This window comes from Pseudomonas sp. 313, assembly GCF_000316965.1.
GTDB classification, from domain to species: domain Bacteria; phylum Pseudomonadota; class Gammaproteobacteria; order Pseudomonadales; family Pseudomonadaceae; genus Chryseomonas; species Chryseomonas benzopyrenica.
Genome location: NZ_ANBZ01000082.1, coordinates 57,672 through 114,036 on the forward strand (window position 1 = coordinate 57,672; position 56,365 = coordinate 114,036).

47 protein-coding genes and 3 pseudogenes (2 of these 50 only partly in view) are annotated in these 56,365 nt (G+C 66.5%); 30 read left to right on the forward strand and 20 right to left on the reverse strand.

Features of this window, described 5'->3' with window-relative positions:
• Positions 1-158, forward strand: partial view of an aldo/keto reductase gene (locus tag C722_RS0121080; RefSeq protein WP_017642419.1) — the end only. Its footprint begins 829 nt before the window's first position; only the last 158 of its 987 coding nucleotides appear in the window; its start codon lies beyond the left edge, outside the window; its stop codon occupies positions 156-158.
• Positions 159-189: 31 nt separating this feature from the next.
• On the opposite strand, the gene C722_RS0121085 is transcribed toward C722_RS0121080, so the two are convergent.
• A complete protein-coding gene (locus C722_RS0121085; RefSeq protein WP_017642420.1) occupies positions 190-498 on the reverse strand; it encodes a DUF2288 family protein in 309 nt (102 codons plus the stop codon).
• A gap of 214 nt (positions 499-712) precedes the next feature.
• Here C722_RS0121085 and C722_RS0121090 point away from each other — a divergent pair, with 214 nt between their 5' ends.
• The 5 genes from C722_RS0121090 (at position 713) to C722_RS0121110 (ending at position 5,602) form a co-directional block, all read left to right on the forward strand.
• Positions 713-1,834 carry a branched-chain amino acid ABC transporter substrate-binding protein gene (locus C722_RS0121090; protein WP_017642421.1) on the forward strand — a complete coding sequence of 374 codons (1,122 nt, stop codon included), beginning with the start codon at positions 713-715 and terminating at the stop codon, positions 1,832-1,834.
• Positions 1,835-1,948: 114 nt separating this feature from the next.
• Positions 1,949-2,872 (forward strand): high-affinity branched-chain amino acid ABC transporter permease LivH, encoded by a 924-nt coding sequence (gene livH, locus C722_RS0121095; protein WP_017642422.1) that lies wholly within the window; start codon positions 1,949-1,951, stop codon positions 2,870-2,872.
• A complete protein-coding gene (locus C722_RS0121100; RefSeq protein WP_017642423.1) occupies positions 2,869-4,125 on the forward strand; it encodes a high-affinity branched-chain amino acid ABC transporter permease LivM in 1,257 nt (418 codons plus the stop codon). Before livH ends, C722_RS0121100 begins: the two co-directional genes overlap by 4 nt.
• Positions 4,122-4,889: a high-affinity branched-chain amino acid ABC transporter ATP-binding protein LivG gene (gene livG / locus C722_RS0121105; protein WP_017642424.1), complete on the forward strand. Its 768-nt coding sequence runs from the start codon at positions 4,122-4,124 to the stop codon at positions 4,887-4,889. The genes C722_RS0121100 and livG overlap by 4 nt, the downstream gene beginning before the upstream one ends.
• 11 nt (positions 4,890-4,900) lie before the next feature.
• Positions 4,901-5,602, forward strand: coding sequence for an ABC transporter ATP-binding protein (locus C722_RS0121110; protein WP_017642425.1), 702 nt, complete (start codon positions 4,901-4,903; stop codon positions 5,600-5,602).
• A gap of 246 nt (positions 5,603-5,848) precedes the next feature.
• On the opposite strand, the gene C722_RS0121115 is transcribed toward C722_RS0121110, so the two are convergent.
• Complete coding sequence (locus C722_RS0121115) at positions 5,849-6,760, reverse strand: LysR family transcriptional regulator (RefSeq protein WP_017642426.1); 912 nt, start codon at positions 6,758-6,760, stop codon at positions 5,849-5,851.
• Between the two features lie 98 nt (positions 6,761-6,858).
• On the opposite strand from C722_RS0121115, the gene C722_RS0121120 reads away from it, so the two are divergent.
• From C722_RS0121120 to C722_RS0121130, 3 genes are all read left to right on the forward strand, one after another.
• Entirely contained in the window at positions 6,859-7,458 is a 600-nt protein-coding gene (locus tag C722_RS0121120; RefSeq protein ID WP_017642427.1) for a short chain dehydrogenase, read from the forward strand.
• Between the two features lie 60 nt (positions 7,459-7,518).
• The gene (locus C722_RS0121125; RefSeq protein WP_017642428.1) at positions 7,519-8,199 is read left to right on the forward strand and encodes a hypothetical protein; all 681 of its coding nucleotides are present in this window, start codon (positions 7,519-7,521) and stop codon (positions 8,197-8,199) included.
• A gap of 176 nt (positions 8,200-8,375) precedes the next feature.
• Entirely contained in the window at positions 8,376-10,937 is a 2,562-nt protein-coding gene (locus C722_RS0121130; protein ID WP_017642429.1) for an EAL domain-containing protein, read from the forward strand.
• Positions 10,938-10,960: 23 nt separating this feature from the next.
• Here the strand turns inward: C722_RS0121130 and C722_RS0121135 are convergent, their stop codons facing one another.
• Positions 10,961-11,923 (reverse strand): GlxA family transcriptional regulator, encoded by a 963-nt coding sequence (locus C722_RS0121135; RefSeq protein ID WP_017642430.1) that lies wholly within the window; start codon positions 11,921-11,923, stop codon positions 10,961-10,963.
• A gap of 283 nt (positions 11,924-12,206) precedes the next feature.
• On the reverse strand, positions 12,207-14,165 hold the full coding sequence (gene acs, locus C722_RS0121140; RefSeq protein ID WP_017642431.1) for an acetate--CoA ligase: 1,959 nt from the start codon (positions 14,163-14,165) through the stop codon (positions 12,207-12,209).
• Positions 14,166-14,328: 163 nt separating this feature from the next.
• Between acs and C722_RS0121145 the strand changes: the two genes are divergently transcribed.
• Complete coding sequence (locus C722_RS0121145) at positions 14,329-14,679, forward strand: 4a-hydroxytetrahydrobiopterin dehydratase (protein ID WP_017642432.1); 351 nt, start codon at positions 14,329-14,331, stop codon at positions 14,677-14,679.
• A 13-nt stretch (positions 14,680-14,692) separates the two neighbouring features.
• Here the strand turns inward: C722_RS0121145 and C722_RS0121150 are convergent, their stop codons facing one another.
• From C722_RS0121150 to C722_RS27200, 3 genes and pseudogenes are all read right to left on the reverse strand, one after another.
• Positions 14,693-15,106 carry a VOC family protein gene (locus C722_RS0121150; protein ID WP_017642433.1) on the reverse strand — a complete coding sequence of 138 codons (414 nt, stop codon included), beginning with the start codon at positions 15,104-15,106 and terminating at the stop codon, positions 14,693-14,695.
• 69 nt (positions 15,107-15,175) lie between these two features.
• Entirely contained in the window at positions 15,176-15,994 is an 819-nt protein-coding gene (locus C722_RS27195) for a methyl-accepting chemotaxis protein (protein WP_371099829.1), read from the reverse strand.
• Positions 15,995-16,012: 18 nt separating this feature from the next.
• Positions 16,013-17,323 (reverse strand): annotated as a pseudogene (locus C722_RS27200) (methyl-accepting chemotaxis protein); the annotation flags it as partial.
• Positions 17,324-17,582: 259 nt separating this feature from the next.
• Here C722_RS27200 and C722_RS0121160 point away from each other — a divergent pair.
• Both C722_RS0121160 and C722_RS0121165 read left to right on the forward strand, forming a co-directional pair.
• On the forward strand, positions 17,583-17,804 hold the full coding sequence (locus C722_RS0121160; RefSeq protein ID WP_017642435.1) for a hypothetical protein: 222 nt from the start codon (positions 17,583-17,585) through the stop codon (positions 17,802-17,804).
• A 2-nt stretch (positions 17,805-17,806) separates the two neighbouring features.
• On the forward strand, positions 17,807-18,259 hold the full coding sequence (locus C722_RS0121165; protein ID WP_017642436.1) for a GNAT family N-acetyltransferase: 453 nt from the start codon (positions 17,807-17,809) through the stop codon (positions 18,257-18,259).
• On the opposite strand, the gene C722_RS0121170 is transcribed toward C722_RS0121165, so the two are convergent.
• Positions 18,256-18,471 carry a DUF3820 family protein gene (locus C722_RS0121170; protein WP_017642437.1) on the reverse strand — a complete coding sequence of 72 codons (216 nt, stop codon included), beginning with the start codon at positions 18,469-18,471 and terminating at the stop codon, positions 18,256-18,258. The two genes, C722_RS0121165 and C722_RS0121170, sit on opposite strands and share 4 nt — an antisense overlap.
• A 122-nt stretch (positions 18,472-18,593) precedes the next feature.
• Here C722_RS0121170 and C722_RS0121175 point away from each other — a divergent pair, with 122 nt between their 5' ends.
• A complete protein-coding gene (locus C722_RS0121175; RefSeq protein WP_017642438.1) occupies positions 18,594-19,400 on the forward strand; it encodes an SDR family oxidoreductase in 807 nt (268 codons plus the stop codon).
• Positions 19,401-19,491: 91 nt separating this feature from the next.
• Here the strand turns inward: C722_RS0121175 and C722_RS0121180 are convergent, their stop codons facing one another.
• Positions 19,492-19,683, reverse strand: coding sequence for a hypothetical protein (locus tag C722_RS0121180; protein WP_017642439.1), 192 nt, complete (start codon positions 19,681-19,683; stop codon positions 19,492-19,494).
• Between the two features lie 183 nt (positions 19,684-19,866).
• Between C722_RS0121180 and C722_RS0121185 the strand changes: the two genes are divergently transcribed.
• Complete coding sequence (locus C722_RS0121185; RefSeq protein WP_017642440.1) at positions 19,867-20,559, forward strand: aspartate/glutamate racemase family protein; 693 nt, start codon at positions 19,867-19,869, stop codon at positions 20,557-20,559.
• On the opposite strand, the gene C722_RS0121190 is transcribed toward C722_RS0121185, so the two are convergent.
• Together C722_RS0121190 and C722_RS0121195 are read right to left on the reverse strand one after the other, a co-directional pair.
• Positions 20,556-21,857, reverse strand: a complete 1,302-nt coding sequence (locus C722_RS0121190) for a leucine-rich repeat-containing protein kinase family protein (protein ID WP_026084002.1) — start codon at positions 21,855-21,857, stop codon at positions 20,556-20,558. The two genes, C722_RS0121185 and C722_RS0121190, sit on opposite strands and share 4 nt — an antisense overlap.
• A 77-nt stretch (positions 21,858-21,934) precedes the next feature.
• On the reverse strand, positions 21,935-22,612 hold the full coding sequence (locus C722_RS0121195) for a haloacid dehalogenase type II (protein WP_017642442.1): 678 nt from the start codon (positions 22,610-22,612) through the stop codon (positions 21,935-21,937).
• Positions 22,613-22,847: 235 nt separating this feature from the next.
• On the opposite strand from C722_RS0121195, the gene C722_RS0121200 reads away from it, so the two are divergent.
• The 4 genes from C722_RS0121200 (at position 22,848) to C722_RS0121215 (ending at position 28,508) form a co-directional block, all read left to right on the forward strand.
• Positions 22,848-24,605 carry a bifunctional diguanylate cyclase/phosphodiesterase gene (locus C722_RS0121200; RefSeq protein WP_017642443.1) on the forward strand — a complete coding sequence of 586 codons (1,758 nt, stop codon included), beginning with the start codon at positions 22,848-22,850 and terminating at the stop codon, positions 24,603-24,605.
• Between the two features lie 83 nt (positions 24,606-24,688).
• On the forward strand, positions 24,689-25,942 hold the full coding sequence (locus C722_RS0121205; protein ID WP_017642444.1) for an EAL domain-containing protein: 1,254 nt from the start codon (positions 24,689-24,691) through the stop codon (positions 25,940-25,942).
• Positions 25,943-26,063: 121 nt separating this feature from the next.
• A complete protein-coding gene (locus C722_RS0121210; RefSeq protein ID WP_017642445.1) occupies positions 26,064-27,311 on the forward strand; it encodes a diguanylate cyclase domain-containing protein in 1,248 nt (415 codons plus the stop codon).
• A 117-nt stretch (positions 27,312-27,428) separates the two neighbouring features.
• Positions 27,429-28,508 (forward strand): SMP-30/gluconolactonase/LRE family protein, encoded by a 1,080-nt coding sequence (locus C722_RS0121215; protein WP_017642446.1) that lies wholly within the window; start codon positions 27,429-27,431, stop codon positions 28,506-28,508.
• Between the two features lie 3 nt (positions 28,509-28,511).
• Here C722_RS0121215 and C722_RS0121220 read toward each other — a convergent pair whose 3' ends face one another.
• Both C722_RS0121220 and C722_RS0121225 read right to left on the reverse strand, forming a co-directional pair.
• Positions 28,512-28,865: a hypothetical protein gene (locus C722_RS0121220; protein ID WP_017642447.1), complete on the reverse strand. Its 354-nt coding sequence runs from the start codon at positions 28,863-28,865 to the stop codon at positions 28,512-28,514.
• Between the two features lie 140 nt (positions 28,866-29,005).
• Positions 29,006-30,142 (reverse strand): DUF1615 family protein, encoded by a 1,137-nt coding sequence (locus tag C722_RS0121225; protein ID WP_017642448.1) that lies wholly within the window; start codon positions 30,140-30,142, stop codon positions 29,006-29,008.
• A 188-nt stretch (positions 30,143-30,330) separates the two neighbouring features.
• Here C722_RS0121225 and C722_RS0121230 point away from each other — a divergent pair, with 188 nt between their 5' ends.
• A complete protein-coding gene (locus C722_RS0121230; RefSeq protein ID WP_017642449.1) occupies positions 30,331-31,542 on the forward strand; it encodes a YeeE/YedE family protein in 1,212 nt (403 codons plus the stop codon).
• Here C722_RS0121230 and C722_RS0121235 read toward each other — a convergent pair.
• Together C722_RS0121235 and C722_RS0121240 are read right to left on the reverse strand one after the other, a co-directional pair.
• Positions 31,539-32,810, reverse strand: coding sequence for a hypothetical protein (locus C722_RS0121235; protein WP_017642450.1), 1,272 nt, complete (start codon positions 32,808-32,810; stop codon positions 31,539-31,541). The two genes, C722_RS0121230 and C722_RS0121235, sit on opposite strands and share 4 nt — an antisense overlap.
• A gap of 37 nt (positions 32,811-32,847) precedes the next feature.
• Complete coding sequence (locus C722_RS0121240; RefSeq protein WP_051226197.1) at positions 32,848-34,425, reverse strand: hypothetical protein; 1,578 nt, start codon at positions 34,423-34,425, stop codon at positions 32,848-32,850.
• 560 nt (positions 34,426-34,985) lie between these two features.
• Here C722_RS0121240 and C722_RS0121245 point away from each other — a divergent pair.
• From C722_RS0121245 to C722_RS0121265, 5 genes are all read left to right on the forward strand, one after another.
• Positions 34,986-37,130: a polysaccharide biosynthesis tyrosine autokinase gene (locus tag C722_RS0121245; protein ID WP_017642452.1), complete on the forward strand. Its 2,145-nt coding sequence runs from the start codon at positions 34,986-34,988 to the stop codon at positions 37,128-37,130.
• A 112-nt stretch (positions 37,131-37,242) separates the two neighbouring features.
• On the forward strand, positions 37,243-38,469 hold the full coding sequence (locus C722_RS0121250; RefSeq protein ID WP_017642453.1) for a SpoIIE family protein phosphatase: 1,227 nt from the start codon (positions 37,243-37,245) through the stop codon (positions 38,467-38,469).
• A 5-nt stretch (positions 38,470-38,474) separates the two neighbouring features.
• Complete coding sequence (locus C722_RS0121255; protein WP_026084006.1) at positions 38,475-39,038, forward strand: SiaB family protein kinase; 564 nt, start codon at positions 38,475-38,477, stop codon at positions 39,036-39,038.
• 19 nt (positions 39,039-39,057) lie between these two features.
• Positions 39,058-39,447 (forward strand): DUF1987 domain-containing protein, encoded by a 390-nt coding sequence (locus C722_RS0121260; RefSeq protein WP_017642455.1) that lies wholly within the window; start codon positions 39,058-39,060, stop codon positions 39,445-39,447.
• Positions 39,444-40,178 (forward strand): GGDEF domain-containing protein, encoded by a 735-nt coding sequence (locus tag C722_RS0121265; RefSeq protein WP_017642456.1) that lies wholly within the window; start codon positions 39,444-39,446, stop codon positions 40,176-40,178. The genes C722_RS0121260 and C722_RS0121265 overlap by 4 nt, the downstream gene beginning before the upstream one ends.
• Positions 40,179-40,268: 90 nt before the next feature.
• On the opposite strand, the gene C722_RS0121270 is transcribed toward C722_RS0121265, so the two are convergent.
• Positions 40,269-41,903: a glucan biosynthesis protein D gene (locus C722_RS0121270; RefSeq protein ID WP_017642457.1), complete on the reverse strand. Its 1,635-nt coding sequence runs from the start codon at positions 41,901-41,903 to the stop codon at positions 40,269-40,271.
• Positions 41,904-42,133: 230 nt separating this feature from the next.
• Between C722_RS0121270 and C722_RS0121275 the strand changes: the two genes are divergently transcribed.
• Complete coding sequence (locus tag C722_RS0121275) at positions 42,134-42,517, forward strand: glyoxalase superfamily protein (RefSeq protein ID WP_017642458.1); 384 nt, start codon at positions 42,134-42,136, stop codon at positions 42,515-42,517.
• 317 nt (positions 42,518-42,834) lie between these two features.
• Here the strand turns inward: C722_RS0121275 and C722_RS0121280 are convergent, their stop codons facing one another.
• Together C722_RS0121280 and C722_RS0121285 are read right to left on the reverse strand one after the other, a co-directional pair.
• A complete protein-coding gene (locus C722_RS0121280; RefSeq protein WP_017642459.1) occupies positions 42,835-45,108 on the reverse strand; it encodes an ATP-dependent DNA helicase in 2,274 nt (757 codons plus the stop codon).
• Complete coding sequence (locus tag C722_RS0121285; protein ID WP_017642460.1) at positions 45,105-46,766, reverse strand: VRR-NUC domain-containing protein; 1,662 nt, start codon at positions 46,764-46,766, stop codon at positions 45,105-45,107. Before C722_RS0121285 ends, C722_RS0121280 begins: the two co-directional genes overlap by 4 nt.
• 185 nt (positions 46,767-46,951) lie before the next feature.
• Between C722_RS0121285 and C722_RS0121290 the strand changes: the two genes are divergently transcribed.
• From C722_RS0121290 to C722_RS27210, 5 genes and pseudogenes are all read left to right on the forward strand, one after another.
• On the forward strand, positions 46,952-48,229 hold the full coding sequence (locus C722_RS0121290; RefSeq protein WP_017642461.1) for a glucarate dehydratase family protein: 1,278 nt from the start codon (positions 46,952-46,954) through the stop codon (positions 48,227-48,229).
• A 148-nt stretch (positions 48,230-48,377) separates the two neighbouring features.
• Positions 48,378-50,657 carry a beta-glucosidase BglX gene (bglX, locus tag C722_RS0121295; protein WP_026084007.1) on the forward strand — a complete coding sequence of 760 codons (2,280 nt, stop codon included), beginning with the start codon at positions 48,378-48,380 and terminating at the stop codon, positions 50,655-50,657.
• 230 nt (positions 50,658-50,887) lie between these two features.
• Positions 50,888-51,643, forward strand: a complete 756-nt coding sequence (locus C722_RS0121305) for a carbon-nitrogen hydrolase family protein (RefSeq protein ID WP_017642464.1) — start codon at positions 50,888-50,890, stop codon at positions 51,641-51,643.
• A 196-nt stretch (positions 51,644-51,839) separates the two neighbouring features.
• Positions 51,840-52,979, forward strand: a pseudogene (locus tag C722_RS27205) (cache domain-containing protein); the annotation flags it as partial.
• 288 nt (positions 52,980-53,267) lie between these two features.
• A pseudogene (locus C722_RS27210) lies at positions 53,268-53,840 on the forward strand (methyl-accepting chemotaxis protein); the annotation flags it as partial.
• Between the two features lie 71 nt (positions 53,841-53,911).
• Here C722_RS27210 and C722_RS0121315 read toward each other — a convergent pair.
• Together C722_RS0121315 and C722_RS0121320 are read right to left on the reverse strand one after the other, a co-directional pair.
• Entirely contained in the window at positions 53,912-55,885 is a 1,974-nt protein-coding gene (locus tag C722_RS0121315) for a choline BCCT transporter BetT (protein WP_017642466.1), read from the reverse strand.
• A gap of 119 nt (positions 55,886-56,004) precedes the next feature.
• Positions 56,005-56,365, reverse strand: the 3' end of a protein-coding gene (locus C722_RS0121320) for an AraC family transcriptional regulator (RefSeq protein WP_017642467.1). Its footprint extends 497 nt past the window's final position; only the last 361 of its 858 coding nucleotides appear in the window; its start codon lies off the right edge, out of view; the stop codon is at positions 56,005-56,007.

Genomic DNA, 56,365 nt, shown 5'->3' on the forward strand with positions numbered 1-56,365 from the left:
CCCGCCGCCGCGATCAGCTGGACGAATCCCTCGGTGCGCTGGCGGTGACCCTGAGCGCCGCGGACCGTGCCGAGCTGGAACGGCTGCTGCCGCCAGGCGCGGTGGCCGGCGATCGCTACGGCGAACACCAGCTCCGCGATCTCGACAGCGAACGCTGAGTCACGCCCGCCTTGCGCGGGCCTTTGCGTTTCAGCGCTCGGCCGGACGCTCCTGCATCAGCACCCAGGGCGCGACCACCACCGCCCACAGGGCCACCGCCGGCGCTTCCAGTCGGCGGCGCGCCCGGTCTTCGTCGACCTTGGCCAGCTGGCCCTGCTGCAGCCACAGCCCCACCCGGGCGGCATCATCCTGAGTCACGGCGATGGCCGCCTCGATCAGGTCCAGCTCCGGTGCCACTTCCAGCAGCACGCCCCGCGCAAAATGCGGTTGCAATTCTTCCCAGCCGATGGCGGCAGTCTGCCCGAGCAGGGTGGCGTAGCGCGTTGCGTGATCGGTCATGGTGCGGGCCTCGTGAAAAGGGCGGATTCTACCGGCGCCCTCTTCGCTTGCCGAGCGCCCGGACGCGCGGTCGACAAGTCCGACAAGTTGTCGTCGCCAGCTTTCCAAGACGAACAGACGGTGATTAAACTGCGCAGCGCGTCATATAGAACAAAATCGGCACACTTTCGCTTCCAACTGCCTCATTAATAAAAGCATTCCGAGTGGAGCACTCATGAAAAAGGCAACTCTGCGTTTCTCCCGTCTGATCGCGGCCCTGGCCCTGGCCGGCATGGCCAGCCACACCCTGGCAGCCGACACCCTGAAGATCGGTCTGGCCGGCCCCAAGACCGGTCCGGTCGCCCAGTACGGTGACATGGAGTTCATTGGTGCTCAGATGGCCATCGAGCAGATCAACAAGGCCGGCGGCGTCAAGGGCAAGCAGCTCGAAGGCGTGATCTACGACGACGCCTGCGATCCCAAGCAAGCCGTGGCCGTAGCCAACAAGATCGTCAACGATGGCGTCAAGTTCGTCGTCGGTCACCTCTGCTCCAGCTCGACCCAGCCCGCCTCCGACATCTATGAAGACGAAGGCATTCTGATGGTGACTCCGGCGGCCACCAGCCCCGACATCACCAACCGTGGCTACAAGCTGATCTTCCGCACCATCGGCCTGGACAACATGCAGGGCCCGACCGCCGGCAAGTTCATCGTCGAGCACGTCAAGCCCAAGGTCGTCGCCGTCATCCACGACAAGCAGCAGTACGGCGAAGGCATCGCCACCGCGGTCAAGCAGACCCTGGACAAGGCGGGCATCAAGGTCGCCATGTTCGAAGGCATCAACTCCGGCGACAAGGACTTCTCCTCGCTGATCGCCAAGCTCAAGCAGGCCAACGTCGACTTCGTCTACTACGGCGGCTACCACCCCGAGCTGGGTCTGATCCTGCGCCAGGCGGCCGAGAAGGGCCTGACCGCCAAGTTCATGGGTCCGGAAGGCGTGGGCAACAGCTCCATCTCCGCCATCGCCGGCAAGGCCTCCGAAGGCCTGCTGGTCACCCTGCCGCGCTCCTTCGACCAGGATCCCAAGAACCAGGCCCTGGTGCAGGCGTTCAAGGACAAGAAGCAGGATGCGAGCGGTCCCTTCGTGTTCCCCTCCTACGCCGCCGTGCAGGTCATCGCCCAGGGCATCGAGAAGGCGGGCGACGAGAAGCCCGAGGACGTGGCCAAGGCACTGCGCAGCAACACCTTCAATACCCCCACCGGTGAGTTGGCGTTCGACGAGAAAGGCGACCTGAAGAACTTCGAGTTCGTGGTCTACGAATGGCACGCCGACGGCTCCAAGACCGAAGCCAAGTAAGCCCTGCCTGTAACACCGGAGCCCACCGCCAACGGCGGTGGGCTTCGTTTATCCGCCTCCATCCGAGGCCTGGGACCCGCACCAGAAGTGCACTTGGGTCCTCTGGAGACACCCATGCCCGAGTTCTACCATTACCTGCAACAGCTGGTGAACGGCCTCACGGTCGGCAGCACCTATGCCCTGATCGCCATCGGCTACACCATGGTCTACGGCATCATCGGCATGATCAACTTCGCCCATGGCGAGGTGTACATGATCGGCTCCTACGTGGCCTTCATCGCCATCGCGGGCCTCGCCATGCTGGGCATCCACAGCCTGCCCATCGTCATGCTCGCCGCCTTCGCCGCCAGCATCGTCATCGCCAGTGCCTATGGCTACAGCATCGAACGCATCGCCTATCGCCCCCTGCGTGGCGGTAACCGGCTGATCCCGCTGATCTCGGCGATCGGCATGTCGATCTTCCTGCAGAACTGGGTGCTGCTGGCCCAGGATTCCAAGGACAAGTCGATCCCCAACCTGCTGCCGGGCAACTTCATCATCGGCACCGACGCCATGAATGGCGTGGTGATCTCCTATGTACAGGTGCTGATCTTCATCGTCACCCTGCTCACCATGTTCGGCCTGACCTGGTTCATCTCCCGCTCCCGCCTGGGCCGCGCCTGCCGCGCCTGCGCCGAGGACATCAAGATGGCCAACCTGCTGGGCATCAACACCAACGGCATCATCGCCCTGACCTTCGTCATCGGCGCCACCCTGGCCGCCGTGGCTGCGGTGCTGCTGGGCATCCAGTACGGCGTGATCAACCCGAGCCTGGGTTTCCTGGCCGGCATCAAGGCCTTTACCGCCGCCGTGCTCGGCGGCATCGGCAGCATCCCCGGCGCCATGCTCGGCGGCCTGGTGCTGGGCGTGGCCGAGGCCTTTGGCGCCGATGTCTTCGGTGACCAGTACAAGGACGTGGTGGCCTTCAGCCTGCTGGTGCTGGTGCTGCTGTTCCGCCCCACCGGCATCCTCGGTCGTCCGGAGGTGGAAAAGGTATGAGTGCCCGTCTGCGAACCGCCTTCTTCAGCGCCCTGCTGGTGCTGGCCGTCGCCTATCCCATCCTCGGCCTCAAGCTGGAGACGGTTGGCGTCAACCTCGAAGTGCACGGCGCCACGCCGCGCACCCTCTGGATCGTGGCCCTGGCCGCGGTGCTGATGTTCGTCTGGCAACTGGTGCGTGACCAGGTCACCGCCGGCTGGCGCCGCAGCGGCGGCCTGCCGTTGCCGGCCACCGGCCTGGGCACCAAGCTGACCGAACCCAAGACCCAGCGCTGGGTGATCCTCGGCCTGGTGCTGGTCGCCCTGGCGTGGCCCTTCTACGGCTCGCGCGGCGCGGTGGACATCGCCACCCTGATCCTCATCTACGTGATGCTCGGCCTCGGTCTGAACATCGTGGTGGGTCTGGCCGGTCTGCTCGACCTGGGCTACGTCGGCTTCTATGCCGTCGGCGCCTACACCTACGCCATGCTCTCCCACTACTACGGCCTCGGCTTCTGGGTCTGCCTGCCGCTGGCGGGGCTGATGGCGGCACTGTTCGGCTTCCTGCTCGGCTTCCCGGTGCTGCGCCTGCGCGGCGACTACCTGGCCATCGTCACCCTGGGCTTCGGCGAGATCATCCGCATCCTCCTGCGCAATCTCACCGAATGGACCGGCGGCCCCAACGGCATCAGCGGCATCGACAAGCCGACCCTGTTCGGCCTGACCTTCGAGCGCCGGGCACCCGAGGGCATGACGCCCTTCCACGAGTATTTCGGCATCCCCTACAACTCCGAATACAAGGTGATCTTCCTTTATTTGATCGCCCTGCTGCTGGTGCTGCTGACCCTGTTCGTGATCAACCGGCTCTTGCGCATGCCCATCGGCCGCGCCTGGGAAGCCCTGCGCGAAGACGAGATCGCCTGCCGCGCCCTGGGTCTGAATCCCACGCTGATCAAGCTCTCGGCCTTTACCCTGGGCGCCTGCTTCGCCGGATTCGCCGGCAGCTTCTTCGCCGCCCGCCAGGGCCTGGTGTCGCCGGAGTCCTTCACCTTCATCGAATCGGCCATCATCCTGGCCATCGTGGTGCTGGGCGGCATGGGTTCCCAGCTCGGCGTGATCCTCGCGGCCATCGTGATGATCCTGCTGCCGGAGCTGATGCGCGAATTCAGCGAATACCGCATGTTGATGTTCGGCCTGCTGATGGTCGTGATGATGATCTGGCGTCCGCAAGGCCTGCTCCCGATGCAACGCCCGCACCTGGAGTTGCGCAAATGAGCCAAGCCCTTCTCGATGTTTCCGGCCTGTCCATGAGGTTTGGCGGCCTGCTGGCCGTCAACGGCGTCAACATTCGCGTGGAGCAGGGCCAGGTGGTCTCGCTGATCGGCCCCAACGGCGCCGGCAAGACCACCGTGTTCAACTGCCTGACCGGCTTCTACCGTCCCAGCGGCGGGGAGATCCTGCTCAACGGCGAGGCCATCCAGGGCCTGCCTGGGCACAGGATCGCCCGCAAGGGCGTGGTGCGCACCTTCCAGAACGTCCGCCTGTTCAAGGAAATGACCGCGGTGGAGAACCTGCTGGTCGCCCAGCATCGCCACCTCAACACCGGCTTCCTGGCCGGCCTGTTCAAGACCCCGGCCTTTCGCAAGAGCGAGGCCGAGGCCATGGACTATGCGCGCTTCTGGCTGGAGCAGGTCAACCTCACCGAATTCGCCAACCGCAACGCCGGCAACCTCGCCTATGGCCAGCAGCGCCGTCTGGAAATCGCCCGCTGCATGATGACCCGCCCGCAGATCCTCATGCTCGACGAGCCGGCCGCCGGCCTCAACCCGCGCGAGACCGAGGACCTCAAGGCGCTCATCGCCCTGCTGCGCGCCGAGCATGGCGTGACCGTGCTGCTGATCGAGCACGACATGCACCTGGTGATGAGCATTTCCGACCACATCGTGGTGATCAACCAGGGCACGCCCCTGGCCGACGGGACGCCGGAGCAGATCCGCAACAATCCCGACGTGATCAAGGCCTACCTGGGCGAATCCTGATGGAGACCTCCATGCTGCAGTTCGACAACGTCTCCACCTTCTACGGCAAGATCCAGGCGCTGCATGGCGTCAGCGTGCAGGTCAACCGGGGCGAGATCGTTACCCTGATCGGCGCCAACGGGGCCGGCAAGTCCACCCTGCTGATGACCCTTTGTGGCACGCCGCGCGCCCATGGCGGCAGCATCCGCTACGAGGGCGAAGAACTGGTCGGCCAGGAAACCGCGCAGATCATGCGCAAGGGCATCGCCGTGGTGCCCGAGGGTCGCCGGGTGTTCGCCCGCCTGACCGTGGAAGAGAATCTGGCCATGGGTGGCTTCTTCACCGAGAAGGACGGCTACGACCGTCAGCTGGACAGGGTCCTCGGCCTCTTCCCACGCCTCAAGGAGCGCTATGCCCAGCGCGCCGGCACCATGTCCGGCGGCGAGCAGCAGATGCTCGCCATCGGCCGGGCGATGATGAGCGAGCCGCGCCTGCTGCTGCTGGACGAACCCTCGCTGGGGCTGGCGCCCATCATCATCCAGCAGATCTTCGAGATCATCGAACAACTGCGCCAGGATGGGGTGACGGTGTTCCTGGTCGAGCAGAACGCCAACCAGGCGCTCAAGCTGGCCGACCGCGGCTACGTGCTGGAGAACGGCCGCATCGTCATGCAGGACAGCGGCGCCGAGCTGCTGGCCAACCCGGACGTGCGCAAGGCCTATCTGGGCGGTTGAGTCCTTCTCCAATCGCGGCCATGGCGGTCCGCTGATGCGACCGCTCTTGCTGTGGATCTCATCGCGGCCATGGGCCGCTCCTACGGTTGCCTGTAGGAGCGGCCCATGGCCGCGATAGCACGTAGGTTGGGTTGAGACGGCTCCCTCGTCGAAGCCCAACGGTGCCAGCTCGAAGCCATTGTTTGTTGGGCTTCGCTGCGCTCAACCCAACCTACGAGGGTAAGCCGGCGCTGGCGTGACAACTCCCTACCCCAACGCCTCCAACCGCTGCCGACTGCGCTCGAACCAGTCGCTCAGGGCTTCTGCCACTACCCGCGTCCGCCTGGGCAACCCGCCCTGGTAGGGGTGCACCAGAAACAGCGGCTGGCTGGGCGTGCGCCAGTCCCTGAGCAGCCAGACCAGTGCACCGCTGGCCAGCTCCTCGTGCACCATGAACGACGGCAGCCGGGCGATGCCCTGCCCGGCCAGGGCTGCCTGCTTGAGCAGGCTGTAGTGATTGCAGGCCAGGCTGGGCGCCACCTGGACACGACCGAGGCGGTGATCGCGGTGATAGAGCCAGACCTCGCCCTCGGCATAGTGATTGTTCACCAGGCAACGGTGATCGAGCAGCTCCTCGGGCACCTGCGGCAACTCATGCGCGGCCAGGTAGGCGGGCGCGGCGCAGGTCACCTCCTGCATGGCGAACAGTGGGCGGGCGACCAGGCGCTCGTCCGGCTCCACCCGCGCACGGATCGCCAGGTCGAAGCCCTCGGCCACCAGGTCGCGGTAGCCATTGTCCAGCACCAGGTCCAACTGGATGGCGGGATGGGCGGCGCGGCAGGCCAGCAGCACCTCGAAAAAGGTGTAGCCCAGGGACACCGGCACGGTCAGGCGTACCGGACCGACGGCCTCCTCCTGCAGCCGGGCCACGCTCTGCAGGGCCCGCTCACGCTGGCGCACCAGCGCCTGGGCCTCGGGCAGCAGGGTGCGCCCGGCGGCGGTGGGATCGAGGCGGCGGGTAGTGCGGTGCAGCAGGCGGGTCTCCAGCCGTACCTCCAGCGCGCGGATGCGCTTCGACAGCTGCCCCTTGCTGCAGCCCAGGCGCTCGGCGGCACGGGTGAAGCTGCCGCTTTCACAGAGGATGGCGAAGGCGGCGAGATCGGCGAAGTCGTCCTGCATCGTTTCCTCCAGGAAACACTGGATTGCCATTCCGGTGATTTATCAAGGTAATGCGCCATTCTAGGCTGAGGACTCCCTTCCCTTCACGGAGTCGTCCCATGAAAATCATCCTCGTCGGTGCCAGCGGTACCCTGGGCAGCGCCATCGCCGAACGCCTCGGTAGGCGCCACGATTTGGTGCGGGTCGGTCGCCACTCGGGCGATCTCCAGGCGGACATCACCCAGCCGGACTCCATCCGTGCCCTGTTCGCCAAGGTCGGCCGCTTCGATGCCCTGGTCAGTGCCACCGGCGCCCTCGCCTTCGCACCTGTGACCGAATTGACCCAGGCCGACTTCCAAGTCGGCCTGAGCAGTAAACTCATGGGCCAGGTCAACCTGGTGTTGCTGGGACAGGCCCAGGCGTCCGACGGTGCCTCCTTTACCCTCACCAGCGGCATCGTGAGCGAACATCCCATCCACCAGGGCAGCGCGGCGGCCATGGTCAACGCGGGGCTGGAAGGTTTCGCCCGGGGTGCCGCCATCGAGCTACCACGCGGCCAGCGCCTGAATGTGGTCAGCCCCACGGTGGTAGAAGAGTCCCTGGCGCACTACGGCGACTTCTTCCTCGGCTTCAAGGCCATTCCCGTCGCCGAAGCCGCCCGCGCCTACGAACGCAGCGTAGAAGGACGAGAAACCGGCAAGACTTATCGCGTCTGGTAAGTCCTTGAGCTCCCGACGTTGTCTGAGTAACGTGTGCCCACCTCAGTCGGGAGTCCCGCGATGCCAGCGCCGCGTTCCATCTTTTCCCTCGCCCTGCTCGGCCTCCTCGGCGGTTGCAGTCTGTTCCAGAGCGACGACACCCCGCGTGCACCGGGCGGCGAGCGTCTGCAGGGCGATCTGCGCTGGAGCGGTGACCAGCTGCTGTTCCGCCCCTGCCAGGAACAGCGCTTCTTCGACGTCACCGACGCCAACAACACCGCCATCCTGCGTGATGCCCACGAACTGGCCGCCGACAGTGGTGCCGCGTCGCTGTTCGCCGATCTGCGCGGCAAGCTCAAGTCCGGCGGTCGCGATGGCGCCCAGGGCGTGTTCGCCGTCACCGATGTCTACCGTGTGCAATACAGCGGTCCGGGTTGCAGCGATCCCAACTTCAAGCGCACCGCCATGAACGCCGGTGGCCATGGACCGGACTGGAGCGTCCAGGTCAGCAATCAGGGCATGCTGGTCAGCACCGCCGGCCAGCAGCGCCGCGCCCTGCCCTTCGTCCAGGAAGAATTGCCCGGCGGCATGCGCGCCCTGTCCACCGAGGCCAATGGCGAGAAGGTCGAGCTGTGGATCAATCCCCGGCGCTGCGTGGATGGCCGGACCGGCACCGTGCAATCGCTGCAGGCCGAATTGCGCATCAATGGCCAGACCTGGCAGGGCTGCGCCTTCTACGGCGGTGCCGGCAACCCCACCTAGCCCGGGTGTTCGCGCGTTGCTTAGCGCGACCCCCTTGGCATCTCGCGCTTTACGTTTAGCGTCGCGCGCCCTCAGAGGCTAGTCTAGCGACGGCAAGGATTCACCCGCTTCGCTTGGCCGCCCCCGGGTCCGATCAGGCGAAGGCACAGGAACGCTCATCTAGCCAGGGTCCAGGCATGCCTACCTCTCCAGCGTCCCGTAGCGCCTCTCCGCGCCGACGGGGCCATACCGTCCTCCTGCGGCTGTTCCCAGCGCTTTGCGTACTGCTCCTGGGCCTTATCGGCCTGGGCTGCTACCTGCTGGTCGACAATGCCGTGCGCCAGGATGCCACCGTCGCCCAGCACACCGAGCGTGCCGTCGGCCGCACCTTCACCCGCCTCGACGAAGAGGTGGCCCGCAACCTGATCGACTACAGCAAATGGGACGAGGCCTATCGCCGCCTTCACCTGGAGCTGGACCACGACTGGGCCTACGACCAGGGCAATCTTGGCGAATCGCTGTATCGGGTCTATGGCTACGAAGGGGTGCTGGTGTTCGACAGCCAGGATCGGCCCCGCTATCGCCTGCTCGAAGGGCAACTGGCCGATCCCGCTACGCCCTGGCTGCAGGGCGACATCGCTGGTCTGCTGGCGGCGGCGCGCAGCGTCGATGCCCGCGCCGGCAGCGTGTCTGGCGTCCTCAACGTGGCCGGCACGCCGGCGCTGGTGGCCGCCGCGGCCATCACCCCAGGCGACCAGCCCGGCATCCGTTCCCTGGATGCGCCGGCTTCGGTACTGGTCTTCGTCAATGTGTTGAGTCCCGCCCGGCTGGCGACCCTGAGCGAAGCCAACAACCTGCCACCGCTCGGCATCACCACCGATCCGGCCGGGAGTCGCGGCAGCTGGCAACTGCCCGGTTCCAGCTATCAGTTGACCTGGCGTCCGCCGCGTCCGGGGCTGTGGCTGATGCAGCAGACCCTGCCGCTGTTCGGCGGCGGAGTGTTGATCCTGCTGCTGGGACTGATCTGGCTGTTTCGCCAGGCGCTGCTGTCGATGCGCCAGCTGGATGCCCAGTACGATGACCTGCTGGCCAGTCGCAGCGAACTGGCCATTGGCGAGCGACGCTTCCGCGACATCGCCGAGGCCACCTCGGACTGGCTGTGGGAGGTCGATGCCGGTCTGCGCCTGGTCTATGTCTCGGAGCGCTTCGCCGAGGTCACCGGGGAAGCCGCCGACCGCTGGCTGGGACGGCCGCTCAACGAACTCCTGACACCCCACGCCGATACCCTGGCGCACTGGCTGGCCGGCCATGCCCACGACCGCAAACCGAGACCCCCGCTGGTCTGCCACTACCTGGATGGCAGCGGTCGCGAGCGCACCTGCCGGGTGGCCGCCCGGGCCATTCCCGAGGGTGGCTATCGTGGCACCGTCACCGACCTCACCGACGAGATCGAGGCCCTGGCCCAGGTCCAGCACCTGTCCTGGCACGACCCCCTCACCGGCCTGCCCAATCGCCACCGCCTGCACCAATTTCTCGCCACCCACCTGGAGGGTCCGGAGCCCCGTCCCCTGGCCCTGCTCAGTCTCGACCTGGATAGATTCAAAACGGTCAACGACGCCCTCGGCCATGCCGCCGGCGATCAGGTACTACAGGAGGCGGCGCAGCGTCTGCGGCAGAACGTGACCGCCACCGACCTGGTGGCCCGTCTGGGCGGCGATGAATTCTGCGTGGTGCTCAGCGGCGAACGCGAGCCGGGCGCCATCGCCGACCTCTGTCGACGGCTGGTGGAGCAGCTGCGGCAGCCCTTCCGCCTCGGCGAGCAGCGCATCTTCATCGGCAGCAGCCTGGGCGTGGCTCTGGCGCCGCGGGATACCGGCATCCCGGCCGAGTTGTTGCGCCTGGCCGACATCGCCCTCTACCAAGCCAAGGCCGCTGGCCGTGGCACCTGGCGCTTCCACGAACCGGCCATGAACGAACAGGTGCTCTTGCGCCGGCAACTGGAACAGGACCTGCGCCAGGCCCTGCGCGACGACCGTCTCAGTCTCTACTACCAGCCGCGGCGCAGCCTCGCCGACGGCAGCCTGCGCGGCTTCGAGGCGCTGGTGCGCTGGGAACACCCGACCCAGGGCTTGTTGGAGCCGCTGGACTTTTTGGCCTTGGCCGAAGACGCCGGACTCGCCCAGCGCCTCGGCCGCTGGGTGCTGGAGACCGCCTGCCACGACGCCCAGGGATGGCCGGAACGGCTCTCGGTGTCGGTCAATCTGTCACCGCAGCAATTCCACGCCAACGAGGATCCGGTGCAGACCGTGGCCGAGGCGCTCTACCAGAGCGGCCTGGCCGCCCCGCGCCTGGAGCTGGAACTCACCGAACGCACCCTGCTGGACCCCGCGGCCGATGTGGCCAATACCCTGAGCGCGCTCAAGGGCCTGGGCGTACGGCTGTGCCTGGACGACTTCGGTTCCGGCCTCTGCTCCCTGGCCTATCTGCGCCGCTATCCGCTGGACGGCATCCGCCTGGATCGCAGCCTGATCGCCCGGCGCAACCACGCGCCGGAAGACAGTGCCCTGGTCCGCGCCATGATCGATCTCGGCCGCTCGCTGGGGCTGACCGTGACCCTCAAGGGCGTGGAAGACGCCGAGCACCTGCGCCAGCTGCAGCACCTGCCGGCGGACGAGATCCAGGGCTTCCATTGCGGCGCGCCCCTGCCGGCCGATCGGCTGGGCGCCTGGCTGGACGAAGGGGTGGCCGAGCCACTGTGAGCTGAAGGGGGAGCGCCGGGCGCCTAGCGCTCGGCCACCATGCTGCCCTCGCCCGCCGCGCCACGGCGCTGGTTGCGGTCGTCGCGGGGGGTGACGCCAAAGAAGTTGCGATAGGCGCTGGAGAAATGCGGTCCCGACGAGAAGCCGCAGGACAGGCCGATCTGGATGATGGACTTGCTGGTCTGGGTGAGCATCTTGCGCGCCCGGTTCAGGCGCAATTCCAGGTAGTACTGGCTGGGCACCCGCGCCAGGTACTGCTTGAAGATCCGCTCGAGTTGCCGACGGGACACGCAGACGTGCTGGGCGATCTCGTCGGTGGTGAGCGGCTCTTCGATGTTGGCCTCCATCAGCATGACCGCCTGGGTCAGCTTGGGATGACTCGACCCCAGCCGGTTCTTCAGCGGAATGCGCTGCCGCTCGCTGCCTTCGCGCAGGCGCTCGACGATCAGCTCCTCGGCGATGGTGCCAGCCTGCTCCGCGTCGCGATCGCGGCCGATCATCGCCAGCAGCAGATCGAGAATGGCCAGGCCGCCACAGGCGGTCAGGCGATCGCGGTCCCACTCATAGAGGTGGTGAGTGGCGATGACCTTGGGGAACTGCTCGCTGAATTCCTCCAGCCAGCGCCAGTGCACGGCGGCGCGATGACCGTCGAGCAGGCCGAGCTGGGCGAGGATGTGCACCCCGGCGGAAAAGCCTCCCAGCACCACTCCGGCCCGGGCGGTCTGACGCAGAGCCGCGGCCAGGGGTGGCGGCAGCGTCGGCGAAGGTTCGTCGGCCAGCACGAAAAGGCGATCCAGGCGCTCCAGCTGCCCTTCCCAATGGCCACCCGGCAGCCGCGGCTGCAACTCGCTGCCGGCCTGTAGAAAGCGCACCTCGTAGGGCGTATCGCTCGAATGGCGAGAGGCGAGTTCCAGCGCTTCCTCGACCAGGCCCACGGTCAGCGGACGAACGTCGGGCCATAGCAGAAAGGCGATGCGGATGGTCATCTAACGTCTGGCTTCCTGTCGAGAGCGGCGGGGGCGGACCGATCCGGGACCGCGCGCCATGAAACCCTTGTGGGGTGGCACGCATGGTACGCCGGAGTAGTGCCCCTGTCCCAGCCTTTGCCCGGGTAGCGGACCGATGCGCCCTCCGGTCCGCCGGCTGGCGCGATTCTAGCCCCGCCTGGCTGGCCAGAGCTTCTGCCCTGGCGACAAGTCTTTACAGGGATACCAAAAACGAACCGCCCGCGACCGGAGACGGACGCGGGCGGCTGCTGGTGGACGATGATCAGGCGACGGCCTGGCTCATCTGCTGGTGGGTCCCGACCAGATGCTGCACCACCCCCGGATCGGCCAGGGTGGAGATGTCGCCGAGGGAGTCGTATTCACCTACGGCGATCTTGCGCAGGATGCGTCTCATGATCTTGCCGGAACGGGTCTTGGGCAGCCCCGGCGCCCACTGGATGACGTCGGGCGTGGCGATGGGGCCGATCTCCTTGCGCACCCACTGCTTGAGTTCTTGACGCAGGGCCTCGTTGCCCTCCTCGCCCTGGTTGAGGGTGACGTAGACATAGATGCCCTGGCCCTTGAGGTCATGGGGCATGCCCACCACCGCAGCTTCGGCGACCTTGGGATGGGCCACCAGGGCGCTCTCGATCTCGGCGGTGCCCATGCGATGGCCGGAGACGTTGAGCACGTCGTCGACGCGACCGGTGATCCAGTAGTAGCCGTCTTCGTCGCGGCGGGCGCCGTCACCGGTGAAGTACATGCCCTTGAAGGTCTTGAAGTAGGTGTCGACGAAGCGGTCGTGGTCGCCATAGATGGAACGCGACTGGCCCGGCCAGGAATCGAGGATCACCAGGTTGCCTTCCACGGCGCCGTCGAGCAGGTTGCCTTCGTTGTCCACCAGCGCCGGCTGGATGCCAAAGAAGGGACGGGTCGCCGAGCCGGGCTTCTGGCCGATGGCGCCGGGCAGCGGGCTGATGAGAATGCCGCCGGTCTCGGTCTGCCACCAGGTGTCGACGATGGGGCAGCGCTCCTGGCCCACGGTCTTGTAGTACCAGTGCCAGGCCTCGGGATTGATGGGCTCGCCCACCGAACCGAGCAGGCGCAGGCTGCTGCCGTCGACGCCCTGCATGGCGGCATCGCCCTGGGCCATCATGGCGCGGATGGCGGTGGGCGCGGTGTAGAGGACGTTGACCTGGTGCTTGTCCACCACCTGGCCCATGCGGGTGACGTCCGGGTAGTTGGGCACGCCCTCGAACAGCAGGGTGGTGGCGCCATTGGCCAGGGGGCCGTAGACGATATAGCTGTGACCGGTGATCCAGCCGACGTCGGCGGTGCACCAGTAGACCTCGCCGGGGCGATAGTCGAAGACCCGCTCGTGGGTCAGGGCAGCATAGGTCAGGTAGCCACCGGTGGTGTGCAGGATGCCCTTGGGCTTGCCGGTGGAGCCGGAGGTATAGAGGATGAACAGCGGCGCCTCGGCGGACATCTCCTTGGGCTCGCAGTGTTCCGGGGCCACCGAGGTGATCTCTTCGTACCAGACGTCGCGGTGGCGGTGCCAGGCGATGTCGGCACCGGTGCGCTTGCAGACGATCACCTTGTGCACCGAATGGGTGGCCGGATTGGTCAGGGCTTCGTCGACATTGGCCTTGAGCGGGATCTTGCGACCGCCGCGCACGCCTTCGTCGGCGGTGATCACCAGCTTGGACTGGCAGTCGCTGATGCGGCCGGCCAGGGATTCGGGGGAGAAGCCGCCGAACACCACCGAGTGCACCGCGCCGATGCGGGCGCAGGCCAGCATGGCGACCACGGCCTCGGGGATCATCGGCATGTAGATGGTCACCACGTCGCCGCGGTGGATGTCCTGGCCGCGCAGGGCGTTGGCCAGCTGGCAGACCTCGCGATGCAGTTCGCGGTAGGTGATGTGACGGCTGTCGGCCGGATCGTCGCCTTCCCAGATGATGGCGGTCTGGTCGCCACGGGTTTCCAGGTGGCGATCCAGGCAGTTGTAGGAGGCGTTCAGGGTGCCGTCGGCAAACCACTGGATGTCGACGCGATGATCGTCGAAGGAGGTCTGCTTGACCCGGCTGAAGGGCTTGATCCAGTCCAGGCGCTGGGCCTGTTCGCGCCAGAAGCCATCCGGGTTGAGGATGGACTGCTGGTACAGGCGACGATAGGTGACTTCATCGGTCAGGGTCCGGGAAGCGACTTCCGCGCGGACCGGGTAGAAGGCGGCACTCATGGGACGATCTCCTCGGCGGGAAACTGTTGTTCTTGTTGCCTTCCGTTGTACGGCGCGCACCGGTTTCGGACCATTCGACCATGGTCGGACGGGGCGCCGGGAGCTGACCGACGGGTCTGTTACCCTTGCCCCTTCATGACTTTCTTCCCCCAAGGAGCGCCCCATGGCCGATCTCGCCCATTCCCATTGCGTCCCCTGCCGCTCCAGCGAGCCGGCCCTGAGCGCGGCCGCCAGCAGTGAATTGCTCAAGGCCGTGCCGGGGTGGACGCTGGTGGAACGCGAGGGGATTGCGCGCCTGGAACGCCGCTATGCCTTCGGCAACTTTCTCGAAGCCCTGGACTTCACCAACCGGGTCGGCCGCGAGGCGCAGGACGAAGACCATCACCCGGCCCTGCTCACCGAATGGGGCGCGGTGACGGTGAGCTGGTGGACGCACAACATCGGCGGCCTGCACCGCAACGACTTCATCATGGCCGCCCGTACCGACGCGGTCGCTCTGGCCGCCCAAGGCTAGACCGGCCAGCGCCTCAGGCGCTGGCCTCGACCAGTCCTTCGGCGTGCACGAAGCACAGCTTGTTGCCTTCCGGATCCCGGCAATAGGCGGCGTAGAAGTCCGCACCGTAGCCAGGGCGCACCCCGGGTGCGCCTTCGTCGCTACCGCCCGATTGCAATGCCCGGTGCCAGGCGGCCTCCACGGCCTGGCGCGACGGCGCGGCGAAGCTCACCTGCACGCCATTGCCCCAGGACGCGGGCAGGCCGTTGAAGGGAATCTGCACATAGAATTGCGGCCAGGGGCGACCCTGCCGCTGCCAGCCGCAGCCAGGAGGACCGCCGTCGTCCTCGACGGGCATCCGCACGAAACCAAATTCACGCAGAACGGCATCGTAAAAATCGACCAAGCGTTCCAGGTCGCGTGCACCTAGCTGGATGTGACTGAACATGAGCGGTACCCGTTGACTTCCCATCCGCCAACACCATACCGCTCTTGCGAGTCCGTCAAGCTACGGCGATCAAGCGCTCACCTTGAACCTGTTGGCGAGCCGCTCCAGTGTGCACACTGCCCCACCGGTCAACTGCGCACTCTGATGCGCCGCGGTACTGGACTGATGAACACTGGCCGCCAGGCTGCCCATGACCCTGAATCGCTGCCCGTTCTCCAGAGTTCCAGCGGTGAGCTTGTCGATGGTGATGAACAGTTGTTGCAACACCTGTTGAACCTCCTGCCTGTCTTCTGCAGCGGCCAAGGCCAATTGCAGGCCCGATTTCAGCTGTTCAATGCTGCTGTCCATGATGGCCACGGCGTCCTCGGTTCGACGCTGCATGTTGCTGATCATGTCGGCGATCTCTCCCGTGGAACGTGAAGTGCGATCGGCCAATTGCCGGACTTCATCGGCAACCACGGCGAAGCCCCGGCCACTTTCGCCCGCACGCGCCGCCTCGATGGCGGCGTTGAGGGCAAGCAGGTTGGTCTGATTGGCGATGGCGTTGATTACCGTCACGACCCGGCCGACTTCACTGGCGCTGTCTTTCACCTGCTTGATGGTGACGGTGGCCTCCTGTACCGAACGCTGGATATCGCTGCTGCTGCTCTGGACCTCCTGAAACTGCTTACGCGCCTCCTGTGCAGCGGTTCGTACCTGGGCGCGCATGACCTCCACCTCCGTCCCCGCCTCTTCCAATTCCTTCACCTGACTGCCGAGCGTCTGCATGCCCAACTCGAGTGACGAGCGCAGCCGCTGAGACTCATTCAATGAACGCTGGCTGGTTCCCTGCAGCTGGCTGTTGGCCTGTTCGATGTCACTACTGGTCATGACCACCTGCCCCACCATTTGGCCAAGGCTGTCGATCAGGCTGTTGATCCACTGGGCCACCAACGAGATTTCGTCGGGCCGCTCGTTTTGGGCCGGCAACCGCTCGGTGAGATCGCCGCCGCCTTCGGCGATGGTTCGCAGCATTTGGCTGGTCTTCCTGAGTCTGTTTATCAGCGGTCTGCTGACGCGCGCACTGAACAGGACCGTACCCGCCATCGCGCTCGTGACTACGGCTGCACACTGCGCGACCAGCCCCAGGTTCAGTTTGGAACAAGCCAGCAGCGGTAGCAGACTGCAGCAGAGCGACGTCACCAAGAAGTGCAGGTTGAGGCGGTATCTCAGGCTGCGATAGCGAAAGACTTCCTCCAGATCCGCTTCGCACATCATGCCCCAACGATCAGGCGATCCTGGCAGTGAAAAGGTGATGCCTCGTCCGACCACGGGCACATGACGGTAATCGGCATACCCCGGATAGTCGACGAAGAGGTTTTCACCGTGGCGGATGGTCTCGCGAATGCCGGGATGGAGCTGACCCGTGGCGGGGTCGTTGAAGACGATCTCGAGTTCGGTATGGTTGCGGATCCTGACGTCACCGAAGGCAGTGCGGACCCCACTCTTCAGATTTTCCCCCTTGGAAAAGGTCGAATCCTCGAACCGCGAACGCGACAAGGCGATACCCGGCCTCAGGTTAGGATCGAACCGCGATTCGACCATGAAGAGATAGTTGTCGCCTGAATCCTGATAGATATGCCCCGCTTCGCGCTGGATCAGATCACCGAGCACATCATTGGGAATACGCACGATCAATGCACCCTGCTGATCTCCACAGCGGGCCGGCTCGTAGAACATTAGGGTGACCGCATCGTGAAACTTCGAGGACGTCCGCCCTAACGCCTCCGTCACCGGATCCACATAAGGGCCATGGAGGAACCGCTGGGTCAGTCCGTTGCGCACCGCATCCTTGTGCAAATCGCAACTACCAATGCGGCTGGTCTTGGTGGAAATTATCACCTTGCCTTGGGCATCGATGAACGCTATCTCGCTCGCGTCCCGGATAACCTGTTGCTTGGCCGCCAAAAGGGCGGGTACCTCTTCCACAGACAGGTCTGTGATGGCCGCCTTCAAGGTCCGTAAATGTTCCCAGATGCTTTCCGCCCAGGTCTGCAGTAGATCGCGACGAGTGTTGGCGAAGCTGACGAATGTGGCCTCCAATTCAGATTGGCGATCCCGGTTCAAGCAAGCGGCCCACCTGCGCACAAGCTTGCTATTGGTACCCAGCCAGGGCAACCAGGCGCGCTCCTCGGGTGTCAGCGCCATGGGTTTGGAATATTGCGTGGAGCTATGCATACAGACACCTCCTCGAGTGGGACATCATCGCGAGATGCAGTGCAATCAAAAGGCCATCAATCGAAACCGCCTGTCTCCTGTTTGAATCCGCTCAGCCTGGATGTGTAGGATCCGCAAGGCGTCTTGGGTGCCAAAGTGGTGCGAATCGAGATTTCCACGGTGAAATGAGACCTACATCGATGCACAAAAAACCTCTTAAACCCTTGATATAGAGCCTTTCTAAGCCTGAACGGCCACTACTGGAGTCCTCCTCTCCGTGATGGATAAAAAGCTAAGTCGCCTGACCAAGATAGGTCTGGTCTTCTTCATCCTCGGCCTGCTAGGCGTGGCCTTCGCCCTTTACGGTCTCTACCAGGGGCCCCGCCCTGCCGACCCCGGCGCGATCCGCAGCCTGCTGTTCGCAGCGGGGCTGCAGTTGACCGGCTACGTGCTGCTCAATCGCAATCGCTTCCGCTTCATGTTCGGCCGGCGCAAGGACTGAGCATGGCCATCCAGTGGATCTGCCGCGCCGCCCCGGCGCTGACTACCGCCGAGCTCTACGCCGCCCTGGTCCTGCGCGCCCGGGTCTTCGTGGTGGAGCAGCAGTGCGTCTATCCCGATCCCGACGGCCTGGATCTGGCGGACGACGTCTGGCACCTGTTCGGTTGGCGCGACGACCAGTTGCACGCCTACCTGCGCCTGCTGGGCTCCGTACGCGATGAAGTGGTGATCGGTCGGGTGATCGTCGCCCCCGAGGGCCGCGGCAGCGGTCTGGGCCATCTATTGCTGGCGGAAGCCTTGCGCGTCTGCGCCGAGCGCTGGCCCGGACGTTCGTTGTTCCTCTCCGCCCAGGCTCATCTGCAGGCCTACTATGGCCGCTATGGCTTCACGCCCTGTTCAGGGGTGTACGACGAGGACGGCATCCCCCATGTCGACATGCATCGCGCGGCGGACTAACGGCGACGGCGCAGCGGATCGAGCAGCGGCTTGAGGCCGTTGTGGTCGATCTCCTGCATCAGCGCCAGCAGCCGGCCCAGTTCACCGGGCGGAAAGCCGCTGCGGGCGAACCAGTTGAGGTAGTGGCCCGGCAGGTCGACCAGCAGGCGGCCGGCGTACTTGCCATAGGGCATGGTCCAGGTCACCAGGGCTTCCAGGTCAGCGGGTTGCATCGCTTGTCTCCTCCAGACGGCCTGGCGATTATGCCATGCCGTCAGGGGTCAACCGTCGGCCGCGGGGAGCACTGCGCCTCCGCGACGATCCCAGCTACACCAGGTCTGCAGAGGATTTCCGCATGAGCAATGTTACCCGGCCACTGGCCGCCGTCACCGGTGCCTCCAGTGGCATCGGCTTCGAACTGGCCAAGCAGCTGGCCCGCCATGGCCACGATCTGCTGCTGGTCTCCCGCGGTGATGGGCTGGACGCCGCCGAGCGCGAATTGCGTGCCCTGGGGGTCAAGGTCTGGAGCCATGCGGCCGATCTGCGCACCGCCGTAGGCGTGGAAGAGACCTATAGATTCCTGCGCCGCCAGGGCCGTCCGCTGGACGTCGTGGTGCTCAACGCCGGCGTCGGCCTGGGCGGCGCCTTCGTTGGCCAGACGCGGCTGGAAGACGAGATGGCGCTGATTCAGCTCAATGTGATGTCCACCGTGCACCTGGCCAAGCTGGTGTTGCCGGACATGGTCGCCGCCGGTCGCGGCCGGGTGCTCTTCACCTCGTCCATCTCGGCCACCGCGCCGATTCCCTTCGAGGCCGTCTACGGCGCTTCCAAGGCCTTCATCAATTCCTTCGCCTTCGCCCTGCGCAACGAACTCAAGGACAGCGGCGTGACCCTCACGGTGCTCATGCCCGGCCAGACCGATACCAACTTCTTCCACCGCGCCGGCGAGGACGACACCAGTGTGGGTGCCGGGCCCAAGAACGATCCGGTCCAGGTGGCCGCCCAGGGCTACGCCGCCCTGATGCAGGGCCTCGACCATGTCTATGGCGGCGGCCCCGAGGTGCAGCACGAGGGCGAGGTGCTCAATCGGGTGGAAAGCGAAGCCCAGAAGGCCGAGCGTCATCGCGCCTGGTCGGAGCCGGGCTCGGCGGAAAAGGACTAGCGGCCCTCATGCCAGGCGCTGGCAGACGCCGCTGGTGACGTCAGGCGAGGCGTCACGGCCAAGGCCCCGCCTGACATCCAGATAGCCGCCTCTAGTTGACCGGCGTGGCCCCAGGTGTGCCGCACTTGGCGAACCTGCCCTGGCTGTCCTTGCATTGCGCCGCCTTGGTCTTGGCTGTGTCGCATTTGACGAACTTGCCGTGAGCGTCGCGGCAGGGCGCCGCCTGGACGCTGGCGGCGGCGAAGAGGGTCAGGGCTACCGCGGTGAGCAACGCTTTGAGCATGACGATCACCTTCAGGGCCAGGAGTGGCCCCTTGAAGCGTAGCGGAAGCCAGTGCAGTCGCCACCTGCCCGGCCAAAGCCGCGGCCAGGAACACTGTATGCCTAGATCCGGTCGCGACTGCCTCTCTTCAGAGGCCCTGCCTGCCAGGCAAGATAAGCCCTCGCGAATAACGGGAGACACGCCATGCGCACCCTTGGCCTGCTGGGCGGCATGAGCTGGGAAAGCTCGGCTCACTACTATCACATCCTCAATGAAGAAGTCCGGCGCCGGCTGGGCGGCAGTCATTCGGCAGCCTGCCTGCTGCTGTCGGTGGATTTCGCCGAGATCGCCGCGCTGCAGCATGCCGGCGACTGGACGGCGCTTGGTCAGCGTCTACAAGGCCATGCGCGGCAACTGGCTGCCGGCGGCGCCGAGGCGCTGGTGCTCTGCACCAACACCATGCACTGCCTGGCGGCGGAGATCGAGGCGGCCACGGCGCTGCCGCTGCTGCACATCGCCGACCCCACGGGTGCGGCGATCCGCGCCCGGGGCCTGCGGACTGTCGGCCTGCTGGGCACCGCCTTCACCATGGAACAGGCCTTCTATCGCGAGCGGCTGACGGCACACTTCGGTCTGGAGGTCCTGGTGCCCGAAGCGACCGCGCGCCAGACCGTGCATCGCGTCATCTATGACGAGCTGGTACGTGGCGAGGTGCGCCCCGAGTCGCGGACAGCCTATCGCGCGATCATCGCCGAGCTGGTCGCCCAGGGGGCCGAAGGCATCGTGCTCGGTTGCACCGAGATCATGCTGCTGGTGGACCAGGGCGACAGCGCGGTGCCGCTGTTCGACACCACGCGACTGCACGCCCTGGCCGCCGTGGACTGGGCGCTGGACTAGCCCTGCAGCTGCTGCGCCACCTCGGCCAGCAGGGGGCGCGCATCGAGATCGGGTTGCTGGCACTCCGCGGCCAGGGCCGCCAACGCTGGATCGACCGGCTCGCTGCACCGCGTCAACCACTCTTCCAGCAGGATGCCGAAGGCACGACTCTCGAAGCGCTGCAGGCGCGCGGCTTGCGCAGCGTCCTCAGGGAGCAGCGAGGCGCCCCCGAAGTCGCCCAGCAGGCAGCGCGCGCCACCGTCCCAGAGGATGTTGTGGGCATAGAAGTCACCGTGGACCAGGCCATGTCCGTGCAGGTGCGCCAGGGCGCTGGCCATGCCGCCGGCCATCTCACGTACGGCGGCGGCGGTAAAGCGGGTGTCTTCCGGATAGACGTCACGGCTGCACGTAGTGAAGCTGGGCGGCCCGGCCAGGTTGCCGAAGGCCGGCTCCACCAGTTCCAGCACCAGGCCGCTGCGCTGCTCGGGATGCTCGGCCAGATCGCCGAGGGCGCCGATCAGCCAGGGATGGGTGCCGGCGCTGAGGCTGGCGGCGCTTTCGCTTTCCGGGGTGCCATCGCTGGTCATGCTGCCCTTGAACAGCTTGACGGCGACCTCGCGCGGCCCCGTGGGCGACTGCCAGCGCGCCTGGTGGATGATGCCGGAGGCGCCCTCCCCCAGCCGCTCGCCCAGCGTCAGGTCGCTCCAGGCGATGCGTTGTTGCCGCGCCGCCCGGGTGCGCACCGCGCGCTCGCGCTCGGCCCCCAGCGGATTGTCGCCATAGGCCAGCCAGGTCAGCCGGGGCAGCGCGAGAATGGCCGGGGGCAGCGCCGCGAAGCAATTCGCCGACAGCCGCAGCAGCTCCAGCTGGTGCAGGTCGGCCATGCTCGCCGGCAAAGCCTCCAGCCGGTTGCCGGCCAACATCAGTTTTTGCAGCGCCGGTCGTTCCCCCAGGGCGGCGGGCACCTCGGCGATGCGGTTGTCGGTGAGGATCAGCCAGCGCAGGCGTGGTGGTAGGGCCGCGGCACTCACCCGCTCCAGCTGGCAGGCCTTGAAGCCGATCATCTCCAGGTTGGGTAGCGTACCCAGCACCTCGGGCAACTCGGTGAAGGGATTGCCCGAGCAGAAGAGAATGCGCAGCCGGTGCAGCCGGCCCAGGTCGGCGGGCAGGCGGGTCAGTTGATTGCCCGACAGGTCGAGGATTTCCAGGCTGTCGGCCAGGCTATAGAGCTCTTCGGGGAATTCGGTCAGGTCGGCGCGCAGGGTCAGGCGCGTGGCCCCGGCCAGTTCGCCGGCACGCAGCCGGGCTAGGGTATCCATCATGGCAAAGCGACTCTCACGGTCTGGAAAAACCGGCATCCGGCCGGTGATGGCGCGGACGTTAGCATGCCAGGCCGCTAGCTGCGGCCCTCGTGCGCCAGAATGCGCGCCACTGCCTCTTGCAGCGTGCCGGCGGTCACCAGGGGCGGCGCCAGAGGATTGGCCACCTGGTCGGGACGCCGCTGCAGGAGGGCACCCCTGAACCCGGCGGCCTGGGCGCCGGCGATGTCCCAGGCATGGACAGCGATCAGCCACAGGCGCTCGACCGGCTCGCCCAGGCTGGCGGCGGCCTGGCGATAGGTGGCCGTGACGGGCTTGCTGGCGCCGGCGTCCTCGGCCGAGAGGATGTCGGCGAAAGCATCGCTCAGGCCGGCGTATTCCAGCTGCGCCTGGGTAGCGGCGCGGGCGTTGTTGGAGAAGGCGATGCAGCGCACGCCCTGCGCCCGAGCAAAATCGAGGCCCGCGCGGACATCGGCATGGGCGGGCAGCCATTTGAGCGCATCGGCGACACGTTGCTTGTCCGCTGCGGCCAGCGTACGGCCGAGCCGCGCCGCGATCATGTCCAGCGCCGCCTGGCCCTGGGCCTCGAAGGGCGCGTGCCGACCGCAGAGCTCGGCGGTCATGGCGTTCTGCAGGGTCTGGGCGAACCACAGCGTACGGCTCTGGGGGTCGCCGAACAGCTCGGTGAACAGGCCGTCCAGCGCGGACAGGTCCAGCACGGTCTCGTTGATGTCGAACAGGCAGGTCAGGGTCATGGTCGCTACTCGGCGGAGGTTGGGCGTTCGACCAGGACTCGCGATCGACGTGCAGCCGCGCTAAGGTTTGCAGGACGTGCAGACGCGAGAAACAGCTAAAGTCTTATGATTTGCAGCCGATACCCTCAGTCAGCCCGCCTCTTGTCAGCCGCTCGTCCGGCTCGACTGGCGCTCCGGTCTTCCAAGCTGTGCCTGGGTCTCCTGCCAGGCCTGTCGATTCTCTTGAGCTAGTCCGATGGCCGATCCCTTGAAGTACGAAGATGACCGCCTCAACGCCTTGCATGCCCTGGAGCTGCTCGACTCGGCGCCGGCGGAGGAATTCGACCGCCTCTGCGAACTGGTCGCCAGCAGCTTCAATGTGCCGACCGCGCTGATCAGCCTGGTGGATCGCGATCGCCAGTGGTTCAAGGCCCGCGTCGGCTTCGACCTGGCGCAGATGCCCATCGAGGACGCCTTCTGCGCCCACACCATCCAGGCCGCGGATGGCCGGATGGAGATCAACGATGCCCGCTGCGATACCCGCTTCAGCCACAATCCCCTGGTGGTCAAGGCGCCGCTGGTGCGCTTCTATGCCGGCTCGGCCCTGGTCACCGAGGGCGGCTATGCCATCGGCAGCCTCTGCATCCTCGACAACCAACCACGCGAGCTGACGGCGACGGAACGCAAGCGCCTGGACGATTTTGCCGCCCAGGTGATGAGACTCATCGTCCTGCGTCAGCACCTGCGCCGGCGCGATCCGGTCAGCGGCCTGCCCAATCGGCAGCAGTTCCAAGCCGATGTGGCCCAGTTGACCGAACTCCATCCCGGCGAGGCGCGCCTGCTGGTGCTGGTGGATCCGCTGGAAACCCACTGGAAGGAGCAGCTGGTCCTGGCCCAGGGCATGTGGCCCTTCGAGACCTTTCTGCGCAGCCTGGCCCTGCGCCTGTGCGACGCCCTGAGCGAGCGGGCCAAGGTCTATCACGTGGACACCAAGAGATTCGCCTTTCTGTTGCCCGCGAACTACGACTACCCGCCGCTGCTGGAAGCCCTGATCGCCCAGTTGCGGACCCCGGTCCAGGCCGACCGGATTCCCATCGATCCGCCGGTAAAGGCCGGCGTGGTGCCCTTCGAGCTCAAACCGGGCGAGGTGCGCGATCTGCTGCGCAAGGCCATGGTAGCCGTCAACCAGGCCGCCCTGAGCCCCCGCCACTGGGGACTCTACGAGCGCCCCCTGGACGAAGCCTTCCAGCGGATCTTCCAGCTGGTCCGGCAGCTTCCCGAGGCCCTGGAGCGCGGTGACTTCAGCCTGGCCTTCCAGCCGCGCCTGGCCCTGCCTGGGCGCCGGCTGTGCAGCGCCGAAGCCCTGCTGCGCTGGACGCACCCACAACTCGGGCCCATCGCGCCGGGCGACTTCATTCCGGCGATCGAAAAGACCGCGCTGATCCACAGCGTCACCCGGTGGGTGATCCGCACCGCCATCGGCCAACTGGCGCGCTGGGACAGCCGCTACCAGGGACGGCTGTCGCTCAACCTGTCACCGCGGGATTTCGACGAAGGCGATCTGGTCGAGTTGTTGCGCGAGACCTGCCAGCGCCAGGGCGTCGATCCACGACGGCTGGAGGTGGAGATCACCGAAGGCGAATGGCTGAGACGTAATCCGGAGGCCATCGCCCAGCTGCATGCCCTGCGCGAGCTGGGCCTGGAAATCGCCATCGACGACTTCGGCAGTGGCTACAGCAACTTCGCCTACCTCTACGAATTGCCGGTCACCAGCGTCAAGCTCGATCGCTCGCTGATCCACGACCTGCCCGAAGATCCACGCAAGCAGGAGGTGGTCCGGGCGCTGCTGGCACTGATCGGCAAGCTGGGCTATCGCAGCGTCGCCGAAGGGATAGAGACCCCCGAGGTGCTGGCCTTCCTGCAGGAAGCCGGCTGCGATGAGGTCCAGGGCTATCTGCTGGCCCGCCCCATGGCCCTGCCCGCCTTCGAGGCCTGGTACGCCGAACAGGCTTAAGCCATACAGATGAGGTCATTTGACTGACAAATTCATTCCAGGCTCTACACTGGTTCAGGTCGTAGTTTCCCGGGAGTGAGGACATGAGGGAATCAGGTACCGAGTTGTTGGATGTCGTTGGCCTGGATACCGGCACCCTGAGCAGCCAGGGCTGCATCGACAAGGTGCTGCACGCGCTGCGCACCCATCTGGATATGGACGTGGCCTTTCTGGCCGAATTTCGTCAGCAGGATCGGGTCTTTCGCAACGTCGATGCCGCGCCCGATGCACCGATCAAGGCGGGCGACGCCCTGCCACTCAGCCAGGGTTATTGCCAGCAGGTGGTGACCGGCCATCTGCCTGAACTCATCCCCGACACCCGCGCCGTCGGCGCCACCCGCTTGATTCCGGAAACCCGCGCCGTGCCCATCGGCGCGCACCTGAGCGTGCCCGTCCGGCTCAACGATGGCGAGCTCTATGGCACCTTCTGCTGCTTCAAGTACCAGCCTGATCCAACCTTGAGTCCCCGTGACCTGGAACTGGTGCGGACCTTCGCCGAACTGGTGGCCGATCGCCTCAGCCTGGACGTCTCCAGTCGCCGCGGCCAGGTCGAGATGCGTCAGCGCATCCAGGGCGCGGTAGCTGCGCACCAGCCCAGCATCGTCTACCAGCCGATCTATCATCTCGCCGATCTGCGCATCGCTGGCTGGGAGTCGCTGTCGCGTTTCCACTGCCCGCCGCAGCGCAGCCCGGACCTGTGGTTTTCCGAAGCCAGCGCCATCGGTCTGGGCGACGAGCTCGAAGAATGCGCCATGCGCTTTGCCCTGCAGGGGCTGCAGAGTCTGCCCGACGACAGCTACCTGACCATGAACTGTTCACCCCAGACCATCCTGGCCGGCCGCCTGCCCGTGCTGCTGGCGGGCAATCCGCCGGGCCGGCTGGTGCTGGAGATCACCGAGCACGCCGAAGTCGACGACTACGACGCCCTCCACGCCCAGCTGCGACCGCTGCGGGCCCAGGGCGTGCGCCTGGCCATCGACGACGCCGGCGCCGGCTATTCGAGCCTGAGGCACATCCTTAGGCTGCGTCCGGACATGATCAAGCTGGACATGAGCCTGGTCCGTGACATCGACAGCGACGCCGAACGCCGGGCGCTGGCCTCGGCGATCATCGCCTTTGCCCGCGAGACACGTAAGGAAGTGATCGCCGAGGGCGTGGAGACCCTTGCCGAACTGCAGACGCTCAAGGCCCTGCAGGTGGACAAGGTGCAGGGCAACCTGTTGAGCCGCCCGTTGCCGCGCGACGACGCCCTGCGCCTGCCCCGACATCGTCAACTGGAAGGCCGGCAGGACAGCTGATCGAGAAAGGATCGGCGACCATTCAAGTCGTCGATTCTTTGGCCGATACGCAGAGGCGAATGATCGCTTCATCTGACGCCAGATAAGTTCTCGGCTGATCTTTGTCCTGCAGGAGTTACCGGTGCGCTCCATCCTGGTCATCGAAGACAGCCCCATGGTCCTCAAGATCCTGGCGCACCTCTTTCGTCAGCAGCGCGACTTCGAGCCGGTGTTCTGCGCCACCCTCGCCGAAGCCGAGCTGATGCTGGACACCTCGGCCAATCTGTTCTTTGCCGCCTTGGTGGATCTCAACCTGCCCGATGCGCCCAATGGCGAAAGCGTCGACCTGTTATTGCGCTATCGTCTGCCCTGCATCGTCCTCAGCGGTTCCTACGACGAGCGCCGGCGCGATGACCTGCTGACCAAGGGCGTGGTCGACTACGTGCTCAAGGAAAGTCAGTACTCCTACGAATTCGCCTTCCGCCTGCTGCGCCGGCTGGACAGCAATACCGCGGTGAAGATTCTGATCGCCGAGGACTCCGACGCCACCCGCAACTACATCCGCCACGTGCTGACGCCCCACCGCTACCAGTTGCTGGATGCCTGCGACGGCAACGAAGCCCTGCGCCTGCTGGAGGAGCAGCCGGACATCGACCTGCTGGTGGTGGACCACAGCATGCCCGGCCTGAGCGGTTTCGAACTGGTGCAGCTGCTGCGGCAGAAGCTGCGCCGCCACGACCTCAGCATCATCGGCCTGTCGGCCGACGAAAAGGGCTCGCTCAGCGCCAAGTTCATCAAGCAGGGCGCCGACGACTTCCTGCGCAAGCCCTTCTGCCCCGAGGAGCTCAACTGCCGGGTGGTCTCGACCCTGGAGCGGCGGGATCTCATGCGCGCCCTCACCCATGCCGCCCAGTACGACTCCCTCACCGGGCTGCGCAATCGGCGTGCCTTCCAGGATCAGGCCCAGGAGTGGTTTCGCCAGGCCGAGCGCGAGGGTCACACCCTGAGCGTGGCCATGCTCGACCTGGATCACTTCAAGCGCATCAACGACGAACACGGCCATGCCAGCGGCGACAGCGCCCTGGTGGTCTTCGCCCAGGCGCTGGCCCGCACCCTGCCCCAGGACCTGACCGGGCGCCTGGGCGGCGAGGAATTCGCCCTGGTCAGCCGCATGCCGCCAGAGCAGTTGCTGCAGGCGCTGGACCTGTTGCGACGTTACTGCCAGTCCCAGGCATATGCCCCGGGCGCGCCGCCGCTGTCGTTCAGCGCGGGGGTCTTCAGCGGCCTCGCCGACGATCTCGAAGGGTTCCTGCACGAAGCCGATCGCCGCCTCTATCAGGCCAAGCGCCAGGGCCGTGGCCGTACCTGCCTGGTGCTGGACGCCGAGTAGCGCGGATCCCGGGTTGGCGCCCTGCGCCACAAGACATATGATGTCAGACGATTGATCTGCTGCCGCAGGTCGATCCGCATAGCCTCGTCTGAACAATAACAATCAAGGACCTGCACCATGCATGACTCTTCCCCGGGGCTCGCCCGGCCGCTGTCGCGTCGTCGTCTGCTTCAGGGCGGCCTGGTCTGCAGCGCGGCCCTCGCGCTACCCACCCTCGCCCGCGCCGCCGAACCCCTGAGCCAACGCTATCCCGATCCGCTGATCGAGATCCTCGACGACCGCTTCCTGGAATTGCGCCTGTTCAATGCCAGCGTCGAGCGCCTGGCCACCGGTCTGCGCTGGGCCGAAGGGCCGGTCTGGATCGGCGACGGCAACTACCTGCTGATGAGCGACATCCCCAATAACCGCATCGTGCGCTGGGATGAAGTCAGCGGCCGGCTGGACACCTATCGCGCCCAGTCGAATTTCTCCAACGGCCTGACCCGCGACCGCCAGGGTCGACTGATCGCCTGCGAAGGCTCCACCACCCACGGTCTCGGTCGGCGGGTCACCCGCACCGAGCACGACGGGCGCCTCACGGTGCTGGCCGATAACTTCGAAGGCAAGCCGTTCAATTCGCCCAATGACGTGGTGGTCAAGCGCGACGGCTCCATCTGGTTCAGCGATCCGCCGTTCCAGGCCAACAGCGACTACGAGGGCCACAGGGTCAAGACCGAGCAGCCCGATGCGGTCTATCGCATCGACGGCGAAAGCCTGGCGGTGACGCGGGTCATTGGCGATCTTAACGGCCCCAATGGCCTGGCCTTCTCACCGGACGAGAAACTGCTCTATGTGGTCGAGGGCCGCGCCAAGCCCAATCGCCTGGTGTGGGCCTATACCGTCAAGGACGACGGTAGCCTGGGCGAACGCCGCAAGCATATCGAGGCGCTGGAGTATGGCGCCCTGGATGGCATCAAGTGCGACGTGGCGGGCAATCTCTGGTGCGGCTGGGGCAGCAGTGGCGCCCCAGCGGCCAAGCCCGAGGTGCTCGATGGCGTGCGGGTGTTCGATCCCAGCGGCAAGGCGCTGGGGCATATCCACCTGCCGGAGCGCTGCCCCAACCTGTGCTTTGGCGGACCTGAGGGTAATCGGCTGTTCATGGCCGGCTCCCACTCGCTGTATAGCCTCTACGTCAATATCCGCGGTGCCGGGCTCTAGCCGCTAGCGGGACTCGGGCGGCGACTGCTCGACCAGGGTGGTCAGGGAGTCGAGCACGCTGTCCAGGGCATAGGCCGCTTCGAAGCGCGCCAGATTCTGGGTGAGGTCGGCCAGGCTGGTGGTGATCCCCAGCCAGTTGCCCAGGCCGATCTGGCGCGCCGCTTCCGGCAGCGAGCAGCCGCCGTCGCGGCGTTCCAGCCAGGCCAGCACCAGTTCGGGCGGGGTATCGGCCTCGAGGCCCAGGGTGCGCAGCAGGCGCAGCGCCTTGGCCTGTTCGCGGGGCGGCAGCCGATGGCGGGCCGAGGGGGTGGGCTGGTCGACGACGAGCGTCAACCGGGAGCCGGGGATATCGGTCATCTGGACCTCTAGGGACTACACCAGAACCGTACGGCACGAGGCCGCTTCATCTCCCCATGGTAGGGCAATAGTCTGGCCAATTGCCATAGTTAACCCCGACCCTCATCGCCCGGAAAACGCCGTTCGGCCCCCTGCCCCGCTCAGCGGGCGGCGCGGCCCCGGCAGCGCTGCCAGCGCTCTTCCACTCGCTGGGCGAACCAGGCGGTGGTCAGGGTGCGGGTGATCTTGGGGCTTTCCAGGGTGATGCCCGGCAGCATGGCGCGCGGTAGGCTGCGTCCGGCCTTGCGCTCGGCCAGCGCATAGACCTTGGCATAGAGATCGGTCTTGGCGAAGTCTTCGGACTCCCCCGCCTCCAGGTCATGGCGGATGGCGATGTCGCTCATGCCCAGGGCCGGCGCCAGGCGATTCACCGCCCGCTCGGTCTCGCCTTGGGTGCGCGAGCCAGGCACCACCAGATCGCCGTCCAGCGCCAGCTTCATCCCGGTAGCCCGGCTCACCGCGCTCTGGAAGGCGGCATTGCGACTGGCGTACCAGCCGGCGTTGAAATCGGCGAAGCGATACAGCGGCGTGGAATAGTCCGCCGGATAGCCGAGCAGGTGCGCGGTGCCGAAATAGAGACCGCCCCGGCGGCTAAACACCTCGTGGCGGATGGACCCGTCGCGGTCATAGGGATAGCCGCGGGCATGGGCCTCGGCGAAGTCGATGCTGACCTGCATGGGGCCGCCGGTGCGTACCGGATTGAAGCGCCCGAACAGCTGGCCGCCCAGGGGCACCATGGCGATGAAGTCTTCGAAGATCAGACTCAGCTCGCGCTCGGTACGGGCACTGTCCAGGCGCTGGGCGTAGGTCTTGCCGGTGGGCGACTTGAGGTTGAGCGCGGTGCGCACCAGCAGCTGGGGCACATAGGCCCGCGCCGCGCGTCTGTCGATCTCCTCCCGGGCGATGCGTCCCAGCCCCGGCACCGGCGGATCGACCTGGTAGGTGGATTCCTGCTCCGCCACCGCCAGCACGGCGCAGAGGTTGTCCGTCGAGGGCTCGAGGCCCTGGGCGCTGAAGGCGGTCTGGATGTCACTGGCCCAGCCCTGACGGTCCACCACCTTGGCGGGCAGCAGGCGCAGGAGCTCGGCACGCACCTCGACTGGCGAGCGGGTGGGTCCCTGGGAGGTGGGCGTCAGGCTGCAACCGGCCAGGACCAGCGCAGCGGCGAGGGCGGTCCAGCCGCGTAGTCGCGACAGCCTGGGCAGAGCGGGAACGGACAGGGCGACAACAGCGGACACGGCGACTCCAGAGGATTCCTTTGGCCGCTTTGACCACATCCCTCGGCAAACGGCTGCCCTGAACCATCAATAACTTCTAGCTATATCGATGTAACCTTTTCATTCAACCAGCAGCGGATGTCCGCTGGGATTCCCGAACAAGTCCCACTAAAATAGTCGGACTTTAGTTCGAAGCTACCGGAACCATGATGCAGCAGACCTCTACGTTCTCCTCTCCTCGCCTGCCCTGGGCGGCCCTGTGGGCGACCTGCCTGCTGGCCGTGGGCATGGTCTTTCTCAACCAGGCCGTGAGCGGTCGTCAGGCCCTGCTGCTACTGCTCGGCGGCGCCCTGGGCCTGACCCTCTATCACGCCGCCTTTGGCTTCACCTCGGCCTGGCGAGTGTTCATCCTCGACCGTCGCGGCGCCGGTCTGCGGGCGCAGATGGTGATGCTGGCCCTGGCGGTGCTGCTGTTCTTTCCCGTCCTCGGTGCCGGCAGCCTGTTCGGTGAGGCGGTCCGTGGCAACGTCTCGCCGCTGTCCACCTCGGTGGTGATCGGCGCCTTCCTGTTCGGCATCGGCATGCAACTGGGCGGTGGCTGCGCCTCCGGCACCCTGTTCACCGCCGGCGGCGGCAATGCGCGGATGCTGGTGACCCTGCTGTTCTTCGTCATCGGTTCGCTGATCGCCACCCAGCACCTGGGCTGGTGGTTCGCCCTGCCCAGCCTGCCACCCACCTCCCTGGTGACCCGCCTGGGCGTGCTGCCCGGCATCCTGGTCAGCCTGGCGCTGTTCGCCCTGATCGCCGCGGCCACGGTGGTGCTGGAGCGCCGTCGCCATGGCAGCCTGGAAGTCACGGTACCCGGTGAACACCAGGGCGCAGCGCGCCTACTACGCGGCAACTGGCCGCTGGTCTGGGGCGCCATCGCCCTGGCCGTGCTCAACTTCGTCACCCTGGCCCTGGCCGGTCGCCCCTGGGGCGTCACCTCGGCCTTCGCCCTCTGGGGTGCCAAGGGTGCCGGCCTGCTCGGGCTGGACGTCTCCGGCTGGGCCTTCTGGCAGCAACCGGCCAATGCCCGAGCCCTGGCCGAGCCCTTCTGGTTCGACGTCACCAGCGTGATGAACCTCGGCATCATGCTGGGCGCCCTGGCCGCGGCGGGCCTCGCCGGGCGCTTCGCCCCGAGCCTGCGCATCCCCGCGCGGTCGCTGGTGGCGGCGGTGCTGGGTGGCCTGCTGCTGGGCTATGGCGCGCGGCTGGCCTATGGCTGCAACATCGGCGCCTACTTCAGCGGCATCGCCTCGGGCAGCCTGCATGGCTGGCTATGGCTGGTAGCCGCCTTTTTCGGCAACAGCCTGGGCGTGCGCCTGCGGCCTTTCTTCTTTCCCGGCGAGCGTCGGGTGGAACGCCTGACCGGCTGCTAGACCGGCAAGACCTGGCGACCGGGCGGCAGCGCCCCCGGTCGCTCCGACAGACTCACCACCCCGTACTGGGGCGCGCCGTGGTAGGTCTTCAGCGCCTGCATGACGAAGAGCAGGGCCGCGGTGCCCTGGTATTCGAACAGGCCCTGCAGCGGCCAGATGGTCATGAAGGCGAGAAACACCGCCAGGGTGAATTCCAGGTCACGGCTCAGTTTGCGCGCCACCAGGTAGTGGATCGCCAGGCCGATGGGAATGACCAGGATGGACAGGAAGCCGAAGCGGAACACGGTGCCGAAGATGCCCACGTCGGAGAGGAAGAAGTAGTCGCCGAAGATCGGCTTGAAGCCGTCGTTCCACATCAGGCTCAGGCTGCCGCTGGGCAGGCCGTTGTACAGCTGCAGGTGGTTGATGATCTGGGAAATGGTGTTTTCCCGGACGTTGTCGGTGGGGCCTTCCTGCACCGAGCGTGCATAGAAATCCAGGTTGAAGCCGAGGGTCTCCAGCAGGTGCGGATAGAGGATCAGCGGCGCGATGATGATGGCGCCGAACAGTGCTGGCCCCACCAGGCGTGCGCGCAGGGCGAGGATGGTGAACACCAGGCAGACCACGATCAGCTGGCGGGTCTGCAGCACCACCACGATGGTCGCCAGAAAGAACAGCGCCAGCAGGCCGTGACGCAGCTTGGGCCGCAACTGGCCGTCGATGAAGGAACGCCCGCGACCGGCGAAGTAGATGCAGATGAAGTAGCCGAAGAAGATGGCGCCCGCGCCCGTGGACGCCCGTCCGGGGCGGCTGAGATCCTTCACCTCCTCGCGTAGATCGGGCAGCATCTTGAAGTAGGACAGCCAGCACAGCAGCGCCGAGAGCAGCCCCACCAGGATGATCAGATTCTCGAACTGGGTGGCGTTCAGCCGCTTGGCCAGGTAGAGCACCAGAAAGGCGCTGAAGCAGTAGAGCACGCGCCGCTCCTCGATGAGGCCATAGACCAGCGGCTGCCCCCAGAACAGCTGGGCGAACACTGCCGGCAGGCCGACGAACACCGCCGTGGAAAACAGGCAGAAGCCCATCAGCAGGCGATAGTCGCGCTGGGGCCGGTGCCAGGTGCTCAGGGTGAAGAGCGCGAAGAAGCCCAGGCAGATCGCCAGGTACATTTCGCCCACGTAGCGGATGCCCACCGGATTGGTCGGGCTCTGTTCGAAGACGCCGAACTGCAGGACCATCAGGCCACCCAGGGCCAGAAAACTCAGTCGATTGATCAGCGTACCCGGCATGCCCGGTTTCCTCGCAGCGTGTTCATGGATAAGGCGTTCATTGCAGGCGCCAGTCACCCTCGACCTTGGCGTAGGTCAACTGGCGACCGTCCGCTAGACTCAGGCGGGCGCGGGTGTATTCGGGCAGGTCGACGCGGAAATCCCGGCCTTCCAGATAGAGTCCGCCACAGGCCCCCGGCTCGCCGTGGTAGTCCAGCGGCTGGCGCTGCAATTCGTGGATGCTGCGGTGGAACAGCAGGTTGGCGTAGCCGCGCACCGACATGTCGGTGGAGATGAGGGTGCAATCCAATGCGACTTGGCCCTGCACCAGACCGACCAGCGCCTGGTTCTGCCGGTCGATGGCACTCCAACCGGCATAGCCGGCGAGATCCTGGCGATAGGTCTGGCCGTTCTGCAGAGCGGCTGCCACCAGCAGCACCGCAAGCAGGGCGCGCCCCGGAGTCTTGAGGGCAACAAAGGCCAGCCCCAGCAGCAGCGCGGCCGGAAAGATGAACTTGAGGCGGTCGAAGGAAAACTGGGTGGCGTGCTGCAGCAGCAGCAGATTTTCCAGCAGCGGCACGCTGGCGGCCGCCAGCAGCAGGCCGGTGCTGCGTGGCCAGCTCAGGCTCCGGCGCTTCCAGACCAGCACCCCCAGGGCAATGGCCACGGCCGCCAGGAACAGGCCGAAGGACAGGCCATAGCCGGCAAGGAAGTCAGTCAGGTGGGCATTGTTCGGACTGCGGGCGAGAAAACGTCGGGCAAAGGCCTTGAGCGTCGGCAACAGGCCCGCCGCCAGGCTGTAGTGCAGCAGCACCAGCAGCCCGGCCAGCGCCGTGGCGAAGGCCAGGCGCCAGGCCAGGCGCTGGCCTTCCGGCAGCTGCCGGCGCTGCAGCCAGAACAGCGCGACCAGCCCGCCGCCGAAGACATAGCCGGTCCATTCGGTCAGGGCGCCAAAGCACACCAGCCCGGCCAGCAGCCAGCCCAGCCGGCTGCGCTGGCGCGCCGGGGCCTGCAGGTAGTGGAAGAGCGTCAGCAGGCTGGCCAGCAGCAGCACCTGGTAGAAACTCTGCACCCAGTAGAGCAGGCCCTGGGACAACAGCGCCTCGCGGCTGAATATCGCGATCAGGCAGCTCAACACCGCGCCGGTGGCGGCCAGGGCGCGGGTGGCGCCATGGCTGCGCAGCACCAGATAGAGCAAGCGAAACAACAGCAGCGCCGTCAGGGCGCCGAGGGCGGCGTTGAACAGCGCGAGACTGTGCAGCGAAGGCGAGAGGCCTGCGGCCTTGAGGCCGAGATAGGCCGCCAGGAAGCCGTAGCTGCTGAAGCTGGTGTAGACGTAGTCGCCGCTATGGGTAGGGATGGTCGCGCCCCAGGACACCTGCCGGTCGTGACTGCCGCCCAGGGTCACCGTGGGCAACCACCAGTGCCGGGCCACGCCGGATTCGTCCAGGGCATTGAGGCTGAGCAGGACGTGGTAGCTGGCTTCGAGATTCTGCGCCCCGGTGCCGTCACGGAAATCCGGCAGGCGCCACAGCAGGGCCAGCAGCAACAGCAGGCCGACCGCCAGACCGCCCAGCCAGAACGGCCACCGTCCCACCCCGACTCCGGGATGGGTAACGTCAGATACCACGCTCATTGTCCTGTCTCCTGACAGCCATGCAGTCGAGAACGCCGTCCAGGGCAGTGAAGAACCAGGCGTCCTCTTCCGCAGGCCTGGTACAACCGGTGCAAGACCGCCCACGCAGACCAAGGAGGCCGCGCGGGCGGGTAACCGGGCTTCAACCGCTGACTACATTCAAGAAGCCGTCAGGAACACGGCGTCGCAAGGGGCGACGCCGCTCAACACGAAGACTGGCTCGACGACCCCGCGTGGAGACGACGAACAGGGCCTGCCACGGTGCGTCGTCGGCAGGCATGACAGGTCGCAAAGAAGACTGCCTTAGCACCTTGACGCTGCCAAGCCGGCATCCGTCGCGTTCTGCACGGGGTGTCACATTTTTGGCTTTTGCTTTCGCTTAGAGTCGACGCAGCACTCCAGCCGACAAGGCGCGGATCCCCGATCCAGCGCCTGGCGTTTCCAGCTGTGCCCAGCCTGGTGTGAAGATCCTGACCCCGGTTCGCCGATCGCTGTCTTTCTGGACAGGCATCGGCCGCGACGGCCGTCCTCTTCCGTACCTGCCCAAGGCCCGCTCCTGCATGGACCAGTCGCATCAGTCTCCACCCGCCGCCGCCCAGGCCGCGGACATCGGTTTCGCCCGCTATTGCGCCGCCCTTTGGCGCCATCGCCGCAGCCTGCTGGCTTGCGTGGCCCTCTGCACCCTGCTCGGTGTGGCCTATACCCAACTCGCCGCGCCGCGTTACCAGGCGGTGGCGACCGTGCAGATCGAATACCAGCGCGGCATCGTGCGCCTGGACGAGTCCGACAATGGCCGCCCCCTGCCGCCGCCGGAAGCCATCACCGAGATGCAGCTGCTCACCTCGCGGCGGGTGGTCGGCGAGGTGGTGGACGCCGAGGGCCTGGACCTGAGCGTCACCCCGCGGCGCCTGCCGCTGCTGGGCGACTGGCTGGCTCGCCGCCACGAAAGGACCAGCGACGCGGTGGCCCCGCCGCGCTTCGGTCTCGCCCGGTTCGGCTGGGGCGGTGAGCAGTTGGCCATCGCCAGCCTGAACGTACCCGCTGCCCTCTATGGCCAGCCGCTGACCCTCACCGCCGAAGCCCCGGATCGCTTCCTGCTGAGCGATGCCCAGGGCAAACGCCTGCTGGAGGGCCGCCTGGGCCAGCCGGCCAGCGCCGGCGAGCTACAGCTGGACATCACCCAGCTGCACGCCTATCCGGGCACCGAATTCATCCTGGTCAAGCAGCGCCGTGGGGTCGCCATTCAGGCGCTGCAGGAGCGCCTCATGGTCAGCGAACGCGGCAAGCGCTCGGGGATCCTCTCGATCAAGCTGCAGGGTACTGATGCGCAGCAGGCGCAACGTATCCTGCGCGGCATCACCGAGGCCTATGTGCGCCAGGACGTGACCCGTAATGCCGACGAGTCGACCCAGCAACTGGCCTTCCTGCGCCAGGAGCTGCCACGGGTGAACCAGCGCCTGAGTGCCGGTCGCCAGGCCCTGGACGGCTACCAGCGGCAACGGGGCTCCATCGCCATCGGCGCGGAGGGGCGCAGCCTGCTGCGTCAGGCGGTGGAGCTCGACGGTCAGCTGTCGGCCCTGGAGATGGAGCGCCTCGGATTGGCGCTGCGCTTCACCACTACTCATCCGCTGTACCAGACCCTGCTGGCGCGCCGCCAGGTGTTGAATCGCGAGCGCCAGGTCCTGCAGCGGCGCCTGGGCCAGCTGCCGCAGACCCAGCAGGAGGTGCTGCGCCTGCAGCGCGAAGTGGAGGCGGCGGACAAGGTCTATGCACTGATCAGCAAGCGCATCCAAGAGTTGTCGGTGGTGCGGGCGGGCACGGTGAGCGACGTGCGCATCATCGACAGCGCCTACACCCAGATTGCGCCGGTCTACCCGAAGAAGCCCTTGCTGATCCTTAGCGCCCTGCTGTTCGGCTGCCTGGCCGGCGCCGCCTGGGTATACCTGCGCGCCAGCCTGGAGCGCGGTATCGAGGACGCCGAGGGCCTGGAGAATCTGGGCCTGCCGGTGCTGGCGCAACTGCCCCTGGCGCCAGGCCGCCAGCTCGGCGGACCGTTGCAGACGCCGCTCGACAGCGGCTACCAGGAAGCCCTGCGGATCCTGCGCACCAGCCTGGCCTTCGCTCGCACCGAGGCACGCAACGACCTGCTGCTGATCACCAGTGCCAGTCCCGCCGCCGGCAAATCGTCGGTGGCCGTGCAACTGGCCCGGGTGCTGGCCGAAGGTGGAACGCGAGTGCTGCTGGTGGATGCCGACCTGCGCCGTGGGCGCCTGCACCGCCGTCTGCAGCTGGCTCGCCGCCCGGGCCTCGCCGAGGTGCTGGCCGGCTTGGCGACCCCCGAGCAGGCGATTCAGCCCACGGCGATACCTGGCCTGGATTGCCTGGTGGGCGGCATCCGCCCGCCGAACCCGGCCGAGTTGCTGATGAGCGCACGCTGCACCGAGCTGCTGCGCGGCCTGCAGCAGGACTACGAGCTGATCATCCTCGACACCCCGCCGGTGCTGGCGGTGACCGACGCCGTGCTGCTGGCCGCCCAGGCCGGCACCTGCCTGCTGGTGTCACGCCACGGCTGCAACACTGCCAAGGAGATCGAGGCGACCCAGCGCCAGTTCGCCCACAGCGGTCTGGCGTTGCAGGGCGCGGTGCTCAATGCCGTCCCGCCACCGCCGTTCACGCGCGCAGCTCTGGGCGTGCTGACCGGCTGACCCACCCCCTGGCCAGGCCCAGCGCGATGCTGGCGCCTGGCCACCTCCTGTCATCAAAGCTCAACACGGAGCCCCTAGGCTGCATCGACCTCCCGAGAACGGATTCGTATCGATGTCGTCCGCTCCCCTGCCCTCCGCGCGCTCCGCCACCCGCCCCGGCCAACGCTGCGCCCTCGACCTCTGCACCCAATGGCCCGCGGTCGAGGCCGAGCACACCAACGCCATGGTCATGGACCTGTTCAACGAACGCCGCGAGATCACCAGTCTCGCGGTGGTCGAGCACGACCGGCCGATCGGGCTCATCAATCGCGACATCTTCCTCTCGCAGATGAGCAAGCCGTATCACCGCGAAGTCTATGATCGCAAGAGCTGCATCGCCTTCATGGACAAGGAGCCGCTGGTGGTGGACGCCGGCCTGTCCATCGAGGAGCTGACCCGCCGGACCGTCGAGGTGGGCGAAAAGGTGCTGGCCGACGGCTTCATCGTCACCCGCGAGGGCCGCTTCGTCGGCCTCGGCCTGGGCGTGCAGCTGATGCGCATCGTCTCGGACCTGCAGGCCGAGAAGAATCGCCAGATCATGCACAGCATCGAATACGCCAGCGTCATCCAGCGGGCCATGCTGCGCAGCTCGCGCGAGGCCCTGGCGGTGATGGAGCAGGACGCCACCCTGGTCTGGGAACCGCGCGACGTGGTCGGCGGCGACTTCTATCACTTCGCCCAGCATGAGGACGGCTGGTTCGGCGCCATCGCCGACTGCACCGGCCACGGCGTGCCGGGCGCCTTCATGACCCTGATCGCCTCGGCGTCCCTGACCCAGGCCCTGCAACAGCTGGGGCCGCGCGATCCCTCGGCGCTGCTGGCGGCGATCAACGGCAGCGTCAAGGCGATGCTGGGGCAGTCCGGCGGCATCTCCGAGTCCAACGATGGCCTGGATCTGGCCTGCTTCTGGGTGGATAGCCGCAGCCATAGCCTGACCTACGCCGGCGCCCGCATGCCGCTCTACCTGCTGGCGCCCGACGCCGCCGAGGTACTGACCCTGGCGCCGCTGCGCCTGGGCATCGGCTACGCCGACAGCCCACTGGAGCAGTGCTGGCCCGCCACCACCCTGCCGTTGCAGCCGGGCAGCCTGCTGTTCGCCACCACCGATGGCCTGATCGACCAGATCGGCGGCCCGCGGCGCACCTCCTTTGGCAAGCGCCGCGCCCTGGCCCGGTTGACCGAATCGCGCACGGCGCCCACCGCCGTCTTCTGCGAGCAACTCAGCGCGGACCTCGCCCGCTGGCAAGGCGACGAACTCCGCCGCGACGACCTCACCTTCCTTTGCATTCGCGTGGCCTGACCGACATGACCGCCTCCTTTACCGCGAACGGCGCCTTTCTCGAAATCGCCCAACAGCAGCACGTGATCTTCTATCACCATGGCTATTTCTCCCATGGCATCGTCGCCGCCATGGCCGAGGTGGTGAAGCTGCAACTGGAATTCGAAGGGATCAGCGGCGCCACCCGGCGCAAGCTGTTTTCCTCTTTCATCGAACTGTCACAGAACGTCCTGCACTATTCCGCCGATGCCCTGCCCCCGGACGCCCTGGCGGACGCCAAGCTGGGTCAGGGTTCGGTCTGTATCACCCGCCAGGACGGCAACTACCAGATGCTCTGTGCCAATCCCATCGCCAGCGACAAAGTCGACGCCCTGCGCGCACGGCTCGAGCCGCTGTGCAGCATGTCGCTGGAACAGATCAAGCAGGCCTATCGCGAATCCCTGCGCGCCGAGACCCCGGTCGACAGCAAGGGGGCCGGCCTCGGCTTCCTGACCATGGCGCGCGATGCCAGCGCGCCCCTGGAGTTCGCCTTCCATCCCTCCACGCAGACGCCGGGCACCACCCTGTTCTGCCTGAAAGCCATCATCTGATCAGGGGCTCCAACTTCGTATGGACACCATGTTCATCGCTCCCACGCCCACCTCTCCAGAGGTGGATTTCCGTTTTACCGAGGACGAACTCTGGCTCAAGGGCGAATCCTTTCCGGAAAACGCCGCGGCCTTCTACCTGCCGGTGATCGAATCCCTTCGGGCCTATCTCGACCAGCGCCAGGGCGCCAGCATCCGGGTGCATGTCGCCCTCGCCTACTTCAACAGCTCCAGCACCAAGATGCTGTTCACCCTGTTCGACGCCCTGGACCAGGCGGCCCAGGCCGGCAATCGGGTGGAGCTGCACTGGTATTACGACGCCGAGGACGAGACCATCCAGGAATTCGGCGAAGAGCTGCGACTGGACTTCCAGGCGTTGACCTTCGTCGAGCATCCCGAGCTGCCGGCATGACCGCCAGCGTCAGGCGCTACAGCCCGGCCGACCCCGGACCCGACCTGTTCGAGCAGGAGGCCGGAGTGCTGCAGGCCGCACGCGCCCTCTATGTGGCCGACGATGCCGACGCCGAGCGCTACCGGGCGGCGCTGGGCGACCTGACGCTGCATTTCGAACGCCTGATGCGCGAGACGCGCCGGCTGATCGCCCGCAGCGACCGCGCCGAACGCGAGATGAACGCCCTCAACCAGCAGTTGCAGACCCTCACCCAGCAACTGGAATACCGGGCCACCCACGACGCCCTCACCGGAGTGCTCAATCGCGGCGCGGTCATCGACCAGGCCGGTCAGGCCCTGCGGCGGAACGGCGGCGCCATGATCGTGCTGGACATCGACCACTTCAAACGCATCAACGACGAATTCGGCCATCCCGCGGGCGATCGGGTGATCCAGGCCATCGCCCGCTGCCTGCAGGAGCTCGTCCAGGCGCCGGCCATCGTCGGCCGGGTGGGTGGCGAGGAATTCACCGTGCTGCTGCCGACCCTGGCACGGGACGAGGCCCTGGCCATGACCGAGCGGCTGCGCCAGCGCATCGCCCAGGAGGCGACCGGCCCGGCGCCGGTGACGGCCAGCTTCGGCCTCAGTCTCAATCCACCGGGTACCGAATTCGAGCTCGCCTATGGGCTGGCCGACGCGGCGCTCTACCGGGCCAAGCGCGGCGGCCGTAATCAGGTGGTGCTGGCCGACTGACGAGCTCGGCCGTCTCGCCAGCCGTCCGGCTCCCGGACACAAAAAAGCCGTTGCGCCGAAAGGGCGCAGCGGCTTTTTCATAGCGGTCGCTTAGGACTGCTTCCAGTCCGGATAACGGCGCTGGTCGGCGGCCGGCGGGAAGTACTGGTACAACCAGGTCTCGCTCAGAGCGCGATCCTGGGTGCGGATGAAGGCGCGCATCTGCACCGGATCGGCCTTGTCGCTGGTGGGGTACCAATCGAAGATCACCCGGTAGCCGCCGATCTCGTCGATCTTGAGCACGTGGAAATCCTGCACCTTGCCGTCGGTGACGGTCACCACCGGCTCGATGCCGGTGCCTTCGGGCAGGAACGACAGGCCGCCGCCATTGAAATCGATGGCGAAGCGCCGTGCCCAGACCTTGGGCCAATGCTCACCGGGCGCCCAGCCCTCGGGGAAGCCGCCAATCCCGGAACGGGTGGCGTTGACCCGCGCCAGCGGCGTGCTCACCGGCGGCAGCGCGCTCCAGTGCAGCTTGTAGCCATAGTGCAGCGACTTGCCGGCGGTGATGGTCTCGGCCGGGGCCCAGAAGGCCACGATGTTGTCCAGGGTCTCGCCGGTGGTGGGAATCTCCAGCAGCTGGATGGCGCCCTCGCCCCAGGCGGAAGTGGGCTCGACCCACAGGCTCGGCCGGCGGTCGTAGCGGACCATGACGTCCTGGTAGCTTTCGAATTCGTGGTCGGTCTGCACCAGGCCGAAGCCCTTGGGGCTGTCGTCCTTGAAGGCGTTGAACTGCAGCTTGGGCGGATTGTTCAGCGGGCGGCAGATCCACTCGCCGTTGCCCTTCCACATGGCCAGGCGGTCGGAGTCATGGATCTGCGGGTGGTAGGTGTTGCAGGTCTGGCGCTCGTGGGTGCCGCAGCCGAACATGCTGGTCATGGGCGCGATGCCCAGTTGCTTGATGTCGCGGCGGGCATTGACGTTGGCGTCCACGTCCATCACCACCCGGTCGTTCAGGCAGTCGATGTCGAAGCGATAGGCGCCGGTGGCGCTGGGCGAATCCAGCAGCGCATAGACCACGAAGCGGGTGCTGTTCTTGTTCGGGGTGACGAACCAGAACTTGGTGAAGTCGGGGAATTCCTCGGGCCGCTCGGCATAGGTGTCGATGGCCAGGCCGCGAGCCGAAAGGCCGTACTGGCGGGTCTTGTCCACGGCGCGGAAATAGCTGGCGCCGAGGAAGGAGACGATGTCGTACTGGGCCAGGTGCGGCGCCTTGAACAGCTTGAAGCCGGCAAAGCCCAGGTCGCCCTTGAGCTGGCTCTTGTCGACGCCGCTGTCGTTGTAGTTGAACAACTCGGGGCGGAAGTGGACTTCCTTGGCCTCGTTGGTCTTGGGGTCCACCGAATACATGTGCACCGGGGTCTTGAAGCCCATACCGACGTGGAAGAACTGCACGTCCAGCTGACCCTTGAGGTCATGCCAGAGCGAATGCTGGGCATCGTAGCCGATGGCATTGAACTGCTGGGGCGTCATCTTCGCCAGGGTGTCGGGCAGTTGCTGGGCGGTGGGCTGATAGGCCTTACCGGCCAGTTCCTTGGCGTGCTGCTTGAGCCAGTCGAAATCGAAGGCCTGGCCGTCGCCATTGGCCGGATTGGCAAAGGCCTGGAGGGCGAACAGCCCGGTGGAGGGAATGCCGGTGTAGGCCGCCAGGGCCAGGGACGCTTTGAGCAGGTGTCGACGCTGCATGGATCAACCTTGGTCACTAAGGATGAAAAGATTCGGCCCAGCCGAACCGCCAGAGAGAAAAAGAATGCACGATACTCGGATAGGTTCGCCATCGCACCGGTGAACTGCAGCCTAGCGCACGCTCTGGCCTGCCAGAGGGGTTACCAAAGCTTTCCGGATCACAGTTCGGGTTGCCGGACGCGGTGGAATGGGCATCATCGACATTCCTCCCGCGCCCCTGGAGACCGCTCATGGTCAATGCCGCCGTCACCTTCGGGCAACCCAGCCCCATCCTGCGCAGCTTCGATGACGAAAAGGCGCGTGAATTCTACTGCCAGTTCCTGGGTTTTCGCCTGGTCTGGGAGCATCGCTTCGAGCCGGGGCTGCCGCTCTACGCCGAAGTCGAACGCGCCGGCCTGCGCCTGCACCTGTCCGGCCACCATGGCGACGCCTGTCCGGGCTCGACGGTCTTCGTCCGCATGACCGGCATCCGCGCCTTCCAGGCCGAGCTGCTGGCCAAGGACTACGGATTCGCCCGGCCAGACATCCAGGAATTGCCCTGGGGCCTGGTGATGGAGATCGCCGATCCCTTTGGTAATCGATTGAGGTTTTGCGAGGAGACGCCGGAGGCCTAAGCAACGGCTGTACGGTGATCGCGGCCATGGGCCGCTCCTACAGGCTCGATGATGGAGATGACCGCCTGCGCGGATGGCTCCCTCTCCCCTCGGGAGAGGGTTGGGGTGAGGGCGCCCTCGCCACGAAGTCCCCAGTGGAAAAGGCTGCGCCGTTTTCCACGCTACGGCTCTACAACTGGTGCACCCCAATAACGGCTAAGGCAGTTGCTCCTACAGGCTCGATGTAATCGTAGGAGCGGCCCATGGCCGCGATCAACAAAACACCGGAGTGCCATAGGATCAGTTGCATCGGCGGGCGGCCATGACCTCGGTAGCCTTCAAGCGGGCGCAGGTTCGCCCGTGGGCACCGCCCCCTCCTCCACCTGCCACCAGCTCGGCAACAGCGCCCTGACTTCGGGCTGGGTGAATCGGTCGTCGATGAGGTAGAGGCAGCCGCGGTCCTGCACGGTACGGATCACCCGGCCGGCGGCCTGGATGACTTTTTGCAAGCCCGGATAGAGATAGGCGTAGCGATAGCCGTCGCCAAAGCGCCGTTGCAGGCGCTGGCGCAGCTGTTCGTTGACCGGATTGAGCTGGGGCAGGCCCAGGGTGGCGACGAAGGCACCGATCAGGCGGTCGCCGGGTAGGTCGATACCCTCGCCGAAACTGCCACCGAGCACGGCGAAACCGATACCACGGCCATCGGCCTGGAAGCGGTCGAGAAAGGCTTGGCGGGCAGCTTCGTCCATGCCGCGGGACTGGCGCCACTGGGGCACGTCGGGCGCCAACTCGGCGAGGGCCTCGGCGACCTGATCGAGGTAGTCGAAGCTGCTGAAGAAGGCCAGGTAGTTGCCCGGTCGCTGGCGATAACGGCTGGCGATCAGGGCGGCGATGGGCGCGCGGGAGGCGGCGCGATCGGCGTAGCGGGTGGAAAGCCGTACCAGGCGCACCTCGAGCTGCTCGGCGGCGAAGGGCGAGGCCACGTCCACCCAGGCGCTGCCGACCGGCACCCCGAGCAGGTCGCGGTGGAAGTGCTGGGGGATCAGGGTGGCCGAGAACAGGGTGCAGCTGTGGGCCGCCGCCAGCCGCGGACCGACGAAGGGTGCCGGCACCAGGTTGCGCAGGTTGAGTTGCGACTGGGCCTTGCCGCGGCCCTTGAGCAGGGTGACGTCGAACAGCGAGTGATCGCCAAAGGTCTCGCCCAAGCGCATGAACTGCAGCAGGTCGAAGAACAGCGTCTGCAGCTCCGGTGCCGGTGGCTGTCCGGGTTCGCCGAAATGCTCGGTGAGCAGACCCACCACCCGTTGCAGGGCGGTGAGGAAGGCCGCGGGCAATTCCGGCTGCACCTGGTAGTCGACCTGCTGTTCCTTGTGCAGGCGATTCCATTCGCGATTGAGCGTCTGCAGGCCCTTGGCGATGGCCGGCGGCGCCACCGCCTTGCCCGCCGCCAGGCGGCGCTGGTCGAGGCTGGCGCTGTACATGCCGCGGGCGCGGTCGAGCAGGTTGTGGGCCTCGTCCACCAGCACCCCGACCCGCCACTCCTGGGTCTGGGCCAGGGCATGGAGCATGGCGCTGCCGTCGAAATAGTAGTTGTAGTCGCCCACCACCACGTCGCTCCAGCGCGCCAGTTCCTGGGCCAGGTAATAAGGGCAGACCTCATGGGCCAGGGCCGTCTCCCGCACCCGCGCCCGGGTCAGCTGCGTGGGTTCGGCCAGGGCCGCGGCGCGGGCCGCCGGCAGCCGGTCATAGAAGCCGCGGGCCAGCGGGCAGGACTCGCCATGGCAGGCCAGCTCCGGGTGCTCGCAGGCCTTGTCCCGCGCCACCAGTTCCAGCACCCGCACCGGCGCGGCCAGGGATTCCAGGCCATGCAGGGCCAGGGCGCGACCAGGGGTCTTGGCGGCGAGAAAGAACAGCCGGTCCAGGTGCTGCCGCGGCATGGCCTTGAGCAGCGGGAACAGAGTGCCCACCGTCTTGCCGATGCCAGTGGGCGCCTGGGCCAGCAGGCAACAGCCGACGCTGGCGGCCTTGTAGACGGCTTCCGCCAGGGGCCGTTGGCCGTGGCGAAAGTCGGGATGGGGAAAGGCCAGGGTCGCCAACGCCTCATCCCGCGCGGCGCGATGAGCCAGCTCCTGGCGCGCCCAGGCGAGAAAGCGCGAGCACTGCAAGGCGAAGTGCTCGGCCAGATCGGCCGCCGTCCAGGCTTCGGTGAAGACGGTCTCGGCGCCCGTGCCGATATCGAAATAGACCAGCGCCAGGGTCAGCTCCGCCAGCGCGCGGCTCTGGCACAGCAGATGCCCATAGACCTTGGCCTGGGCCCAGTGCAGGTGACGGTGGTTGCCCGGCTGGCGCTCCAGGCTGCCCCTGTGGGTCTTGATCTCTTCCAGGCGATTGGCGGCGGCGTCGAAGCCATCGGCGCGACCACGCACCTGCAGGTCCTCGAAGTCGCCCTGCAGGCTGACCTCGCGCTCATAGCCGGGACCGCGCCGCGCCGCCACCCGCTGGTGGCCTTCGATACCTTCCAGGGCGGTGGGCGACGGGGTGAACCTGAGGTCCAGGTCGCCGGCCTTGGCGGTGAATTCGCAGAGGGCGCGAACGGCGATGCGATAGCTCATGCGGAGGTCGCGGCCACCTGCCACTGCACGTGGCAGACGCTGACCGGGATGTCATGGGCGGCGAAGAAGTCCAGCCAGCGGCGCTGGTTGTCCTGCAGGCGGTCGCCCGGGCCCTTGACCTCGATCATCCGGTAGCGGCCTTCCGCCGGCCAGAACTGGATCAGGTCGGGCAAGCCGGTACGGTTGTTGTCCGGATCCTCCAGCAGTCGCTCGAAGCACAGCCGCAGGTGCCGCGCTGGCAGGCAGGCCAGGGCCTGGTCGAGCAAGTCGCTGCTGAGGATGCCCCAGGCGACGAAGGGCGAGGCCAGACCGCGCTTGGCGGCGAAACGCTCGCGGATCACCGCCGCATGGGAGCCGTCGTCTAGCCGCGCCAAACAGGCGGCGAAGGCCTCGGCCCGGCGTTCGCGAAAGCCCGGCAGGCGCAGGTCGGCCGGTTCGCGCTGATAGGGGTGGAAGAAGGCGCCGGGGATGGCGAGGAAGATGGCGTCCCAGCACAGCAGGCCGAACAGGCTGGTGAGCAGGGTGTTTTCCACATAGTGCACCGGCGCCTCGTCGCGGCCCAGGTGCTCGCGCACCAGCCACTCGACCCGGCGCAGGCCGTCGTTGACTAGCTCGAAGTCGAGCCGCTCCACCGGGCTGGCGGGGCGGCGCTTGTTGGGTGGGCCACCCTGCTTGCGCACCAGCCGCGGCAGGATGCGCGCCACCTGCTGGCGCTCGGCGTCATGGGCCGGCGCGGCGACGATGGCTTCCGCCAGCGCCTGGGCGGCGGGCCAGTCCTCCAGGCGTTCGAGCATGCGCAGGGCGCGGATACGCGACTCGGGATGCGCCGAGGCGGCATAGAGCGCCTGCGCCTGGGCCAGTTCACCGAGGCGTTCGTGGTGCTGCGCCAGTTCGTGGAGCAGCTTGCCCCGACGCAATTCCAGCCAGGTGTTGGCAAAGCGCTCGGCGGGCAGCAGTGGCAGCAGCTCGGCGGCCGGTAGCCCATCGCGCAGCGCCTGGCGACAACGCTGGATGTGGAGGTAGGCGTCCACCTCATGGCGCTGGCCAAAGGCGCGGGATTCGGCGCTGAAGGCCACCGTCTCGTACTGGAAGATGCCCAGGTCGGCCAGCACGAAGTCGGTCCAGTCCTGGTGCAGGTTGCCAAAGAACAGCAGGCGCAGGCGGTCGCAGAGGTCCATCAGCGTCAGGCGCCAGACGCCCTCCTCCACCAGCTCCGGCACGGTGCCGGCCCAGCCGCTGAAGGCCAGGGGCGTGGCCTGTTCGGCTTCCAGGCGGGCCAGCCAGTCTTCCTTGCGGCCGGCCTTGGGCAGGCGGGCGCCGAAACAGCCGAGCAGTTCTTCCTTGCGCAGCAGGGCGAAGAGTTCGATCAGGTGCAATTCGGGATCGGAAAGCAGCCAGCCAAGCTCCACCAGCGGCAAGGCGGCGGCACGCGGGCAGCCAATCTCGCCGTAGACCAGCTTGCTGGCGCGGAACACCTCGCCCTTGCGCATCACCAGGCGCACCAGCAATGCCCGCGAGGGCTGTGGCAAGTCGGCGAAGGCCGCGATGAAACCCTGCTCGTGGTCGTCGAGCAGATCGGGATAGCGCAGGGCGACCCAGTCCAGTACCCGCTGGAAGTTGTGCAGATAGTAGAGGGGATCTTCGAGCGGAGCGTTCATGACGACACGGGCAATAGGCAAGCGGCTGGCTATTTATCCAGCCCCGACCGGAGCGGGCAACCCTCAAGCGATGCGCGGTCGTTCGCCCGGGCGTTCGTGCGATTTCCAGGTTGAAGAACCCGACCAGTAGTCATACGATGACTGACAAAGACCGCCTTCATAATTACAAGTCCAGGAGTCTGAGCGTGAAGATCAAACGCATCAAAGTCACCCCCATCGCGTTTCGCGATGCCCCGCTGCTCAACGCCAGCGGCATCCACGAACCCTATGCGCTGAGATCCATCATCGAGGTGGAAGGCGACAATGGCCACATCGGCCTCGGCGAAAGCTATGGCGACGCCCCGGTGCTGGCAGTGCTCAAGGCCATGGAAGGCAGCCTGGTCGGCCTTTCCGCCTGGGACCTCAACGGCCTGCGCGCGCGAGTGGTGGAGACTGTCGCCAGTCTTGCCGGCGGCGTGGTGGCCGGTGCGGAGCTGGCGCCCGGCTCCCATCCGAGCAAGCAGGTGGCCAATGCCTATTCCGCCTTCGAAGTGGCCTTCCTCGATCTGCAGGCACGTTCCCTGGGCATTCCGCTGGTGGAGCTGCTCGGTGGCGCGGTGCGCCGCGAAGTCCCCTTCAGCGCCTACCTGTTCCTCAAGTACGCCGAGCACATCGACGCGCCCTACAAGCCCGATCGCTGGGGCGAGGCCATCAGCCCCGAGCAGGTGGTGGCCCAGGCCGCGCGGATGATCGAGGAGAACGGCTTCCAGAGCATCAAGCTCAAGGCCGGCACCCTGCTTGGCCCGGATCACGAAGCGGCCTGCATCAAGGCGCTGCGCCAGGCCTTCCCGGAAGCGCCGCTGCGCATCGACCCCAACGGCAACTGGTCGCTGGAAACCTCCCTGCGCATCGCCGAGGTCCTGGCGGGCGACCTCCAGTATTACGAGGACCCGACCCCCGGCCTCGACGGCATGGCCGAACTGCATCGGCGCACCGGCATACCCCTCGCCACCAACATGGTGGTCACCGACTTAGACGAATTCCGCCGCAGCGTGGCCCAGAACAGCGTGCAGATCGTGCTCGCCGACCACCACTACTGGGGCGGCCTCAGGGACACCCAGATCCTCGCGCGGATGTGCGACACCTTCGGTCTGGGCGTCTCCATGCACTCCAACTCGCACCTGGGCATCAGCCTCATGGCCATGACCCACGTGGCCGCCGCGGTACCCAATCTGGCCTATGCCTGCGATACCCACTATCCCTGGCAGGAAGAGGACGAAGAGGTCATCCAGGGCGGCAAGCTGCCGATCCGCAATGGCTGCGTGGCGATCACCGATGCCCCCGGCCTGGGCGTGGAGCTGGATCAGGACCAGTTGGCCAAGCTGCACGAGCAGTTTCTCGCCATCGACATCCGCAGCCGCGACGACGTGCGCCAGATGCGCAAGTACCAGCCGGACTGGGAAACCCGCAAACCGCGTTTCTAGGCCCCGTCCGCCCTCCCCTCCGCCCCTGACGACCGGCTCTCCCGCCGGCCGTCAACGGCTCCGCATCCCGGCTTCCCGGCTGTACAATCCCCTCGGCACAAGGGTGCTCAAGAACAACGAAAAAGTACGCACAGGGAATCCGGGGAAGATGTCGAACGCACCACGCCTCACCGCACTCATGCTCGGCCTGGGCCTGGCCATCGGCGCCACCCTCGCCCCGGCGCAAGACGCCGATCCGGCACGCGCCTACGTCGACGCCCTGCTGGCGAAGATGACCCTGGAGGAAAAGATCGGCCAGCTCAACCTGGTGAGCGTCGGGCCGGACTATCCCAAGGAAGCCATCATGGCGGACATCCGCGCCGGCAAGGTGGGCGCCATGTTCAACACCGTGACCCGCCCCGACATCCGCCAGATGCAGGACCAGGTCGTGCACAGCCGGTTGAAGATCCCGCTGTTCTACGCCTATGACGTCATCCATGGCATGCGCACCATCTTCCCCATCAACCTGGGCCTGGCCAGCACTTGGAATCTCGACGCCATCGCCACCAGCGGACGCATCTCCGCCATCGAGGCGGCCGCCGACGGCCTCGACCTGACCTTTTCCCCCACCGTCGACATCACCCGCGAACCGCGCTGGGGCCGTGCCTCGGAAACCTTCGGCGAAGACACCTGGCTGACCTCGCGCATCGGCGCCACCCTGGTGCACGCCTACCAGGGCAACGACCTGCGCGCCCCCGACAGCCTCATGGCCAGCATCAAGCACTTCGGCGGATATGGCGCCGTGGAAGCCGGGCGCGACTACAGCAACGTCGACATGAGTCCGCAACGGCTCATGCAGGACTACCTGCCGCCCTATCGCGCCGCCGCCGAGGCCGGTGCCGGCGCGGTGATGGTGGCCCTGAACAGCATCAATGGCGTTCCCGCCACGGCCAATCGCTGGCTGCTGCAGGACCTGCTGCGCAAGGACTGGAATTACCAGGGCCTGTTGATCAGCGACCACGGCGCCATCAACGAACTGGTCCTGCACGGCGTGGCCAAGGACACCCGCGACGCCGCCGAGCAGGCGCTCAAGGCCGGTGTCGAGCTGAACATGCACGACGACGTCTATGGCAAGCAGCTGCCCGCCCTGCTGGCGGCCGGCAAGGTGACCCAGGCCGAGATCGACCAGGCCGTGCGCGACATGCTGCTGACCAAGTACCGTCTGGGCCTGTTCGACGACCCCTATCGTCGTTTGCAGGGCCAGGACCCGGCCGACACCAATGCCGAATCGCGGCTGCACCGCGCCGAGGCGCGCCAGGTGGCGCGCGAGAGCCTGGTGCTGCTGAAGAACGAGAAGGCCGTCCTGCCGCTGCGCAAGGGCGCCACCCTGGCGGTGGTCGGTCCGCTGGCCGACAGTCCGCGCGACGTCATGGGCAACTGGTCCGCCGCTGGTGTGGCCGCCCAGGCGGTCTCCATCCGCCGTGGGCTGGAAAGCGCCGTGGCCGGCCAGGGCAAGGTGCTCTATGCCAAGGGCGCCAACCTGCTGGACGACCGCGATGTGCTGGCCTACCTGAACTCCTACGAACCGGCGGTCGCCGTGGATCCGCGCAGCGCCAGCGAACTGATCGCCGAAGCCGTGGCCGCGGCACGCCAGGCCGAGGTGGTGGTGGCCGTGGTCGGCGAATCCCAGGGCATGGCCCACGAGGCCTCCAGCCGCGCCCGCATCAGCGTGCCCGACACCCAGCGCGAGCTGATCAAGGCGCTCAAGGCCACCGGCAAGCCGCTGGTGCTGGTGCTCATGAACGGCCGCCCGCTGGCGCTGGAATGGGAGCAGGAGCAGGCCAATGCCCTGCTGGAAGCCTGGTTCCCCGGCACCGAAGGTGGCAACGCCGTGGCCGATGTGCTGTTCGGCGACCACAACCCCTCCGGCAAGCTGACCATGACCTTTCCCCGTGAAGTGGGTCAGGTGCCGCTGTACTACAACCACCTGAGCAGCGGTCGCCCCTTCGACGCGGCCAAGCCGAACAAGTACACCTCGCGCTACTTCGACATCGTCAACGGTCCGCTCTACCCCTTCGGCTATGGCCTGAGCTACACCACCTTCGACGTCTCGGCGCCGCAGCTGTCCAGCGCCACCCTGAAGCAGGGCGACACCCTGACTGCCAGGGTCACGGTCAAGAACACCGGCGACCGCGCCGGCGCCACCGTGGTGCAGCTCTATCTGCACGACGTGACCGCCTCCCTGGCGCGACCGGTCAAGGAGCTCAAGGGCTTCCAGAAGGTGATGCTGCAACCGGGCGAGAGCCGCGAGTTGGACTTCCCCATCACCGAGGCGGACCTGCGCTTCTACAACAATGACCTCAAGCTGGTCTCGGAACCGGGCGAATTCAAGGTGATGGTCGGCCTTGATTCGGAGCGGGTGCGCGAGGGGAGTTTCACACTGTTGTAAGCACCGCTTTCCTCCCTCTCCCCCTGGAGAGGGTTGGGGTGAGGGCGAGCGCCTTGAATCTAGCCTGTCGGGCTTGGCTACGCTCAACCCCAGCTACGAAGCGCTATCTACACCAACTGGTCATCGAGCACCGCGCCGAGCTCAACCGCGTAGCCGGCCCCGAAGCGGATCTCCGCTATAGCGTTGATTAGTGACATGAATAATGATTTCCACACGCCTTCGGAGCCCCGGTGAATGCGCTCAGCCTGACCCTCGCCGCTGCCCAATCCGCGTCAGTCGCCGGCGATCTCGCCGCCAATCTGCGCACCCATCTGGCGTTCGTCGCCGCGGCCGCAGCGGCTGGGGCGGATCTCCTGCTGTTTCCCGAGTTATCTCTGACCGGCTATGAACCGGCGCTGGCGACGGGTTTGGCGCTGGAACCCGACGATACGCAGCTGCTGCCGCTGCGCGAAGCCTGCAGCAAGGCCGGGCTCACGGCCGTGGTCGGGGCGCCGGTCCAGGGTGCGGCAGGATTGCAGATAGGCGCCTTGATCCTGGGCGCGGACGGTAGCTGTCGCGTCCATACCAAGCAATACCTGCATCCGGGCGAGGCACCGCCTTTCGTGCCCGGCAACGGCGGGGAGTTGCTGGCGGTGCAGGGCCTGCAAGCCGCCCTGGCCATCTGCGCCGACAGCAACCATCCGGCCCATGCCGATGCCGCCCGCGCCCAGGGCGCCGATCTCTATCTGGCCTCGGCGGTGATCGGCCCGACCGGCTATCCCAGCGACAGCGCCCTGCTGGCCGGCCACGCCCGGCGGCTGGGCATGCCGGTGCTCATGGCCAATCATGGCGCACCCACCGGTGGCTATGCCTGCGTGGGCCGCAGTGCCTTCTGGCAGGCCGACGGCCAGTGCCTGATCGCAGCGCCGGGAGACGGCGCCTGCCTGGTGCTCGTGCGGCGGGTAGCGGATGACTGGCAGGGTGAAGTCTGCGCCTTGCCGGCCTGATCCGTGCAGGAAGATCCGCTGACTGCAAAGCGGCTGGCGGGTCACGTTGCGACCCTGGTAGCGATTTGATATCCAGCCCTTCCTGCGACTAAAGGTCACACATCAGACGCCGATAAGGCTCTGACATCCTTTTTCAGAACGGCGCCAAGGATGCCTTTCGCAGCGTGAACGACGCTGTAACCGCAGGAGCGACATCATGGCCTTGAACACCATTCGGACCCGCTACACCCTGATCTTCCTTGGCTTCATCGGCGCGACCCTCGCGGCCACCATCATCGGCATCCGCCTCTGGGTGACCCCGGACCTGGTCGCCGCCGGCGAGTCCGCCGTGCTCACCCGGGTCAACGAGGTGGGTATCCGCATCTATCGCGAACTCAATCAGATCCAGGCGCAGCAGCGCTCCATCACCCAGACGATACCGCTGCTGGACAGCGCCGCCATCGATCGGGTACTGCCTGGCCTGGTGGACCAGTATGGCGATGCCAAGGTATTCGGCGGCGGCATCTGGCCGCTGCCCAGCCAGCGCGAACAGGGCCGCGACAAGTTCAGCACCTTCTATCACCGCGATGCCAGCGGCAAGCTGATCGTCAACACCCACTGGAATTCGCCCGAGTCGCTCAACTACTGGGAGCAGCCCTGGTTCCAGGCCGGCCTCAAGGGCCCCGCCGGCCAGTGCGTCTGGGCCGCCGCCTACAAGGACGCCGCCAGCGCCGAGCCGCGCACCAACTGCGCCATGGCCATCCAGCGCGACGGCAAGGCCTTTGGCGTGTCGACCGTCGACCTGACCCTGGGCTTCTTCAACCCGCTAGTGGAGCAGCTGCGCAAGGAACTCGACGACACCGACATGATGATCGTCGAAGCCGATGGCAAGATCCTCAGCAACCTCAGCGAACTCGGCGATTCGCAGATCCTGAACAACGTCTCGGCCTATGCCGCCCGTTCGCCCTTCGTCGCCGCCATCCAGCAGAACCTCGGCAAGCTCAAGGGTGAGGCGGTGGTGCGCGACACCTATGTCGACGAACACGGCACGCCTCACACCTTCTTCCTGCGCCCGCTGGCCGGCACGCCCTGGCTGCTGGCCACGGCGCTGCCCACCTCGCTCATCGCGGCGACCAACACCGGCATCCTCAAGACCCTGGCGGCGATCCAGTTGCCGCTGGTCCTGCTGCTGGTGGGCATCATGGTGCTGGCGCTCGGCAAGCTGATGGGGCGCCTGGGCCTGCTGCAACGCAACATCGAATCCCTGTCCGCCGGTGATGCCGACCTGACCCGACGCATTCCGGTGCACGGCAAGGATGAAGTGGATGCGGTGGCAGGCGCGGTCAACGGCTTCATCGGTTATCTGCAGCGGCTGATCGGCGAGGTGGGCGACGCCACCGACCGCATCGACACCGGCCTCAAGCAACTCCATGGCCAGGCCCAGCAGAACGGCGCCATCCTGGCCCGGCATGCCAGCGAGACCGACCAGGCGGTGACCGCCATCACCGAGATGAGCGCCACCTCAGATTCCGTGGCACGCAGCGCCAGCGACACCGCCACCCTCACCCAGGCCGCCAATGGCCAGGCCGAGCGTTCCCGCGCGGTGGTCCAGCAGGCCTCGGCCAGCGTCCTGGCCCTGGTGGATCAGGTGGAAGACGCCACCCTCAAGGTGCAGGCCATGCAGAGCGATGCCCAGCGCATCAACGATGTGCTCGGGGTGATCGGCGAGATCGCCGGCCAGACCAACCTGCTGGCGCTCAACGCCGCCATCGAGGCAGCCCGGGCCGGTGAGCAGGGTCGGGGCTTCGCGGTGGTGGCCGACGAGGTGCGCGCCCTGGCCGGCCGTACCCAGCAGAGTACCGCCGAGATCAACGAGATGCTCGGGCGGCTGCAGCAGGGCGTGAGCTCCGCCGTGGCGGCCATGGAAGTGACCAAGAGCAGCTGCCAGAGCACCGCCGAAAAGACCCGCGAGGTCACCGCTGGCCTGGACGAGATGAACGGCTCGGTGGTGCGCATCAGCGACCTGTCGACCCAGATCGCCGCGGCGGCCGAAGAGCAGAGCGTGGTGGCCGGCGAGATCAACCAGAACATGGTCGCCGTGCGCCACATGGTCGACGACCTGGTCACCAGCGGTCAGCGCACCGCCGAGAGCACCGCGGCGGTGCAGTCGTCCAACGAGCAGTTGATCGCCGTGGTCCGGCGTTTCCGGGTGAAATAGAAAAAGACCGCTGCCGGGTCGGCAGCGGTCTTCGGGTATCGGCGGACCGGGCGCAAGGCCCGGTTCGCGTTTCAGCCCACCAGATGCAGGAAGTGCATGTGGCGTTCGTACTGGTCGAGGATGTCGCCGATGACGTCCTCGCGCGACCAGCCCATGACGTCATGGTCCTGACCGCCCTCGCGCAGATAGACCTGGGCGCGGAAGTACTTGCGCTCCTCCCCCGGCTCGCTGCCCATGACGAAACTGGGCATGGCATAGGCATGGGGTCTTACCTGGTAGACGAACTCGGGCTGCTCGGCCGGACCGATGTACAGCCGCACCCCTCCATCGTCACGGTCTTCCACACCGCAGACGTAGCCCTGCTTGCGCCATTCCTCGGCCACCGCCAGACAGGCCGGCTTGGCGACCTCGCCGATGAAGCGCACCACGTGGCTGCGCCGGGGAAACATCGCCAGGCCGCGCAGGCGCCGCTGCCAGCCGCCCGGCGTGCGGGTGGTGGGCGGAGTGAGACTCAGCGACTGATGGCGCAGGCCACGCTTGGTGGCGTCCAGCTTGAGGGCCTTGAGCAGGCCGTGCATGCTGAACAGCAGGGCGATGGTGAACGGCAGCGCACTGGCGATGGTGGCGGTCTGCAAGGCTTTCAGGCCATCGGCCAGCAGCAACGCGATGGCCACCAGGCCCATGCTGGCGCCCCAGAACACCCGCTGACAGACCGGCGTCTGGTCCTGGCCACCGGAAGCCAGCATGTCCACCACCATGGCGCCGGAATCGGCCGAGGTGACGAAGAACACCACCACCATGACGATGGCCACCATGGAAATCACGCTGGCGAAGGGGAAGTGTTCGAGAAAGGCGAACAGCGCCAGGGAGCTGTCCTGGGATACCGCGGTGGCCAGATCGGTGATGCCTTCGGTGAGGATCATGTGGATCGCCGTGTTGCCGAACACCGTCATCCACAGCAGGGTGAAACCGGCCGGCACCAGCAGCACGCCGGAGACGAATTCGCGGATGGTCCGCCCGCGCGAGATGCGGGCGATGAACAGCCCGACGAAGGGCGACCAGGCCAGCCACCAGCCCGAGTAGAACAGCGTCCAGCCACCGATCCAGTCGGTGGGTCGATAGGCGTTGAGATTGAGGGTGCGGCTGACGATCTCGCTGAGGTAGCCACCGGTGTTCTCGACGAAGGTCTGCAGGATCAGCACCGTGGGGCCGAGGATGATCACGGTGAGCATCAACAGCACCGCCAGGCCCAGGTTGAGTTCCGACAGGCGCCGTACGCCCTTGTCCAGGCCGGAGACCACCGACAGGGTGGCCAGCGCCGTGGTGATCACGATCAGACCGATCTGCACCGGGGTGGACACCGGTACGCCGAACAGCACGTTCAGGCCGGTGTTGATCTGCGACACGCCAAAGCCCAGGGAGGTGGCGACGCCCAGCACGGTGCCGATGATGGCGAAGATGTCCACGGCGTGGCCGATAGGTCCGTAGATGCGCTCGCCGATCAGGGGATAGAGCGCCGATCTCAGGGTCAGCGGCAGGCCGTGACGGTAGCTGAAGTAGGCCAGGATCAGGGCGACGATGGCGTAGATCGACCAGGCGTGCAGGCCCCAGTGAAAGAAGGTGATGCGCATGGCCTGGCGCGCGGCGTCCACCGTCTGGCCATCGGCATAGGGCGGATTGAGAAAGTGCATCACCGGCTCGGCGACACCGAAGAACATCAGGCCGATACCCATGCCGGCGGAAAACAGCATGGCGAACCAGGTGGTGTTGGCGTAGTCCGGTTCGCTGTGGTCCGGGCCGAGCTTGATGTCGCCATAGCGACTCATGCCGAGAAACACCACGGTGCCGAGGATGATGGCCACGGCGAGGATGTAGAACCAGCTGAGGTTGGTGATGATCCAGCCCTGGATGGCGGCGAACAGCCATTGGGCATTGGCCTGGAACAGACTGGCATAGAGCACCAGCACCAGTAGCAGCAGCGTCGAGGTCCAGAAGACCGGAGGACTGAAGGTGGGACGAGCGGCAGATTCTCCCTGGCCGGTCATAGAGGGCTCCTGTTTATGAAGTGCGCACAGGTTGACTGTCCTCGGCCCTGATCGTTTCGCTGGCGGCGCCCATTGAACAGTGCATGCCGCTGAACGAGACCGTCGTGATCGTTGCGGCGCTAATGGCCGGGTGCACTATCCGTAGTAGACGCGACGGGCGGTCTGGCCAGTTCACGAAACCAGCGGGCTGGAGCCATTCCGAAGGCCTGACGGAAATGTTTCGTCATGTGACTCTGGTCGTAGAAGCCCGCCGCCACGGCGGCCTCGGCCAGCCCTCGACCCAGACGTACCTGCAGCCGTACCCGATCGAGGCGCCGCAGGGTCAGGTAGCGATGGGGACTGGTGCCGAAGTAGGCGCGGAAATCCCGCGTCAGACTCCAGCGATCTCGGCCAGCGCAGCGGGCCAGATCATCCAGGGAGACGGCCTGGTCGAAATGGTCCTCCAGGTATTCACGCGCCCGCAGCGCGGCGGCGAAATCC

Excerpts from the sequence above, each read along its gene's own strand:
- C722_RS0121280 (WP_017642459.1), bottom strand. The coding sequence starts at position 45,108 with ATGAGCTATCGCATCGCCGTTCGCGCCCTCTGCGAATTCACCGCCAAG.
- C722_RS0121265 (WP_017642456.1), top strand. The coding sequence starts at position 39,444 with ATGACCGCCAGCGTCAGGCGCTACAGCCCGGCCGACCCCGGACCCGAC.
- C722_RS0121145 (WP_017642432.1), top strand. The coding sequence starts at position 14,329 with ATGGCCGATCTCGCCCATTCCCATTGCGTCCCCTGCCGCTCCAGCGAG.
- C722_RS0121110 (WP_017642425.1), top strand. The coding sequence starts at position 4,901 with ATGCTGCAGTTCGACAACGTCTCCACCTTCTACGGCAAGATCCAGGCG.
- C722_RS0121085 (WP_017642420.1), bottom strand. The coding sequence starts at position 498 with ATGACCGATCACGCAACGCGCTACGCCACCCTGCTCGGGCAGACTGCC.
- C722_RS0121170 (WP_017642437.1), bottom strand. The coding sequence starts at position 18,471 with ATGCAACCCGCTGACCTGGAAGCCCTGGTGACCTGGACCATGCCCTAT.
- C722_RS0121185 (WP_017642440.1), top strand. The coding sequence starts at position 19,867 with ATGCGCACCCTTGGCCTGCTGGGCGGCATGAGCTGGGAAAGCTCGGCT.
- C722_RS0121270 (WP_017642457.1), bottom strand. The coding sequence starts at position 41,903 with ATGCAGCGTCGACACCTGCTCAAAGCGTCCCTGGCCCTGGCGGCCTAC.
- C722_RS0121250 (WP_017642453.1), top strand. The coding sequence starts at position 37,243 with ATGTCGTCCGCTCCCCTGCCCTCCGCGCGCTCCGCCACCCGCCCCGGC.
- C722_RS0121215 (WP_017642446.1), top strand. The coding sequence starts at position 27,429 with ATGCATGACTCTTCCCCGGGGCTCGCCCGGCCGCTGTCGCGTCGTCGT.
- C722_RS0121180 (WP_017642439.1), bottom strand. The coding sequence starts at position 19,683 with ATGCTCAAAGCGTTGCTCACCGCGGTAGCCCTGACCCTCTTCGCCGCC.
- C722_RS0121200 (WP_017642443.1), top strand. The coding sequence starts at position 22,848 with ATGGCCGATCCCTTGAAGTACGAAGATGACCGCCTCAACGCCTTGCAT.
- C722_RS0121175 (WP_017642438.1), top strand. The coding sequence starts at position 18,594 with ATGAGCAATGTTACCCGGCCACTGGCCGCCGTCACCGGTGCCTCCAGT.
- C722_RS0121165 (WP_017642436.1), top strand. The coding sequence starts at position 17,807 with ATGGCCATCCAGTGGATCTGCCGCGCCGCCCCGGCGCTGACTACCGCC.
- C722_RS0121115 (WP_017642426.1), bottom strand. The coding sequence starts at position 6,760 with ATGCAGGACGACTTCGCCGATCTCGCCGCCTTCGCCATCCTCTGTGAA.
- C722_RS27195 (WP_371099829.1), bottom strand. The coding sequence starts at position 15,994 with ATGGTGGGGCAGGTGGTCATGACCAGTAGTGACATCGAACAGGCCAAC.
- C722_RS0121135 (WP_017642430.1), bottom strand. The coding sequence starts at position 11,923 with ATGACCATCCGCATCGCCTTTCTGCTATGGCCCGACGTTCGTCCGCTG.
- C722_RS0121160 (WP_017642435.1), top strand. The coding sequence starts at position 17,583 with ATGGATAAAAAGCTAAGTCGCCTGACCAAGATAGGTCTGGTCTTCTTC.
- C722_RS0121090 (WP_017642421.1), top strand. The coding sequence starts at position 713 with ATGAAAAAGGCAACTCTGCGTTTCTCCCGTCTGATCGCGGCCCTGGCC.
- C722_RS0121255 (WP_026084006.1), top strand. The coding sequence starts at position 38,475 with ATGACCGCCTCCTTTACCGCGAACGGCGCCTTTCTCGAAATCGCCCAA.
- C722_RS0121315 (WP_017642466.1), bottom strand. The coding sequence starts at position 55,885 with ATGACCGGCCAGGGAGAATCTGCCGCTCGTCCCACCTTCAGTCCTCCG.
- acs (WP_017642431.1), bottom strand. The coding sequence starts at position 14,165 with ATGAGTGCCGCCTTCTACCCGGTCCGCGCGGAAGTCGCTTCCCGGACC.
- C722_RS0121120 (WP_017642427.1), top strand. The coding sequence starts at position 6,859 with ATGAAAATCATCCTCGTCGGTGCCAGCGGTACCCTGGGCAGCGCCATC.
- C722_RS0121205 (WP_017642444.1), top strand. The coding sequence starts at position 24,689 with ATGAGGGAATCAGGTACCGAGTTGTTGGATGTCGTTGGCCTGGATACC.
- C722_RS0121245 (WP_017642452.1), top strand. The coding sequence starts at position 34,986 with ATGGACCAGTCGCATCAGTCTCCACCCGCCGCCGCCCAGGCCGCGGAC.
- C722_RS0121150 (WP_017642433.1), bottom strand. The coding sequence starts at position 15,106 with ATGTTCAGTCACATCCAGCTAGGTGCACGCGACCTGGAACGCTTGGTC.
- C722_RS0121100 (WP_017642423.1), top strand. The coding sequence starts at position 2,869 with ATGAGTGCCCGTCTGCGAACCGCCTTCTTCAGCGCCCTGCTGGTGCTG.
- C722_RS0121190 (WP_026084002.1), bottom strand. The coding sequence starts at position 21,857 with ATGGATACCCTAGCCCGGCTGCGTGCCGGCGAACTGGCCGGGGCCACG.
- livG (WP_017642424.1), top strand. The coding sequence starts at position 4,122 with ATGAGCCAAGCCCTTCTCGATGTTTCCGGCCTGTCCATGAGGTTTGGC.
- C722_RS0121230 (WP_017642449.1), top strand. The coding sequence starts at position 30,331 with ATGCAGCAGACCTCTACGTTCTCCTCTCCTCGCCTGCCCTGGGCGGCC.
- C722_RS0121275 (WP_017642458.1), top strand. The coding sequence starts at position 42,134 with ATGGTCAATGCCGCCGTCACCTTCGGGCAACCCAGCCCCATCCTGCGC.
- C722_RS0121125 (WP_017642428.1), top strand. The coding sequence starts at position 7,519 with ATGCCAGCGCCGCGTTCCATCTTTTCCCTCGCCCTGCTCGGCCTCCTC.
- C722_RS0121130 (WP_017642429.1), top strand. The coding sequence starts at position 8,376 with ATGCCTACCTCTCCAGCGTCCCGTAGCGCCTCTCCGCGCCGACGGGGC.
- bglX (WP_026084007.1), top strand. The coding sequence starts at position 48,378 with ATGTCGAACGCACCACGCCTCACCGCACTCATGCTCGGCCTGGGCCTG.
- C722_RS0121235 (WP_017642450.1), bottom strand. The coding sequence starts at position 32,810 with ATGCCGGGTACGCTGATCAATCGACTGAGTTTTCTGGCCCTGGGTGGC.
- C722_RS0121240 (WP_051226197.1), bottom strand. The coding sequence starts at position 34,425 with ATGAGCGTGGTATCTGACGTTACCCATCCCGGAGTCGGGGTGGGACGG.
- C722_RS0121285 (WP_017642460.1), bottom strand. The coding sequence starts at position 46,766 with ATGAACGCTCCGCTCGAAGATCCCCTCTACTATCTGCACAACTTCCAG.
- C722_RS0121220 (WP_017642447.1), bottom strand. The coding sequence starts at position 28,865 with ATGACCGATATCCCCGGCTCCCGGTTGACGCTCGTCGTCGACCAGCCC.
- C722_RS0121195 (WP_017642442.1), bottom strand. The coding sequence starts at position 22,612 with ATGACCCTGACCTGCCTGTTCGACATCAACGAGACCGTGCTGGACCTG.
- livH (WP_017642422.1), top strand. The coding sequence starts at position 1,949 with ATGCCCGAGTTCTACCATTACCTGCAACAGCTGGTGAACGGCCTCACG.
- C722_RS0121260 (WP_017642455.1), top strand. The coding sequence starts at position 39,058 with ATGGACACCATGTTCATCGCTCCCACGCCCACCTCTCCAGAGGTGGAT.